This is a genomic window from Bacillus sp. 9.4, from assembly GCF_055486415.1.
Window position 1 is genome coordinate 1 of sequence record NZ_JBVFMU010000009.1, and the last position, 55,210, is coordinate 55,210.

59 protein-coding genes and 2 tRNA genes are annotated in these 55,210 nt (G+C 42.6%); 60 read left to right on the forward strand and 1 reads right to left on the reverse strand.

Going from position 1 to position 55,210, the window contains the following annotated elements; all coding sequences use genetic code 11:
• Window positions 1-221 precede the first annotated feature (221 nt).
• From csfB to rsmI, 13 genes are all read left to right on the forward strand, one after another.
• The gene (gene csfB, locus ACZ07B_RS21660) at window positions 222-416 is read left to right on the forward strand and encodes an anti-sigma-G factor (RefSeq protein WP_003243294.1); all 195 of its coding nucleotides are present in this window, start codon (window positions 222-224) and stop codon (window positions 414-416) included.
• Window positions 417-535: 119 nt separating this feature from the next.
• On the forward strand, window positions 536-1,150 hold the full coding sequence (locus ACZ07B_RS21665) for a 5-bromo-4-chloroindolyl phosphate hydrolysis family protein (RefSeq protein WP_336805673.1): 615 nt from the start codon (window positions 536-538) through the stop codon (window positions 1,148-1,150).
• 18 nt (window positions 1,151-1,168) lie between these two features.
• Window positions 1,169-2,329 (forward strand): toxic anion resistance protein, encoded by a 1,161-nt coding sequence (locus ACZ07B_RS21670; protein WP_015715091.1) that lies wholly within the window; start codon window positions 1,169-1,171, stop codon window positions 2,327-2,329.
• Window positions 2,330-2,410: 81 nt separating this feature from the next.
• A complete protein-coding gene (locus tag ACZ07B_RS21675) occupies window positions 2,411-3,853 on the forward strand; it encodes an aminotransferase class I/II-fold pyridoxal phosphate-dependent enzyme (protein ID WP_042975629.1) in 1,443 nt (480 codons plus the stop codon).
• On the forward strand, window positions 3,850-4,488 hold the full coding sequence (gene tmk, locus ACZ07B_RS21680) for a dTMP kinase (RefSeq protein WP_464877668.1): 639 nt from the start codon (window positions 3,850-3,852) through the stop codon (window positions 4,486-4,488). The genes ACZ07B_RS21675 and tmk overlap by 4 nt, the downstream gene beginning before the upstream one ends.
• A gap of 73 nt (window positions 4,489-4,561) precedes the next feature.
• Window positions 4,562-4,891, forward strand: coding sequence for a cyclic di-AMP receptor DarA (gene darA / locus ACZ07B_RS21685; protein ID WP_003242755.1), 330 nt, complete (start codon window positions 4,562-4,564; stop codon window positions 4,889-4,891).
• Window positions 4,892-4,903: 12 nt separating this feature from the next.
• Window positions 4,904-5,344 (forward strand): YaaR family protein, encoded by a 441-nt coding sequence (locus tag ACZ07B_RS21690; protein WP_009966249.1) that lies wholly within the window; start codon window positions 4,904-4,906, stop codon window positions 5,342-5,344.
• 11 nt (window positions 5,345-5,355) lie between these two features.
• Window positions 5,356-6,345, forward strand: coding sequence for a DNA polymerase III subunit delta' (gene holB, locus ACZ07B_RS21695; protein WP_003226770.1), 990 nt, complete (start codon window positions 5,356-5,358; stop codon window positions 6,343-6,345).
• Between the two features lie 2 nt (window positions 6,346-6,347).
• A complete protein-coding gene (ricT, locus tag ACZ07B_RS21700) occupies window positions 6,348-7,175 on the forward strand; it encodes a competence/sporulation regulator complex protein RicT (RefSeq protein ID WP_003226767.1) in 828 nt (275 codons plus the stop codon).
• Between the two features lie 14 nt (window positions 7,176-7,189).
• Window positions 7,190-7,549 carry a replication initiation-control protein YabA gene (yabA, locus tag ACZ07B_RS21705; RefSeq protein WP_003218308.1) on the forward strand — a complete coding sequence of 120 codons (360 nt, stop codon included), beginning with the start codon at window positions 7,190-7,192 and terminating at the stop codon, window positions 7,547-7,549.
• Window positions 7,550-7,607: 58 nt separating this feature from the next.
• Window positions 7,608-8,351, forward strand: a complete 744-nt coding sequence (locus ACZ07B_RS21710; protein ID WP_464877669.1) for a tRNA1(Val) (adenine(37)-N6)-methyltransferase — start codon at window positions 7,608-7,610, stop codon at window positions 8,349-8,351.
• Entirely contained in the window at window positions 8,338-8,637 is a 300-nt protein-coding gene (locus tag ACZ07B_RS21715) for a GIY-YIG nuclease family protein (protein ID WP_003242983.1), read from the forward strand. The genes ACZ07B_RS21710 and ACZ07B_RS21715 overlap by 14 nt, the downstream gene beginning before the upstream one ends.
• The gene (gene rsmI, locus ACZ07B_RS21720) at window positions 8,612-9,490 is read left to right on the forward strand and encodes a 16S rRNA (cytidine(1402)-2'-O)-methyltransferase (RefSeq protein WP_019712967.1); all 879 of its coding nucleotides are present in this window, start codon (window positions 8,612-8,614) and stop codon (window positions 9,488-9,490) included. The genes ACZ07B_RS21715 and rsmI overlap by 26 nt, the downstream gene beginning before the upstream one ends.
• A 48-nt stretch (window positions 9,491-9,538) precedes the next feature.
• Here the strand turns inward: rsmI and abrB are convergent, their stop codons facing one another.
• Complete coding sequence (gene abrB / locus ACZ07B_RS21725) at window positions 9,539-9,829, reverse strand: transition state genes transcriptional regulator AbrB (protein WP_003226760.1); 291 nt, start codon at window positions 9,827-9,829, stop codon at window positions 9,539-9,541.
• A 494-nt stretch (window positions 9,830-10,323) separates the two neighbouring features.
• On the opposite strand from abrB, the gene metG reads away from it, so the two are divergent.
• The 47 genes from metG to lysS all read left to right on the forward strand — a co-directional run bounded on the left by metG (window position 10,324) and on the right by lysS (window position 54,916).
• The gene (gene metG, locus ACZ07B_RS21730) at window positions 10,324-12,318 is read left to right on the forward strand and encodes a methionine--tRNA ligase (RefSeq protein ID WP_464877670.1); all 1,995 of its coding nucleotides are present in this window, start codon (window positions 10,324-10,326) and stop codon (window positions 12,316-12,318) included.
• Window positions 12,319-12,396: 78 nt separating this feature from the next.
• Window positions 12,397-13,164: a TatD family hydrolase gene (locus ACZ07B_RS21735; protein WP_014478595.1), complete on the forward strand. Its 768-nt coding sequence runs from the start codon at window positions 12,397-12,399 to the stop codon at window positions 13,162-13,164.
• 155 nt (window positions 13,165-13,319) lie between these two features.
• Window positions 13,320-14,633 (forward strand): ubiquitin-like domain-containing protein, encoded by a 1,314-nt coding sequence (locus tag ACZ07B_RS21740; protein ID WP_464877671.1) that lies wholly within the window; start codon window positions 13,320-13,322, stop codon window positions 14,631-14,633.
• A gap of 144 nt (window positions 14,634-14,777) precedes the next feature.
• Entirely contained in the window at window positions 14,778-15,338 is a 561-nt protein-coding gene (rnmV, locus tag ACZ07B_RS21745; protein ID WP_015253010.1) for a ribonuclease M5, read from the forward strand.
• A complete protein-coding gene (gene rsmA, locus ACZ07B_RS21750) occupies window positions 15,331-16,209 on the forward strand; it encodes a 16S rRNA (adenine(1518)-N(6)/adenine(1519)-N(6))-dimethyltransferase RsmA (RefSeq protein ID WP_041054370.1) in 879 nt (292 codons plus the stop codon). Before rnmV ends, rsmA begins: the two co-directional genes overlap by 8 nt.
• 161 nt (window positions 16,210-16,370) lie before the next feature.
• Entirely contained in the window at window positions 16,371-17,243 is an 873-nt protein-coding gene (gene prtG / locus ACZ07B_RS21755; protein WP_464877672.1) for a sporulation-specific protease PrtG, read from the forward strand.
• A 210-nt stretch (window positions 17,244-17,453) separates the two neighbouring features.
• Window positions 17,454-17,714: a biofilm formation stimulator Veg gene (gene veg / locus ACZ07B_RS21760; protein ID WP_003218330.1), complete on the forward strand. Its 261-nt coding sequence runs from the start codon at window positions 17,454-17,456 to the stop codon at window positions 17,712-17,714.
• A gap of 159 nt (window positions 17,715-17,873) precedes the next feature.
• Entirely contained in the window at window positions 17,874-18,059 is a 186-nt protein-coding gene (locus tag ACZ07B_RS21765; protein WP_003218333.1) for a small, acid-soluble spore protein, alpha/beta type, read from the forward strand.
• Between the two features lie 147 nt (window positions 18,060-18,206).
• Complete coding sequence (ispE, locus tag ACZ07B_RS21770) at window positions 18,207-19,076, forward strand: 4-(cytidine 5'-diphospho)-2-C-methyl-D-erythritol kinase (protein ID WP_464877676.1); 870 nt, start codon at window positions 18,207-18,209, stop codon at window positions 19,074-19,076.
• Between the two features lie 55 nt (window positions 19,077-19,131).
• Window positions 19,132-19,989, forward strand: a complete 858-nt coding sequence (gene purR / locus ACZ07B_RS21775) for a pur operon repressor (protein WP_003218342.1) — start codon at window positions 19,132-19,134, stop codon at window positions 19,987-19,989.
• Window positions 19,986-20,363: a 2-iminobutanoate/2-iminopropanoate deaminase gene (gene ridA / locus ACZ07B_RS21780; RefSeq protein ID WP_003226738.1), complete on the forward strand. Its 378-nt coding sequence runs from the start codon at window positions 19,986-19,988 to the stop codon at window positions 20,361-20,363. Before purR ends, ridA begins: the two co-directional genes overlap by 4 nt.
• A gap of 194 nt (window positions 20,364-20,557) precedes the next feature.
• Entirely contained in the window at window positions 20,558-20,851 is a 294-nt protein-coding gene (gene spoVG, locus ACZ07B_RS21785) for a septation regulator SpoVG (protein WP_003218346.1), read from the forward strand.
• A 192-nt stretch (window positions 20,852-21,043) separates the two neighbouring features.
• Entirely contained in the window at window positions 21,044-22,414 is a 1,371-nt protein-coding gene (gene glmU / locus ACZ07B_RS21790; protein ID WP_017696375.1) for a bifunctional UDP-N-acetylglucosamine diphosphorylase/glucosamine-1-phosphate N-acetyltransferase GlmU, read from the forward strand.
• Between the two features lie 22 nt (window positions 22,415-22,436).
• The gene (locus tag ACZ07B_RS21795; RefSeq protein ID WP_003218353.1) at window positions 22,437-23,390 is read left to right on the forward strand and encodes a ribose-phosphate diphosphokinase; all 954 of its coding nucleotides are present in this window, start codon (window positions 22,437-22,439) and stop codon (window positions 23,388-23,390) included.
• Between the two features lie 84 nt (window positions 23,391-23,474).
• Window positions 23,475-24,089: a 50S ribosomal protein L25/general stress protein Ctc gene (locus tag ACZ07B_RS21800; RefSeq protein ID WP_029317167.1), complete on the forward strand. Its 615-nt coding sequence runs from the start codon at window positions 23,475-23,477 to the stop codon at window positions 24,087-24,089.
• 105 nt (window positions 24,090-24,194) lie between these two features.
• Entirely contained in the window at window positions 24,195-24,761 is a 567-nt protein-coding gene (gene pth / locus ACZ07B_RS21805) for an aminoacyl-tRNA hydrolase (RefSeq protein ID WP_003226727.1), read from the forward strand.
• 59 nt (window positions 24,762-24,820) lie between these two features.
• On the forward strand, window positions 24,821-25,051 hold the full coding sequence (fin, locus tag ACZ07B_RS21810; RefSeq protein WP_003243417.1) for an anti-sigma-F factor Fin: 231 nt from the start codon (window positions 24,821-24,823) through the stop codon (window positions 25,049-25,051).
• Window positions 25,052-25,120: 69 nt separating this feature from the next.
• Entirely contained in the window at window positions 25,121-28,654 is a 3,534-nt protein-coding gene (gene mfd, locus ACZ07B_RS21815) for a transcription-repair coupling factor (RefSeq protein ID WP_014478601.1), read from the forward strand.
• Window positions 28,655-28,789: 135 nt separating this feature from the next.
• Window positions 28,790-29,326 (forward strand): stage V sporulation protein T, encoded by a 537-nt coding sequence (gene spoVT / locus ACZ07B_RS21820; RefSeq protein WP_003218365.1) that lies wholly within the window; start codon window positions 28,790-28,792, stop codon window positions 29,324-29,326.
• 181 nt (window positions 29,327-29,507) lie between these two features.
• Entirely contained in the window at window positions 29,508-31,106 is a 1,599-nt protein-coding gene (locus tag ACZ07B_RS21825) for a putative polysaccharide biosynthesis protein (RefSeq protein WP_038428268.1), read from the forward strand.
• Window positions 31,096-32,565, forward strand: coding sequence for a bifunctional methyltransferase/pyrophosphohydrolase YabN (yabN, locus tag ACZ07B_RS21830; RefSeq protein ID WP_464877673.1), 1,470 nt, complete (start codon window positions 31,096-31,098; stop codon window positions 32,563-32,565). Before ACZ07B_RS21825 ends, yabN begins: the two co-directional genes overlap by 11 nt.
• Window positions 32,566-32,567: 2 nt before the next feature.
• Window positions 32,568-32,828 (forward strand): RNA-binding S4 domain-containing protein, encoded by a 261-nt coding sequence (locus ACZ07B_RS21835; RefSeq protein WP_003226716.1) that lies wholly within the window; start codon window positions 32,568-32,570, stop codon window positions 32,826-32,828.
• A 78-nt stretch (window positions 32,829-32,906) separates the two neighbouring features.
• Window positions 32,907-33,209 (forward strand): sporulation protein YabP, encoded by a 303-nt coding sequence (gene yabP / locus ACZ07B_RS21840; RefSeq protein WP_003226714.1) that lies wholly within the window; start codon window positions 32,907-32,909, stop codon window positions 33,207-33,209.
• A complete protein-coding gene (gene yabQ, locus ACZ07B_RS21845) occupies window positions 33,206-33,841 on the forward strand; it encodes a spore cortex biosynthesis protein YabQ (RefSeq protein ID WP_003226711.1) in 636 nt (211 codons plus the stop codon). Before yabP ends, yabQ begins: the two co-directional genes overlap by 4 nt.
• A 17-nt stretch (window positions 33,842-33,858) precedes the next feature.
• Window positions 33,859-34,236, forward strand: a complete 378-nt coding sequence (divIC, locus tag ACZ07B_RS21850) for a cell division protein DivIC (protein ID WP_003243211.1) — start codon at window positions 33,859-33,861, stop codon at window positions 34,234-34,236.
• Window positions 34,237-34,316: 80 nt separating this feature from the next.
• Window positions 34,317-34,703 carry a S1 domain-containing RNA-binding protein gene (locus tag ACZ07B_RS21855; protein WP_003218379.1) on the forward strand — a complete coding sequence of 129 codons (387 nt, stop codon included), beginning with the start codon at window positions 34,317-34,319 and terminating at the stop codon, window positions 34,701-34,703.
• A gap of 168 nt (window positions 34,704-34,871) precedes the next feature.
• Window positions 34,872-34,948: transfer RNA gene (locus tag ACZ07B_RS21860), tRNA-Met, on the forward strand.
• A 9-nt stretch (window positions 34,949-34,957) separates the two neighbouring features.
• Window positions 34,958-35,029, forward strand: a tRNA-Glu gene (locus tag ACZ07B_RS21865).
• 199 nt (window positions 35,030-35,228) lie between these two features.
• Complete coding sequence (spoIIE, locus tag ACZ07B_RS21870) at window positions 35,229-37,712, forward strand: stage II sporulation protein E (RefSeq protein ID WP_015253002.1); 2,484 nt, start codon at window positions 35,229-35,231, stop codon at window positions 37,710-37,712.
• A gap of 84 nt (window positions 37,713-37,796) precedes the next feature.
• Window positions 37,797-38,534 (forward strand): vWA domain-containing protein, encoded by a 738-nt coding sequence (locus tag ACZ07B_RS21875; RefSeq protein ID WP_003243782.1) that lies wholly within the window; start codon window positions 37,797-37,799, stop codon window positions 38,532-38,534.
• On the forward strand, window positions 38,500-39,516 hold the full coding sequence (gene prkT, locus ACZ07B_RS21880) for a serine/threonine protein kinase PrkT (RefSeq protein WP_015253001.1): 1,017 nt from the start codon (window positions 38,500-38,502) through the stop codon (window positions 39,514-39,516). The genes ACZ07B_RS21875 and prkT overlap by 35 nt, the downstream gene beginning before the upstream one ends.
• Before the next feature lie 103 nt (window positions 39,517-39,619).
• On the forward strand, window positions 39,620-41,038 hold the full coding sequence (gene tilS, locus ACZ07B_RS21885) for a tRNA lysidine(34) synthetase TilS (protein ID WP_086343358.1): 1,419 nt from the start codon (window positions 39,620-39,622) through the stop codon (window positions 41,036-41,038).
• Window positions 41,035-41,577 carry a hypoxanthine phosphoribosyltransferase gene (gene hpt / locus ACZ07B_RS21890; RefSeq protein ID WP_464877674.1) on the forward strand — a complete coding sequence of 181 codons (543 nt, stop codon included), beginning with the start codon at window positions 41,035-41,037 and terminating at the stop codon, window positions 41,575-41,577. Before tilS ends, hpt begins: the two co-directional genes overlap by 4 nt.
• Window positions 41,578-41,674: 97 nt before the next feature.
• On the forward strand, window positions 41,675-43,588 hold the full coding sequence (gene ftsH / locus ACZ07B_RS21895) for an ATP-dependent zinc metalloprotease FtsH (protein WP_003243881.1): 1,914 nt from the start codon (window positions 41,675-41,677) through the stop codon (window positions 43,586-43,588).
• A gap of 193 nt (window positions 43,589-43,781) precedes the next feature.
• The gene (locus ACZ07B_RS21900; RefSeq protein ID WP_010886388.1) at window positions 43,782-44,558 is read left to right on the forward strand and encodes a type III pantothenate kinase; all 777 of its coding nucleotides are present in this window, start codon (window positions 43,782-43,784) and stop codon (window positions 44,556-44,558) included.
• An 11-nt stretch (window positions 44,559-44,569) separates the two neighbouring features.
• Window positions 44,570-45,445 carry a redox-regulated molecular chaperone HslO gene (gene hslO / locus ACZ07B_RS21905; protein WP_003226695.1) on the forward strand — a complete coding sequence of 292 codons (876 nt, stop codon included), beginning with the start codon at window positions 44,570-44,572 and terminating at the stop codon, window positions 45,443-45,445.
• A 46-nt stretch (window positions 45,446-45,491) separates the two neighbouring features.
• The gene (locus ACZ07B_RS21910; RefSeq protein ID WP_069322317.1) at window positions 45,492-46,385 is read left to right on the forward strand and encodes a peptidyl-prolyl cis-trans isomerase; all 894 of its coding nucleotides are present in this window, start codon (window positions 45,492-45,494) and stop codon (window positions 46,383-46,385) included.
• A 75-nt stretch (window positions 46,386-46,460) separates the two neighbouring features.
• Complete coding sequence (gene cysK, locus ACZ07B_RS21915; RefSeq protein WP_003218399.1) at window positions 46,461-47,387, forward strand: cysteine synthase A; 927 nt, start codon at window positions 46,461-46,463, stop codon at window positions 47,385-47,387.
• A gap of 166 nt (window positions 47,388-47,553) precedes the next feature.
• A complete protein-coding gene (locus tag ACZ07B_RS21920; RefSeq protein WP_044052656.1) occupies window positions 47,554-48,966 on the forward strand; it encodes an anthranilate synthase component I family protein in 1,413 nt (470 codons plus the stop codon).
• Between the two features lie 13 nt (window positions 48,967-48,979).
• The gene (gene pabA / locus ACZ07B_RS21925; protein WP_015715111.1) at window positions 48,980-49,564 is read left to right on the forward strand and encodes an aminodeoxychorismate/anthranilate synthase component II; all 585 of its coding nucleotides are present in this window, start codon (window positions 48,980-48,982) and stop codon (window positions 49,562-49,564) included.
• Window positions 49,564-50,445, forward strand: a complete 882-nt coding sequence (pabC, locus tag ACZ07B_RS21930) for an aminodeoxychorismate lyase (RefSeq protein WP_003226685.1) — start codon at window positions 49,564-49,566, stop codon at window positions 50,443-50,445. The genes pabA and pabC overlap by 1 nt, the downstream gene beginning before the upstream one ends.
• Window positions 50,427-51,284: a dihydropteroate synthase gene (folP, locus tag ACZ07B_RS21935; protein WP_024571695.1), complete on the forward strand. Its 858-nt coding sequence runs from the start codon at window positions 50,427-50,429 to the stop codon at window positions 51,282-51,284. The genes pabC and folP overlap by 19 nt, the downstream gene beginning before the upstream one ends.
• Window positions 51,277-51,639: a dihydroneopterin aldolase gene (gene folB / locus ACZ07B_RS21940; protein WP_024571694.1), complete on the forward strand. Its 363-nt coding sequence runs from the start codon at window positions 51,277-51,279 to the stop codon at window positions 51,637-51,639. Before folP ends, folB begins: the two co-directional genes overlap by 8 nt.
• The gene (gene folK / locus ACZ07B_RS21945) at window positions 51,636-52,139 is read left to right on the forward strand and encodes a 2-amino-4-hydroxy-6-hydroxymethyldihydropteridine diphosphokinase (RefSeq protein WP_024571693.1); all 504 of its coding nucleotides are present in this window, start codon (window positions 51,636-51,638) and stop codon (window positions 52,137-52,139) included. The genes folB and folK overlap by 4 nt, the downstream gene beginning before the upstream one ends.
• Window positions 52,091-52,300, forward strand: a complete 210-nt coding sequence (locus tag ACZ07B_RS21950; protein ID WP_003226678.1) for a helix-turn-helix domain-containing protein — start codon at window positions 52,091-52,093, stop codon at window positions 52,298-52,300. The genes folK and ACZ07B_RS21950 overlap by 49 nt, the downstream gene beginning before the upstream one ends.
• A gap of 23 nt (window positions 52,301-52,323) precedes the next feature.
• On the forward strand, window positions 52,324-53,325 hold the full coding sequence (dusB, locus tag ACZ07B_RS21955) for a tRNA dihydrouridine synthase DusB (protein WP_464877675.1): 1,002 nt from the start codon (window positions 52,324-52,326) through the stop codon (window positions 53,323-53,325).
• Between the two features lie 91 nt (window positions 53,326-53,416).
• Window positions 53,417-54,916, forward strand: a complete 1,500-nt coding sequence (gene lysS, locus ACZ07B_RS21960; protein WP_003226674.1) for a lysine--tRNA ligase — start codon at window positions 53,417-53,419, stop codon at window positions 54,914-54,916.
• The last annotated feature ends 294 nt before the right edge of the window (window positions 54,917-55,210 follow it).

Here is a 55,210-nt window from a genome sequence, read left to right on the forward strand (position 1 = left end):
GTAGTCGGGGGTTTCCCCCTGTGAGAGTAGGACGCCGCCAAGCAAGCTTAAACCCAGCTCATTGAGCTGGGTTTTTTGTTTACTCAAGATCGAGAAAATCAAACAAATACAAACACCGAGGGCTTATATAGCCCATATACTGATTTAAAGTTTCAAAAAGATCTAAATAGTGTATACAATATCCGTTTTAAGGGGAGGCTAATTGTACGGAGGTGGAGAAGATGGACGAAACAGTTAAACTTAATCATACATGTGTGATTTGTGATCAAGAGAAGAATAGAGGCATTCATCTTTATACGAAATTCATATGCTTAGATTGTGAGAGAAAAGTAATTTCTACATCAACTTCTGATCCTGACTATGCCTTTTACGTAAAAAAATTAAAGAGCATTCATACACCGCCATTATATTCATAGACCTGAAAAGGTCTTTTTTTGTACTCTTAATAATAAAAAGAAGATGAAACTTGTTTAAGGATTGAACGTAGTAGATAATAATATTAAAACTGAGTATAGACACAGGAGTCGATTATCTCATGCAGAGATTTTTTCACTTTTTGATGTGGAGTTTAACTAGCAGTGCGACTTTTGTTTTCATAGGAATATTGAGCTTTTTCGGTTTAAACCAGTCGCTTTTTTTATCTTTTGTTTATGGGCTTGCTTCTGGAGCAGCCGTATATATAGCTGGCATCTGGAATGCAAGACGGTTATTTCTTAAAAAGCATGAATTGACAGGAAGAGAGTATGCTTACATTAAGAAAAACTTAGAGGAAGCAAGGCAGAAAATGATCCGTCTTAGGAAAGCCTTGTTTCAGGCTAAAAGCATTCAAATGTTTAAGCAAAATGCAGAAATGCTAAGGATTGTGAGAAGGATTTATCTCCTCACCAAAAAAGAGCCAAAACGGTTTTATCAGGCAGAACGATTTTTTTATCAAACTCTCGATTCGGTTGTTGAATTGACAGAGAAGTATGCTTTTCTATCATCTCACCCAAAAAAAAGCAAAGAACTGTCGATGTCGTTAAGTGAGACACGCATCACTCTTACTGAATTGACCAAGCGTTTAGAGGAAGATTTAACTCAAGTAATGGGTGGTGAAATTGACGAGTTGCAGTTTGAATTAGACGCAGCAAAACATTCATTAAAGAAATAAGGGAAGAGGGTAAGAGCGATGAACCGAGACCAAAGCGACCTTCATATAGATGAATTATTGGCAGATCCTTTTGGTGGTAACATAGAGATACCAGGTTCGGAGGCTGTAAAAGCAGAGAAAGAGCAAGTACGGCTTGTTGATGTTCTTCCTGAGGAAAACAAGGAAAAAGCAATTCAGCTTGCCGGACAGATTGATCATAAAAATATGCAAAGCATTGTCTTATACGGTTCACAAGCTCAATCTAAACTGCTGAACTTTTCTCATGATATGATTAATCATGTTCAAAAGAAGGATGTCGGGGAGATTGGCGAAATACTTGGAGAGCTGATGAAAAAGCTGGAGCAAGTAAATCCTGATGATCTCCAATCTAAGAAAAAGGGTTTTTTGGCACGCATGTTTGGAAGAGTATCAAGTTCTCTTCAAGAGGTGCTGTCTAAATACCAAAAGACCAGTGTGCAGATAGACAGAATCAGCTTGAAGCTGGAGCACTCTAAAAATGCTTTAATCAGTGACAACAAGCTGTTAGAGCAGTTATATGAAAAAAATAAAGAATATTTTGCCGCGCTGAATGTTTATATTGCTGCAGGAGAACTGAAGCTGGAGGAATTAAAAACAAAAACGATTCCTGAACTGAAGCAACAGGCTGAATCGAGTGATCATAACCAAATGGCAGTTCAAGAGGTGAATGATTTAATTCAATTTGCTGACCGGTTAGATAAAAGGGTGCATGATTTGCTGCTGAGCAGGCAAATTACAATCCAAAGTGCACCGCAAATCAGACTGATTCAAAATACAAACCAAGCGTTAGCTGAAAAGATTCAGTCATCCATTGTGACAGCGATTCCTCTATGGAAAAATCAAGTTGCCATTGCACTGACGCTTTTAAGGCAGCGCAATGCAGTGGATGCACAACAGAAAGTATCTGATACAACCAATGAGCTTTTGTTGAAAAATGCGGAGCTTTTAAAAACCAATACAATTGAAACTGCACGGGCAAATGAACGGGGCCTGGTTGATATAGATACCTTGAAGAAGGTGCAGGAAAGCTTAATAAGCACGCTTGAAGAAACACTGACTATACAAGAAGAAGGGCGAATCAAACGCCGTCAGGCAGAAGAAGAGCTCATGATGATGGAAGGTGACCTGAAGCAAAAGCTGCTTACAATAAAGGAAAGATAGTTACCAGTAAGTCTGGCTTTAAGTTCTCTCAGAGGCACGATATAATAAGGTGTAAGAAGACACATTCAAAGGATTGTTTTCATGAACACACCTTTATATAAAGCATTAATTCAACATGCGAGAAGAAATTCTCATTCATTTCATGTTCCGGGACATCACAATGGAGATGTCTTTTTTGATGACGCTAAGTCAATATTCGATCCGCTTCTCACCATTGATGTAACTGAACTGGCAGGACTGGATGATCTCCATCATCCTTCTGGGGTGATTAAGGAAGCTCAGGAGCTTGCCAGTCAATTATATGGATCGGCGGAAAGTTTTTTTCTGGTAAATGGTACGACTGTCGGAAACTTAGCGATGATTTTATCTGTTTGTGAACCTGGTGATACAATTCTGGTTCAAAGAAACTGTCATAAATCTGTATTTCATGCTGTTGATTTGGCCGGTGCTGAGCCGGTTTATCTTGCACCTGACGTTGATTCAGCGATGCATGTGCCTACGCATGTCCCGCTTGGAACAATTAAAGAGGCCCTGGCAGCATATCCAGATGCGAAAGGCTTGGTACTGACCAATCCGACATATTACGGACATAGTGCTGATTTGACTGAGATCATTACTGAAGCCCATCATTACGGGATTCCTGTTTTGGTCGATGAAGCGCATGGCGCACATTTTATTTTAGGTGAGCCTTTTCCGGTCTCAGCTTTAAAAATGGGGGCAGATATTGTTGTTCAGTCGGCCCACAAAACGTTGCCTGCCATGACGATGGGTTCTTATTTGCATCTCAACAGCAGCTGCAGGATTAACAGGGATCGGGTTGCAGAGTATTTAAACCGATTACAAAGCAGCAGCCCGTCTTATCCGATTATGGCTTCGTTAGATATTGCCCGCGCTTATGTACAGCATATTATAGAAGAACAAAAGCTTTCTGACATTCTGCAGCGGATACAAACACTTAAACAAACGTTTGATTCACTTACAAATGCAGAAGCTGTTAACCCTGCTAATCCACTGATCATCACGGACCCGCTGAAGCTCACAATTCGTTCAAAACGCGGGCATTCTGGCTATACGCTGCAAAGCATTTTAGAGCGTGCCAACATATTCACTGAGCTTGCTGATGAAAATCAAGTTCTGCTCGTTCTCCCATTGGGAGGAAAACGGAGAATAAACGCTGAAACCATTAGAAGCATTGATGAAGAGATTGAGAAAACGCCTCCGGATCAGACGTTTGTTTCTGCAGAATGGGGTGTGCAGCCTGTTACTGTCTTGCCTTATCCAAAAAAGGTCTTACATTCGTTTAAGAAAGAATATGTGGACTTTGAGGAAGCAGCTGGCCGGCTGAATGCAGAAGATATCATCCCTTATCCTCCGGGTATCCCGATGATTATGGCGGGAGAAAGAATAACAAAAGAAAGTGTGCAAAAGCTCAGCCGCTTGATCAGCATGAAAACGCATGTTCAAGGGAATATGAAAATCAAAGAGAAACAACTACTTGTTTATATAGAAGAGGAGAAATCATGAGCGGTTTATTTATTACATTCGAAGGTCCTGAAGGTGCAGGGAAAACGACTGTTCTGCAGGAGATCAAAAACATACTGACAGCAGAAGGCCTTCAGGTTATGGCAACTCGAGAGCCAGGCGGAATAGATATTGCAGAACAAATTCGAGAGGTTATTCTGAATGAGAACAATACATTAATGGACCCAAAAACAGAAGCTCTCTTATATGCGGCTGCAAGACGCCAGCATTTAGTTGAAAAAGTAAAACCTGCTTTAGAACAGGGGTTTATCGTTCTTTGCGACAGATTCATAGACAGTTCTCTTGCGTATCAAGGATATGCAAGAGGGCTTGGAATTGATGAGGTTCTGTCCATTAATGAATTTGCCATTGGAGATATGATGCCCCATGTAACGGTTTATTTTTCAATTGATCCGGAAGAAGGACTGAAGCGTATTTACGCAAACGGCTTACGGGAGAAAAACAGGCTCGATTTAGAGAAACTGGACTTCCATACAAAAGTACAAGAAGGTTATCAAGAGCTGATGAAGCGATTTCCGGAAAGATTTCATTCAGTTGATGCCGGGCAATCCAAAGGCCTCGTCGTTCAGGATGTTCTAAAGGTAATCGATGAAGCGTTGAAAAAAATTCAATTGTGACCTGTTTCCCAATAGTTGATATAATAATGTAAACGAGATCACGTTGTTTCCAATCTAAAGGAGGCCTTCACAGATGAAATTGATAGTGGCAGTTGTACAAGATCAGGACAGCAACAGACTTTTGAAAACCTTAACGGATCACAACTTCAGAGTCACAAAGCTTGCGACGACAGGAGGATTTCTTAAATCAGGCAATACAACGTTTATGATCGGTGTCGAGGATATACGCGTCAATAAAGCGTTGAGTCTCATTAAAGAAAACGGGCAGAAACGTGATCAGATGATTGCCCCTGTATCTCCAATGGGCGGAAATGCTGATTCCTATGTCCCTTATCCAGTCGAAGTTGAAGTTGGCGGAGCGACAGTATTTGTCCTTCCAGTCGATGAATTTCATCAATTTTAAGGATCTGAAACTGTGAAAATTAATAAAGATATACGTACATTTATAGATAATAAGCAGATTCCCTCTGTGAAAACATCTGAGATCACAGCATCGTTTAAAACATCAATGGAAAACCAAAGCAGCAAAATGAAGCTTGATCAGCTTACCAGGCTGTTATCTGATATAGAAGCATTCGGAAAAAGGCTAACGAAATCTCGGAATTTTAAAGACTTAGCGAGATTTAAAGGACTTGTGAAACGTTTTGTTAAAGAAGCTGTGGACAGCGGCCTTTCACATGAAACATCGAAAAGCTTTGACCTTTACGGGAACAGCAGAACGCTGGGACTTGTGAAAGAAATAGATGACAAATTGATACAGCTTACGGAAGAGATGATGGATCAGGAAAAACCGGCAATAGATTTGCTGGAGCGTATTGGCGAAATAAAAGGTTTATTAATTAACCTTTACACATAGAGAGTGATACAATGGCAATATCCTGGAAGGAAATGAACGAGCTTCAGCCCAGAGTGATGAAGCTTTTATATAATAGTATTGAGAAGGACCGACTATCACACGCTTATTTGTTTGAGGGGAAAAAAGGAACAGGCAAGCTTGATGCCGCGCTGCTTCTTGCAAAAAGCTTCTTTTGTCTGGAGGATGGCGCGGAGCCTTGTGAGAGCTGCCGAAACTGTAAACGGATAGAGTCAGGGAACCATCCTGATCTCCATCTTGTTCAGCCTGATGGCTTATCAATCAAAAAGGCGCAAATTCAAGCGCTCCAAGAAGAGTTTTCTAAGACAGGACTTGAATCGCATAAAAAGCTGTATATTATTTCGCACGCAGATCAAATGACAGCAAATGCGGCGAACAGCCTGCTGAAATTTTTAGAAGAACCGAACAAAGACACAATGGCCGTCCTCATCACTGAGCAGCCCCAAAGGTTATTGGATACCATCATTTCAAGATGCCAAACCCTTCCTTTTCAGCCTTTGCAGCCGAAAGCAATTGAAGACAGACTGATCGAACAGGACGTCTCGCCTCATATGGCAAGGCTTCTGGCCAACATGACTAATAATGTAGCAGAAGCAGTCGAATTAAGTCGAAATGATGAGTTTGCAGAGTCTAGAGCGAAAGTGATAAAATTGTATGAAGTCCTACACCAGCGGAAAGGACATGCTTTTTTCTTTATTCAAGATCAATGGATGCCCTTTTTCAAAGAAAAAACCCATCAAGAAATGGGTCTTGATATGCTCTTATTGATATATCGTGATGTGTTGTCCATCCAAATAGGAAATGAAGATAAATTGATTTATCAAGACTTATTCCAATCAATAAAACAGCATGCGCTACAATCAACACAACAAAGCGTTACGAATCAGATACTTGCTGTTTTAGAAGCAAAGAAACGGCTTCATTCCAATGTGAATGTACAAGGATTAATGGAGCACTTGGTGTTAATGTTGCAGGAGGGATAAGCTTGTACAATGTAATTGGTGTCCGCTTTAAGAAAGCGGGTAAAATATATTATTTTGATCCGAATGGATTTCATATAGAACATGACAGCTGCGTAATTGTAGAAACTGTCAGAGGCGTTGAGTACGGCCAGGTCGTAATTGCAAATAAACAGGTGGATGAGCATGATGTTGTGCTTCCCCTTCGAAAAGTGATACGTGTGGCTGACGAGCGCGATCTTCTCATTGTAGAAGAAAATAAACAGGAAGCACTATCAGCATTTGATATCTGCCAAAAGAAAGTGATTGAGCATGGCTTGGATATGAAGCTGGTCGATGTTGAATTCACGTTTGATCGCAATAAAGTCATTTTTTACTTCACTGCTGACGGCCGAGTCGACTTTAGAGAGCTTGTAAAGGATTTGGCTTCTATCTTTAAGACAAGAATTGAGCTGCGCCAAATCGGAGTAAGGGATGAGGCAAAAATGCTCGGAGGAATCGGTCCTTGCGGAAGAATGCTTTGCTGTTCAACGTTCCTTGGAGATTTTGAACCCGTTTCCATTAAAATGGCCAAGGATCAGAACTTGTCTTTAAATCCTACGAAGATTTCAGGCCTTTGCGGACGATTGATGTGCTGTCTAAAATATGAGAACGATGAGTATGAGACGGCAAAAGAACAGCTTCCGGATATAGGAGAAATGATTACGACAGCAAACGGTCCCGCGAAGGTCGTCGGACTAAATATTCTGGAACGGGTGCTTCAGGTGGAACTGATAAACCGTGAAAAAGTGATAGAATATACTTGGGAAGAGCTCTTGGAAGAGGGCGTCGTATCCGCACAAACCACAGATTAACGAGGTGTGGAACCTTGGATAAAAAAGAGTTATTTGATACAGTCATTAACTTAGAAGAACAAATTGGCTCACTGTACCGGCAGCTGGGGGATTTGAAGCAGCATATCGGTGAGATGATTGAGGAAAATCATCATTTACAGCTTGAAAACAAGCATTTGCGCAAACGGCTGGACGATACGACGCAGCAGATTGAAAAGTTCAAAGCTGATAAAAAAGAATCAAAAACACAGAAGACAGAGCAAACTGATATAGGGGAAGGATATGATAATCTGGCACGTCTGTATCAAGAAGGATTTCATATCTGCAATGTCCACTATGGAAGTGTTCGAAAAGAGGATTGTCTTTTCTGTCTGTCATTCTTAAATAAAAAATAGGGAAAAGGCTTCCGCATAAGACGGGAGCCTTTTTCAAAGGTACTGAAAGGATAAGAAGATGGTTTCATTACATGATGATGAAAGATTAGATTATTTGCTGGCAGAGGACATGAAAATCATACAAAGCCCAACAGTGTTTGCTTTTTCGTTGGACGCTGTGCTTCTGTCTAAATTTGCGTACGTTCCGATTCAAAAAGGGAAAATTGTTGATTTATGCACCGGCAATGGTATTGTGCCGCTGCTGCTCAGTACAAGATCAAAAGCAGACATTCTGGGAGTCGAAATTCAAGAACGGCTGCATGATATGGCTGTTCGCAGCGTGGAGTATAATAAGCTGGACGATCAGATCCAGATCATACATGATGACCTGAAAAACATGCCGGAGAAACTTGGACATAATCGATATGATGTTGTCACCTGCAATCCGCCGTATTTTAAAACGCCGAAACAAACTGAACAAAACATGAACGAGCATCTCCGAATCGCAAGACATGAAATCCACTGTACACTGGAGGATGTCATTTCAGTCAGCAGCAAGCTGCTCAAGCAAGGGGGAAAAGCAGCTCTTGTTCACCGGCCGGGAAGGCTTCTGGAGATTTTTGAACTGATGAAGGTTTATCAAATCGAGCCGAAACGTGTACAATTTGTCTATCCGAAGCAAGGGAAAGAAGCCAATACCATTCTGGTTGAAGGTATCAAAGGCGGGCGCCCAGATTTGAAAATTCTTCCTCCCTTATTCGTTTATGATGAACAAAATGAATATACAAAAGAAATCAGGACCATTTTATATGGAGACAAATAACCATTTCTTCTACGTCGTGAAATGTAAGGACAATAGCTGGTATGCCGGATATACCAACGATCTGCATAAACGAGTGAAAACGCACAATGATGGAAAGGGCGCAAAGTACACAAAAGTAAGACGTCCGGTTGAATTAATTTTTGCCGAGAGCTTTTCAACAAAGCGGGAAGCTATGCAGGCGGAATATTATTTCAAAAAACTAACTCGGAAGAAAAAAGAGCTTTATATAGAAGAAAAGCGAAACAGCAAGGAGGCTGTATATGTTAAGGCGCCAAATGAGCTTTAATGGAAAGTCGGACATGGGGATTCTTTACTTGGTCCCAACCCCAATCGGAAATCTAGAGGATATGACATTCCGGGCGATCGACACGCTGAAATCAGTGGATGCGATTGCTGCGGAAGATACGAGGCAAACGAAAAAGCTTTGTCATGTATATGAAATTGAAACACCGCTCGTCAGCTATCACGAACACAATAAAGAAAGCAGTGGGCACAAAATTATTGAATGGCTGAAGTCGGGAAAAAACATTGCTCTTGTCAGTGATGCCGGTCTGCCGACGATTTCTGATCCCGGAGCGGAAATTGTAAAGGATTTTACGGATATAGGCGGTTATGTTGTTCCGTTGCCGGGAGCAAATGCTGCATTAACAGCTCTTATTGCTTCAGGTATTGTACCGCAGCCTTTTTTCTTTTACGGTTTTCTCAACAGACAGAAAAAAGAAAAGAAGAAGGAACTTGAAGCCCTTAAAAAACGGCGGGAAACGATCATTTTTTATGAAGCGCCCCACAGATTGAAGGAAACCTTGTCAGCGATGGCAGAGATATTAGGAGATCGGGAAATTGCTGTAACACGTGAACTCACTAAGAAATATGAAGAGTTTATCCGAGGAACCATATCTGAGGTCATTGGATGGGCAAACGAGGATCAGATACGCGGCGAGTTTTGTCTTGTCGTAGAAGGAAGTAATAATGAAGAGGTAGATGAGGAAGAACAATGGTGGGAAACCCTCACTGCGAAAGAACATGTCGAGCATTACATTTCGAAAGGCGCTACGTCTAAAGAAGCTATTAAAAAAGCAGCAGTCGATCGCAATGTACCAAAGCGTGAAGTGTACGATGCTTACCATATTAAGCAATAAAAAAACGTTCTTGTGTCATAACAAGAACGTTTTTTGTACAAGAAATGATTATTTAAGGTTTTGAAGCTGGTTTTGGATTTCGCTGATGATTTGCTCAGCGCCTTCTTTACTAAGAACCAATTTACCGCCTGCAAGTTTAAGGTTATCATCAGAAACTTCACCAGTTACTTGGCAAGTCATATTTGGTTTATATTTTTTAAGGATGATTTTTTCATCATCAACATAGATTTCAAGAGCATCTTTTTCTGCGATTCCAAGAGTACGACGCAGTTCGATAGGAATAACTACACGTCCTAATTCATCAACTTTACGTACAATACCAGTAGATTTCATAAACATTCTCCTCCCAAGAGATACTTATTTGTTTAAATTATATTTTTCTTCGTCATTATTCGACAAAATCCTTACCTTCATAGCATAACAAGGTTTCCAATAATCGTCAATCATTTTGTTTACTATTGATTGTAAGAATTAGTTCTTATAGTCAGTAATGTCTTAGAAACTACCGAAATAACAGCATTTTATAAATATTTAATAAAGCTATTATCCTACTAAAAATCCTTTTAAATCAAGACTTTCGAACCAAAGTTTTTTATTTCATTTGATTATATACGACAAAATTCGACACGAACAGACTTTTTTTATTTTCATTAAAGATTTTTAATTTTAATTATTCTTTTTCAGGGTGTATGTATATATTCTTGATCTTAAAGGCTAAGATGGTATCATAGATAAAGGATAAATATAAATAATATTCATATATGATTTGCACTTATCGCCGCTCTCGTCCTTTGGGCGGGAGCTTTTTGACATTCTGATTAGGAGGTTTCAAGATGCCGCAAGAAAACAATACATTTTACATTACAACACCGATTTATTATCCGAGCGGAAAATTACATATCGGCCATGCATATACGACAGTCGCGGGAGATGCAATGGCACGTTACAAAAGATTAAAAGGGTTCGATGTTCGCTATTTAACGGGAACGGACGAGCATGGACAAAAGATCCAGCAAAAAGCTGAACAGGAAAACATTACACCTCAGGAGTATGTGGATCGCGCAGCGGCAGATATTCAAAAACTGTGGAAGCAGCTTGAAATCTCAAACGACGACTTTATCCGCACGACAGAAAAACGGCATAAAGTTGTCATTGAAAAGGTGTTTCAAAAGCTTCTTGATAACGGGGACATCTATCTTGATGAGTATGAAGGCTGGTACAGCATCCCTGATGAAACGTTCTACACGGAAACTCAGCTCGTTGATATTGAGCGGAATGAAAAGGGAGAGGTCATCGGCGGAAAAAGCCCTGACAGCGGTCACCCAGTTGAATTGATCAAAGAGGAATCTTATTTCTTCCGCATGGGGAAATACGCGGATCGTCTTCTGAAATACTATGAAGAAAACCCGACATTCATTCAGCCAGAATCACGCAAAAACGAAATGATTAATAACTTTATCAAACCTGGACTTGAGGATTTGGCAGTATCACGTACCACTTTTGATTGGGGCGTGAAGGTGCCGGAAAATCCAAAGCATGTTGTATATGTTTGGATTGACGCACTATTTAACTATTTAACGGCACTTGGTTATGATACAGAAAATGATGAGCTTTATCAAAAATATTGGCCTGCCGATGTTCATTTAGTCGGTAAGGAGATTGTACGGTTCCATACCATTTACTGGCCAATTATGCTGATGGCTCTGGATCTTCCGCTGCCGAAACAGGTATTCGCGCATGGCTGGCTTTTGATGAAAGACGGAAAAATGTCGAAATCAAAAGGAAACGTTGTAGATCCGGTTACATTAATTGAACGCTATGGTTTAGACGAGCTTCGCTATTACCTGCTTCGTGAAGTGCCGTTCGGATCTGACGGTGTTTTCACGCCGGAAGGATTTGTTGAGCGAATCAACTATGATTTAGCGAATGATTTAGGAAATCTATTGAATCGTACTGTTGCGATGATCAATAAGTATTTTGACGGACAAATTGGTTCTTACAAAGGTGCTGTTACGGAATTTGACCAAACGCTCACTTCGGTTGCTGAAGAAACAGTGAAAGCTTATGAGAAAGCAATGGAAAATATGGAGTTCTCGGTAGCACTTTCGACTTTATGGCAGCTCATCAGCCGCACAAACAAATACATTGATGAGACAGCTCCATGGGTGCTTGCGAAAGATCCGGCAAAAGAAGAAGAATTGCGATCAGTTATGTATCATCTCGCTGAATCATTGCGTATTTCAGCGGTACTGCTTCAGCCATTCTTAACAAAAACACCGGAAAAAATGTTCGAGCAGCTGGGCATTACCGATGAATCTCTAAAAGCTTGGGACAGCATTACAGCTTTCGGCCAGCTGAAAGATACAAAAGTACAAAAAGGCGAGCCATTGTTCCCTCGTTTAGAGGCAGAAGAAGAAATTGCTTACATCAAAGGGAAAATGCAAGGTTCGGCACCAGCGAAAGAAGAAACAAAAGAAGAAGAGCCGCAAGAGGTCGATCGTTTACCTGAAATTACGATTGATCAATTCATGGATGTAGAGCTTCGCGTAGCTGAGGTCATTGAGGCAGAGCCAGTGAAAAAAGCAGACCGTTTATTGAAGCTGCAGCTTGATCTTGGTTTTGAAAAGCGCCAAGTGGTATCCGGCATTGCGAAGCATTATAAGCCTGAAGAGCTTGTTGGAAAAAAACTCGTTTGTGTAACAAATCTAAAACCGGTTAAACTCAGAGGAGAGCTTTCTCAAGGTATGATCCTTGCAGGAGAAGCAGACGGCGTTTTAAAGGTCGTATCTATCTATCAGTCGTTACCAAAAGGCACAAGAATTAAATAATGATAAACAAAAGGTGTTTCACGTGTAACAATTCGTCGAACACCTTTTGTGTTTCGACAAGAAAGGAGTTTTTCACTTATGTTGTTTGACACTCACGCGCATTTAAATGCAGAACAATATGATACTGATCTGGATGAGGTTATTGAACGGGCAAAAGCTGAAAAAGTTGAACGAATTGTCGTAGTTGGTTTTGACCGTCCGACGATTACCCGTGCGATGGAAATGATTGAGGAATATGATTTTATTTATGCAGCCATTGGCTGGCACCCTGTTGACGCTATTGACATGACAGAGGAAGACTTAGCGTGGATTAAAGAGCTTTCTGCTCATGAGAAAGTGGTAGCGATAGGGGAAATGGGACTGGATTATCATTGGGATAAATCACCTAAAGATATTCAAAAAGAGGTGTTTAGAAAACAAATCGCCTTAGCGAAAGAGGTCAATTTGCCTATTATCATTCATAACCGTGATGCAACGGAGGATGTCGTGACCATTTTGAAAGAGGAAGGCGCAGAAGCTGTGGGCGGAATCATGCACTGCTTTACAGGAAGTGCGGAAGTGGCAAGAGAATGCATGAAAATGAATTTTTATTTATCATTTGGAGGACCGGTGACATTTAAAAATGCGAAGAAACCGAAGGAAGTAGTGAAGGAAATTCCCAATGACCGGTTGCTGATTGAAACTGACTGCCCGTTTCTCACACCGCACCCTTTCCGCGGGAAAAGAAATGAGCCAAGCTATGTGAAATATGTGGCAGAACAAATCGCCGAATTAAAAGAAATGACCTTTGAAGAGATTGCGTCAATCACGACTGAAAATGCGAAAAGACTTTTCCGTATAAACTGACAAAAAACGCTAGCGGGTTTTGTAAGAGCTTGTCCCTTACAGCGTTTTTCTATAAAAGTTCTACATGCTTTCTTCTCCTCATAGGATAGGTTTGTCGACAAGTCTTTCTTCCGTTTCTCAGTGTATTTCAGGATAATGAAGAAGACACTGAGCTTTTGGGAGAAAGAGAAGGGAGGGTTGACAGCCTTTTAGATACTCTATATAATCTCTCCGAGGAGAAGGAGGCGTTTTTCATCACACAAAAAATGAAAAAGCTGTTTTCCGTAAAGCTTAGCAAAAGCAAAGTCATTCTGGTTGCTGCTTGTTTGCTTTTGGCAGGAAGCGGGACTGCGTACGCGGCTCATGAGCTGACGAAACAATCAGTCTCAGTTTCTATCAATGGCAAAAAGAAACATATACGCACACATGCAAATACAGTCGGTGAACTTTTGGAGACGCTTGATATAAAGACAAGAGACGAAGACAAGATCACACCTGCTAAACAGACAAAGATAACAGCAGACATGGACGTTGTGTATGAGGCTGCAAAACCTGTGAAGCTTACAATAAACGGGGAAGAAAAGACATTATGGTCAACAGCAAAAACGGTCGGTGCATTACTGGACGAACAAGATGTTGATGTGAAAGAACAAGATCAAATTGATCCCGCAATAGATACAGATATTTCGAAAGACATGAAGATTAACATAGAGCCCGCATTTCAGGTTACTGTGAATGATGCAGGGAAACAAAAGAAGATCTGGACGACTTCGACTACGGTCGCTGACTTTTTAAAACAGCAAAAAATGAACATAAAAGACGAAGATAAAATCAAGCCTGCGTTAGATGCAAAGCTGACGAAAGGAAAGGCTGATATTACAATTACTCGTATCGAAAAGGTCACCGATGTAGTTGAAGAGAAGATTGCGTTCGATGTGAAAAAGCAAGAAGACGCTTCTCTTGAAAAAGGGAAAGAAAAGGTCGTCCAAAAAGGAAAAGAAGGCAAGCTAAAAAAACATTTCGAAGTCGTTAAAGAAAACGGTAAAGAAGTGTCCAGAGAGCTTGTAAAAGAAGAAACAGCTGAACAAAGCAAAGATAAAGTGATTGCTGTCGGCACAAAGCAAAGCAGTCCAAAAGTTGAAACGGTCAGTGCTTCAGGTGATTCAAAAACAGTTGTGTCCCGCAGCAATGAATCAACAGGCAAAGTCATGACTGTATCATCTACGGCTTATACGGCAAGCTGCAGCGGTTGTTCAGGACATACAGCGACAGGCGTCAATTTAAAAAATAATCCGAATGCCAAAGTCATCGCTGTGGATCCAAATGTCATTCCGCTAGGCTCCAAAGTCCACGTGGAAGGCTATGGATATGCCATTGCTGCAGATACCGGTTCAGCGATTAAAGGGAACAAGATAGACGTCTTTTTCCCAGAGAAATCATCGGCGTACCGATGGGGAAATAAAACAGTCAAAATTAAAATCTTAAATTAGTATATACTTATGTATTCAGAGGGTTTTGCGCCCTCTGTTTTTTTCGTTATAATAGACAAAGTGCATTTTCTGCTTATTAGACGCTCGACATAAGAAAAAGTTTCATGAATATACAAAAGTTTTTATTTTGTCTTGGAGGAAATAATGAAAATTAAAGAGATCATTGTGGTCGAGGGGCGTGACGATACGGCCCGCATCAAATTGGCTGTTGATGCAGACACAATTGAAACAAATGGTTCAGCCATCGATGATCATGTGATTGACCAAATCCGTTTGGCCCAGAAGACCAGAGGCGTCATTATTTTAACGGATCCGGACTTTCCGGGAGAGAAGATTCGCAAAACCATCTCAGAGGCTGTACCCGGCTGTAAGCATGCATTTTTGCCAAAACATCTTGCCAAACCTAAAAACAAGCGGGGAATTGGTGTGGAGCATGCATCGGTTGAAAGCATTAGGGCATGTTTAGAAAATGTGCATGAGGAGATGGAAGCGCAGCCGAGTGACATTTCAGCTGAGGATTTGATTCATGCCGGACTAATAGGCGGACCTGCGGCCAAACGCCGCCGGGAACGACTGGGTGATCTGTTGAAAATCGGCTATACAAATGGCAAACAGCTTCAAAAACGGCTGCAAATGTTTCAAATTAAAAAAAGTGATTTTATGAGTGCGCTCGATACCGTTATGCGGGAGGAACAGAATGAATAAAGATATTGCGACACCGATTAGAACGAAAGAGATACTGAAGAAATACGGTTTTTCTTTTAAAAAGAGCTTAGGACAGAATTTCTTAATTGATACGAACATTTTAAACAGAATTGTCGATCACGCGGAAGTGACGGAGAAAACAGGTGTCATTGAAATCGGCCCGGGAATCGGGGCTTTAACCGAACAGCTTGCCAAGCGGGCGAAAAAGGTCGTGGCATTTGAGATTGACCAGCGATTATTGCCGATTCTGAAGGATACACTGTCACCTTACGACAATGTCACTGTCATTCATCAGGACGTGTTAAAGGCTGATGTCAAATCGGTCATTGAAGAACAATTTCAAGATTGTGATGAGATTATGGTAGTTGCCAACCTTCCTTATTACGTAACAACACCGATTATCATGAAACTGCTTGAAGAACATCTTCCGCTGAAAGGAATTGTGGTCATGTTGCAAAAAGAAGTGGCTGAGCGCATGGCGGCTGATCCTTCATCTAAGGAGTACGGCTCGCTTTCAATCGCGGTGCAGTTTTATACAGAAGCCAAAACGGTGATGATCGTTCCGAAAACCGTATTTGTTCCTCAGCCTAATGTCGATTCCGCAGTCATCCGTCTGGTTCTCCGAGACGGCCCGGCAGTGGACGTGGAAAACGAATCCTTTTTCTTTCAGCTCATCAAGGCAAGCTTTGCACAGCGCCGTAAAACGCTGCTCAATAACTTAGTTAACAATCTGCCTGAAGGAAAAGCACAAAAATCAACGATTGAGCAAGTGCTCAAAGAAACAAATATTGACGGTAAGCGCCGAGGTGAATCCCTGTCTATTGAGGAGTTCGCAGCGCTGTCTAACGGATTGTATAAAGCCCTTTTCTAAAAGGGCTTTTTGTTTTGCGCACCACATGGACTGCCGCTACATAGGCTAGAGAAGGACCTTTCATTCAATGATAAGAAAAAACTTGGACTCAGCGAAAAAAGGCGCTTTCTCAAGGCTCTTTCTTTCATGATGAGGCTTAGTCTATGTGTGGAGTGAGGAATGTGCAATTTCAAATAGGGGATATGGTAGCCAGAAAATCCTATCAGATGGATGTTTTGTTTCGAATTATAGGAATAGAGCAAACAAGCAAAGGAAATTCAATTGCCATTTTGCATGGAGATGAAGTCAGGCTGATTGCTGATTCGGATTTTTCTGATCTGGTAGCAGTGAAAAAAGATGAGCAGATGATGCGGAAAAAGAAAGATGAGAGCAGAATGAATGAGTCGCTCGAATTGCTCCGCCAGGATTATAAGCTGCTCAGAGAAAAACTGGAGTACTATGCGACAAGCCAATATCAGCATCAGGAGCATTATTTCCATATGCCGGGCAAAGTGCTTCATCTGGATGGCGATGAAGCATATCTGAAAAAATGCCTGAATGTCTATAAAAAAATTGGAGTGCCGGTCTATGGCATCCATTGCCATGAAAAGAAAATGTCTGCTTCTATTGAAGAATTGCTCGACAAATATCGACCTGACATCCTGGTGATCACAGGGCATGATGCGTACTCGAAGCAAAAGGGCGGTATTGATGATTTGAATGCGTACAGACATTCTAAGCACTTTGTTGAAACAGTTCAAACAGCCCGAAAAAAGATCCCTCACTTAGATCAGCTTGTTATTTTTGCGGGGGCTTGCCAATCCCATTTTGAATCACTCATCAGAGCGGGTGCGAATTTTGCGAGTTCGCCATCAAGAGTCAATATTCATGCGCTTGATCCGGTATATATCGTCGCGAAGATCAGCTTTACGCCGTTTATGGAACGGATCAATGTATGGGAAGTGCTCCGTAATACGCTGACACGAGAGAAAGGGCTTGGAGGTATTGAAACAAGAGGAGTACTGAGAATTGGCATGCCTTATAAATCCAATTAACAGTTGAAAACCTGCATAGTAGGTCTATGCGGGTTTTTTATTTTGCATAATGATACATAATTTACCGAAACTTGCGGAACATAATTGAGGAATCATAGAATTTTGTCAAAATAATTTTATTGACAACGTCTTATTAACGTTGATATAATTTAAATTTTATTTGACAAAAATGGGCTCGTGTTGTACAATAAATGTAGTGAGGTGGATGCAATGGCGAAGACGTTGTCCGATATTAAAAGATCGCTTGATGGGAATTTAGGTAAAAGGCTGACGTTAAAAGCAAACGGTGGCCGCCGAAAAACGATTGAGCGTTCGGGCATTTTAGCTGAGACGTACCCTTCTGTTTTTGTGATACAACTAGATCAAGACGAGAACTCGTTTGAAAGAGTTTCATACAGTTATGCTGATATTTTGACTGAGACTGTTGAGCTGACATTTAATGATGACGCCGCAAGCTCAGTGGCATTTTAACGGGCAGTGAACCTTTTGTTTACTGCTTTTTGTTTTGCCCTTTTTTGGTTTCCAATAATTTTAACGAAAGTTCCATCTGATTTAACAAAAGATAAAACAGTCACATATTATCGTGACGTGCACGAATGGCTATCACTTCTAAAAAAGGGGTTGTTTCGTTTGGGCAGACGTCGTGGAGTTATGTCAGATGAGTTTAAATATGAGCTTGCTAAAGACCTTGGTTTTTATGACACAGTAAAAAATGGCGGCTGGGGCGAAATTCGGGCTCGCGATGCCGGTAACATGGTAAAGCGTGCCATCGAAATCGCCGAACAGCAAATGGCTCAGAATCAGAATAACCGATAAGGATGTGACCCGGGGGACGTGCTGTTCCCCGGTTTTTTTATTTTGGATATAAATACATAATGGGCTGAATATGGATATGTTCATCCTGTACTTCAAATGTGATACAATGTTCATACTTATGTTTAGATGGAGAAGTAGGTGAAAGCTATGCGTATTTTAGAAAAAGCGCCAGCTAAGATCAATCTGTCACTTGACGTCACCCGAAAACGCCCGGATGGCTATCATGAAGTCGAAATGATCATGACGACAATTGATTTAGCTGATCGAATTGAATTCACGGAGCTTGCAGAGGATGAAGTGAGGGTTTCCTCCCACAACCGATTTGTGCCTGATGACCAAAGAAACTTAGCTTATCAGGCTGCCAAGCTGATCAAGGACAGATACAACGTGAAAAAGGGAGTTTCCATCATGATTACGAAGGTAATTCCGGTGGCTGCCGGTCTTGCCGGCGGAAGCAGTGATGCGGCGGCGACGCTCAGAGGGCTGAACAGACTGTGGAATTTAAATCTGTCTGCGGAAACGCTTGCTGAGCTTGGAGCGGAAATTGGCTCTGACGTTTCATTTTGTGTCTATGGCGGAACTGCATTAGCAACAGGGCGCGGCGAGAAAATTAAACATATCAGCACGCCTCCGCACTGCTGGGTCATTTTAGCGAAGCCGACAATCGGTGTTTCAACTGCTGAAGTGTACAGAGCCCTGAAACTGGATGGTATAGAGCATCCTGATGTACAAGGCATGATCGAGGCGATAGAAGAAAAGAGTTTTCAGAAGATGTGCAGCCGTTTAGGCAATGTGCTTGAATCTGTTACACTCGATATGCATCCTGAAGTTGCGATGATCAAAAACCAGATGAAACGCTTTGGTGCAGATGCCGTGCTAATGAGCGGGAGCGGCCCGACAGTGTTTGGACTGGTTCAGTATGAGTCGAAGGTGCAGAGAATTTATAACGGGTTAAGAGGCTTCTGCGATCAAGTTTATGCGGTGAGAATGATCGGCGAACAGAACGCTCTTGATTAAATCCGTATGTTAAGTTATATTGATCTTAAAATATTCGGATTTTGGGGGTAAGTTCATGAAGTTTCGTCGCAGCGGCAGATTGGTGGACTTAACAAATTATTTGTTAACCCATCCGCACGAGTTAATACCGCTAACCTTTTTCTCTGAGCGGTATGAATCTGCAAAATCATCCATCAGTGAAGATTTAACAATTATTAAACAAACCTTTGAACAGCAGGGGATTGGTACTTTGCTTACTGTTCCCGGAGCTGCCGGAGGCGTTAAATATATTCCGAAAATGAAGCAGGCTGAAGCTGAAGAGTTTGTGCAGACACTTGGACAGTCGCTGGCAAATCCTGAGCGTATCCTTCCGGGCGGTTATGTATATTTAACGGATATCTTAGGAAAGCCATCTGTACTCTCCAAGGTAGGGAAGCTGTTTGCTTCCGTGTTTGCAGAGCGCGAAATTGATGTTGTCATGACCGTTGCCACGAAAGGCATCCCTCTTGCGTACGCAGCTGCAAGCTATTTGAATGTGCCTGTTGTGATCGTTCGTAAAGACAATAAGGTAACAGAGGGCTCCACAGTCAGCATTAATTACGTTTCAGGCTCCTCAAACCGCATTCAAACAATGTCACTTGCGAAAAGAAGCATGAAAACGGGTTCAAACGTACTCATTATTGATGACTTTATGAAAGCAGGCGGCACAATTAATGGTATGATTAACCTGTTGGATGAGTTTAACGCAAATGTGGCGGGAATCGGCGTCTTAGTTGAAGCCGAAGGAGTAGATGAACGTCTTGTTGACGAATATATGTCACTTCTTACTCTTTCAACCATCAACATGAAAGAGAAGTCCATTGAAATTCAGAATGGCAATTTTCTGCGTTTTTTTAAAGACAATCTTTTAAAGAATGGAGAGACAGAATCATGACAAAAGCAGTCCACACAAAACATGCCCCAGCGGCAATCGGGCCTTATTCACAAGGGATTATCGTCAACAATATGTTTTACAGCTCAGGCCAAATCCCTTTGACTCCTTCAGGCGAAATGGTGAACGGCGATATTAAGGAGCAGACTCATCAAGTATTCAGCAATTTAAAGGCGGTTCTGGAAGAAGCGGGTGCTTCTTTTGAAACAGTTGTCAAAGCAACTGTATTTATCGCGGATATGGAACAGTTTGCGGAAGTAAACGAAGTGTACGGACAATACTTTGACACTCACAAACCGGCGAGATCTTGTGTTGAAGTCGCGAGACTCCCGAAGGATGCGTTAGTCGAGATTGAAGTTATTGCACTGGTGAAATAATAAGAAAAGTGATTCTGGGAGAGCCCGGGATCACTTTTTTATTTACCTTATGCCCGAAATGAAAGCTTTATGACCTAATTGTGTAACTATATCCTATTTTTTCAAAAAATATTTTAAAAACGAGCAGGATTTCAGAAAAAATCGTGGAATTGATACACTAATGCTTTTATATAGGGAAAAGGTGGTGAACTACTGTGGAAGTTACTGACGTAAGATTACGCCGCGTGAATACCGATGGTCGCATGAGAGCGATTGCATCCATCACGCTGGATCACGAATTTGTTGTACATGATATTCGTGTGATTGATGGAAACAATGGTCTTTTCGTTGCGATGCCGAGTAAACGCACCCCTGATGGAGAGTTCCGCGATATTGCTCATCCTATTAATTCAAGCACGCGAGGAAAGATTCAAGATGCCGTGTTAAATGAGTATCATCGTCTGGGTGACACTGAAGCATTAGAATTCGAAGAAGCTGGAGCTTCTTAAAAAATAACCAAAAAGCAAGGACTGCTGAAAGGGCTGACATAAGCCTTTTGCCGGCGGTCCTTTTTTAATTCTGATTTTTCAAACTTAGTTGCACTCAATAGAAAATTCTTGCACTTCATGAAGTCTCCTTGAAATCAGAAGATATTTAGGATATATTTTTCTATGGATAAAAGGGATATTGGAGGCCAATAAATGGATAAGCGGTTTGCAGTTGTTTTAGCGGCTGGACAAGGAACGAGAATGAAATCGAAGCTTTATAAAGTCCTTCATCCAGTTTGCGGTAAGCCTATGGTAGAGCACGTCGTGGACGAAGCCTTAAAATTATCTTTATCGAAGCTTGTCACGATTGTCGGACATGGTGCGGAAGAAGTGAAAAAGCAGCTTGGTGATAAAAGCGAGTACGCGCTTCAAGCAGAACAGCTTGGCACTGCTCATGCTGTAAAACAGGCACAGCCATTTCTTGCTGACGAAAAAGGCGTCACAATTGTCATTTGCGGAGATACGCCGCTTTTGACAGCAGAGACGATGGAACAGATGCTGAAAGAACATACACAAAGAGAAGCGAAAGCTACGATTTTAACTGCGGTTGCAGAAGATCCAACTGGATACGGCCGTATTATTCGCAGCGAAAACGGAGCGGTTCAAAAAATCGTTGAGCATAAGGACGCCTCTGAAGAAGAACGTCTTGTAACTGAGATCAACACCGGTACGTATTGTTTTGACAATGAAGCGCTATTTCGGGCTATTGATCTGGTGTCTAATGATAATGCCCAAGGCGAGTATTATTTGCCGGATGTCATAGAGATTCTTAAAAATGAAGGCGAAACTGTTGCCGCTTACCAGACTGGTAATTTCCAAGAAACGCTCGGAGTTAATGATAGAGTTGCTCTTTCTCAGGCAGAACAATTTATGAAAGAGCGCATTAATAAACGGCATATGCAAAATGGCGTGACGTTGATCGACCCGATGAATACGTATATTTCTCCTGACGCTGTTATCGGAAGCGATACTGTGATTTACCCTGGAACTGTGATTAAAGGTGAGGTGCAAATCGGAGAAGATACGATTATTGGCCCTCATACGGAGATTATGAATAGTGCCATTGGCAGCCGTACGGTTATTAAACAATCGGTAGTCAATCACAGTAAAGTGGGGAATGATGTAAACATAGGACCTTTTGCTCACATCAGACCTGATTCTGTCATCGGGAATGAAGTGAAGATCGGGAATTTTGTAGAAATTAAAAAGACTCAATTCGGAGACCGAAGCAAGGCATCTCATCTAAGCTATGTCGGCGATGCTGAGGTAGGCACTGATGTAAACCTGGGCTGCGGTTCAATTACTGTCAATTATGATGGAAAGAATAAGTATTTGACAAAAATTGAAGATGGCGCGTTTATCGGCTGCAATTCCAACTTGGTTGCCCCTGTCACAGTCGGAGAAGGCGCTTATGTGGCGGCAGGTTCAACTGTTACGGAAGATGTACCTGGAAAAGCACTTGCTATTGCCAGAGCGAGACAAGTAAATAAAGACGATTATGTGAAAAATATTCATAAAAAATAATCCTAAATTCGGAGGTTTATCCATGTCTAATCAATACGGAGATAAGAATTTAAAGATTTTTTCTTTGAATTCGAATCCAGAGCTTGCAAAAGAAATCGCAGATATAGTTGGAGTTCAATTAGGGAAATGTTCTGTCACAAGATTTAGTGACGGGGAAGTCCAAATTAATATCGAAGAAAGTATTCGTGGATGTGATTGTTACATCATCCAGTCTACAAGTGACCCCGTTAACGAGCATATTATGGAACTGCTGATTATGGTAGATGCGTTAAAACGCGCTTCTGCAAAAACGATTAACATTGTTATTCCTTATTACGGTTATGCGCGTCAAGACAGAAAAGCAAGATCCCGTGAGCCAATCACAGCTAAACTTTTCGCTAACCTGCTTGAAACAGCCGGTGCGACTCGTGTGATTGCACTTGACCTGCATGCGCCGCAAATTCAAGGATTCTTTGATATACCGATTGACCACTTAATGGGTGTTCCGATTTTAGGAGAATATTTTGAAGGCAAAAATCTTGAAGATATCGTCATTGTTTCACCAGACCATGGCGGTGTGACACGTGCCCGCAAACTGGCTGACCGACTAAAAGCGCCAATTGCGATTATCGATAAACGCCGTCCGCGTCCAAACGTGGCGGAAGTCATGAATATTGTAGGTAACATCGAAGGGAAGACTGCTATCCTCATCGATGACATTATTGATACTGCAGGTACGATTACACTTGCTGCTAATGCGCTCGTTGAAAACGGAGCGAAAGAAGTATATGCATGCTGTACACACCCTGTACTATCAGGCCCTGCGGTTGAACGGATTAATAATTCAACAATTAAAGAGCTTGTTGTGACAAATAGCATCAAGCTTCCCGAAGAAAAGAAAATTGAACGCTTTAAGCAGCTTTCAGTCGGACCGCTTCTGGCCGAAGCGATTATTCGCGTTCATGAGCAGCAATCAGTCAGCTATCTGTTCAGCTAAACCATTTTTCGAGGTTTAAATCCTTATCGTTATGGGTATTGTTTGTAATAGGACAACTAAAACGACAATAGGATGGTGCTGAATATGGCAACTTTAACGGCAAAAGAAAGAACGGACTTTACTCGTTCGTCTCTTCGGAATATCCGTACTTCAGGACATGTTCCAGGTATCATATATGGGAAGGATACGGGCAACAAACCTGTGTCATTAGACAGTGTGGAGCTCATCAAAACGCTGAGGGACGAAGGCAAAAATGCAGTCATTACGCTTGAGGTCAGCGGAGAAAAACACTCAGTCATGGTAACAGACCTGCAGACGGACCCGTTGAAAAATGAAATCACTCATGCTGATTTTCAAGTAGTTAATATGAGTGAGGACATTGAAGTGGAAGTTCCGATTCATCTGACCGGAGAAGCCATTGGAGTGAAAAACGGAGGCGTACTGCAGCAGCCGTTATATGCACTTACTGTAAAGGCCAAGCCAAAAGCCATTCCGCAAACGATCGAGGCCGATATTACAAGCCTCGATGTAAATGAAGTACTGACGATTGCGGATTTGCCTGCTGGCGGTGACTACTCCTTTAATCATGAATCAGATGAGGTTGTGGCTTCAATCCTTCCTCCGCAGCAGCAGGAAGCAGCTGAGGTCGATGAAGAGGAATCTGCCGATGCTCAGCCAGAAGGTGAAAACGAACAATAATAGCTTAAGGCGTAACCCTCCCGCGGTTACGTCTTTTGTGCTAGAATGAGAAGAATTATAGCCCGTTTATAAGACGGGAGTTATGTGACTAAGGGAGGATTCGCCATGCTTGTGATTGCCGGTCTCGGAAACCCGGGGAAGAACTATGAAAATACACGGCATAATGTCGGATTTATGGTGATAGATCAGCTTGCAAAGGAATGGAATATAGAGCTGAATCAAAATAAATTTAACGGATTATACGGAACCGGATTTGTTTCCGGCAAAAAGGTTCTACTTGTTAAACCGCTTACATATATGAATTTATCAGGAGAATGTTTGCGGCCTTTAATGGACTACTATGATGTCGATAACGAAGATTTGACAGTCATTTACGACGACCTTGACCTTCCTACTGGCAAGATCCGTTTAAGAACGAAAGGAAGCGCCGGAGGGCACAATGGCATCAAATCACTGATCCAGCATCTTGGTACATCCGAGTTTGACCGTATCCGCATCGGAATCGGCCGGCCTGTAAACGGCATGAAGGTCGTTGATTATGTGTTAGGCTCCTTTACCAAGGAGGAGGCACCTGAGATCGAAGAAGCGGTTGATAAATCTGTGAAGGCTTGTGAGGCTTCTTTGAGTAAACCGTTTTTAGAAGTCATGAACGAATTTAACGCAAAGGTATAAAATGTAACAACAAAGTCCATACTACACCAAAATGACTTTTTCATCAGGAGGTCCCTTGTATGGCTTTGCATTATTATTGTCGTCATTGCGGAGTGAAAGTAGGCAGTCTCGAATCTTCAATGGTATCGACAGACTCACTTGGATTTCAGCACTTAACAAATGAGGAAAGAAACGATATGATTTCTTATAAAGAAAATGGAGATGTCCATGTTTTGACGATATGTGAAGACTGCCAAGAGGCGCTTGACCGAAATCCGCATTACCACGAATATCACACATTTATTCAATAAAAAGCTTTGGTGTAGACACTAGACCAAAGCGTTTTTCTGTTCTCACAGGAAACAGAGAGGAGGGGCCATATGGACAACATTCAAACCTTTATAAAAGAAAGCGATGACTTTAAATCCATCATCAACGGTTTACACGAGGGCCTGAAGGAACAGCTGCTCGCGGGTCTGTCGGGTTCCGCGCGTTCTGTTTTTACTTCTGCTCTGGCTAATGAAACGAATAAGCCTATCTTTCTAATCACCCATAACTTATATCAAGCCCAGAAAGTAACAGATGATCTGACTTCACTTCTAGAGGATCGGTCTGTCCTTTTGTACCCCGTCAATGAACTCATTTCATCAGAAATCGCAGTTGCAAGCCCTGAATTGCGGGCGCAGCGATTAGATGTCATTAATAGACTAACGAATGGAGAAGCGCCAATTGTCGTTGCTCCGGTAGCTGCAATCAGAAGAATGCTGCCGCCTGTAGAGGTGTGGAAAAGCAGCCAGATGCTCATTCAAGTAGGCCATGATATCGAACCTGACCAGCTTGCCTCACGGCTGGTAGAGGTAGGGTATGAGCGGTCTGATATGGTTTCTGCGCCCGGGGAATTCAGTATTCGCGGTGGAATCATTGACATTTATCCGTTGACTTCAGAGAATCCGGTGAGAATTGAACTTTTTGACACCGAGGTGGATTCAATCCGCAGCTTTAATTCAGATGATCAGCGGTCAATTGAGACCCTTACCTCGATCAATATCGGTCCCGCGAAGGAATTAATTATCAGACCGGAAGAAAAAGCGCGGGCGATGGAGAAAATCGATAGTGGTCTTGCCGCGAGTCTGAAAAAATTAAAGGCTGACAAACAAAAAGAAATACTTCATGCGAATATTTCCCACGATAAAGAACGCTTGTCTGAAGGCCAGACAGATCAGGAGCTCGTGAAGTATCTCTCATATTTCTATGAAAAACCTGCTAGTTTACTAGATTATACACCTGATAATACACTTCTGATTTTGGATGAAGTCAGTCGGATTCATGAGATGGAAGAACAGCTTCAAAAAGAAGAAGCGGAGTTTATAACAAATCTTCTTGAGGAAGGGAAGATTTTGCATGACATTCGTTTGTCATTCAGCTTCCAAAAAATAGTGGCTGAGCAAAAACGGCCTCTGCTGTACTACTCTTTATTTTTGCGGCATGTACACCATACGAGCCCGCAAAATATTGTCAATGTGTCAGGCCGGCAAATGCAGAGTTTCCATGGCCAAATGAACGTGCTTGCGGGCGAAATGGAGCGTTTTAAAAAATCAAATTTCACTGTTGTGTTCTTAGGAGCAAACAAGGAACGTACACAGAAATTGTCATCTGTTTTGGCTGATTATGATATCGAGGCCGCCGTGACAGACAGCAAAAAAGCGCTTGTTCAGGGACAGGTCTATATCATGGAAGGCGAGCTCCAATCGGGATTTGAGCTGCCGTTAATGAAGCTTGCCGTTATCACGGAAGAAGAACTGTTCAAAAACCGTGTAAAGAAGAAGCCGCGAAAACAGAAGCTTACCAATGCAGAGCGCATCAAAAGCTATTCTGAGCTTCAAATTGGAGATTATGTCGTTCATATTAATCACGGGATCGGAAAATACCTGGGGATCGAAACTCTTGAAATCAACGGCATTCATAAAGACTATTTAAATATACATTATCAGGGAAGTGACAAGCTTTACGTCCCTGTAGAACAAATTGATCAGGTTCAAAAATATGTCGGCTCCGAAGGAAAAGAGCCAAAGCTGTATAAATTAGGCGGAAGTGAATGGAAGCGGGTCAAGAAAAAAGTAGAAACATCCGTTCAGGATATTGCTGATGACTTAATTAAGCTGTATGCCGAAAGAGAAGCGAGCAAGGGCTATGCGTTTTCTCCTGACCATGAGATGCAGCGTGAATTCGAATCGGCTTTCCCTTATCAAGAGACTGAGGATCAGCTCCGTTCTATTCACGAAATCAAAAAAGACATGGAAAGAGAACGTCCGATGGACCGCTTGCTGTGCGGAGATGTGGGCTACGGTAAAACAGAGGTTGCCATACGTGCCGCGTTTAAGGCGATCGGTGACGGAAAGCAGGTAGCTCTGCTCGTTCCGACAACAATTTTGGCACAGCAGCACTATGAAACCATAAAAGAGCGCTTCCAGGACTATCCGATTAATATCGGCCTTCTCAGCAGGTTCAGAACGAGAAAAGAAGCAAACGAAACAATCAAAGGGCTGAAAAACGGAACGGTTGATATCGTCATCGGGACGCATCGGCTGCTATCAAAGGATGTCGTGTATAAAGATTTAGGGCTCCTCATCATTGATGAAGAGCAGCGTTTCGGTGTAACCCATAAAGAAAAGATCAAGCAAATAAAAGCCAATGTTGATGTATTAACGTTAACAGCAACGCCGATTCCGCGTACGCTGCATATGTCTATGCTTGGCGTAAGGGACCTTTCAGTCATCGAGACTCCGCCGGAAAATCGCTTCCCCGTACAGACGTATGTTGTGGAATATAACGGCGCTCTTGTCAGAGAGGCGATTGAACGTGAGCTTGCACGCGGAGGCCAGGTCTATTTCTTGTACAACCGGGTAGAGGACATTGAGCGGAAAGCGGATGAAATTTCAATGCTAGTCCCTGACGCGAAGGTAGCATATGCGCATGGGAAAATGACAGAAAATGAATTAGAAACCGTTATGCTAAGTTTTCTTGAAGGAGAATCAGACGTTCTCGTCAGCACAACCATTATCGAAACTGGCGTGGACATCCCGAACGTCAATACGCTGATCGTATTTGACGCTGACAAGATGGGTCTTTCTCAGCTTTACCAGCTGCGGGGGCGTGTCGGCCGTTCTAACCGTGTGGCGTATGCGTATTTCACGTACCGCCGGGATAAAGTGCTGACAGAAGTGGCTGAAAAAAGGCTGCAGGCTATTAAAGAATTCACAGAGCTAGGTTCCGGTTTTAAAATCGCAATGCGTGACTTAACGATTCGCGGAGCCGGGAATCTTCTTGGTGCCCAGCAGCATGGCTTCATCGATTCGGTCGGATTTGACCTCTATTCACAAATGCTGAAGGAGGCCATTGAGGAGCGTAAAGGAGACACAGCGAAGACAGAGCAGTTTGAAACAGAAATTGATGTCGAGCTTGATGCGTATATTCCGGAAACTTATATTCAAGACGGCAAACAGAAAATTGATATGTATAAACGCTTCAGGTCTGTGGCGACAATCGAAGAGAAGAATGAGCTTCAAGATGAAATGATCGACCGCTTTGGAAACTATCCAAAAGAAGTCGAATACTTGTTTACTGTTGCAGAAATGAAAGTCTATGCGAGACAGGAACGTGTCGAGCTGATTAAGCAGGATAAAGATGCTGTCAGATTGACGATTTCTGAAGAAGCAAGTGCTGAAATTGACGGACAGAAGCTGTTTGAGCTTGGCAATCAATATGGCAGACAAATCGGACTGGGAATGGAAGGGAAAAAACTCAAAATCTCCATACAGACGAAAGGCCGTAGTGCCGATGAATGGCTCGACACCGTGCTGGGCATGCTGAAGGGCTTAAAAGATGTGAAAAAGCAAACCATTTCATCAACGTAAATTTTGTTACTCTCTGGTGTATATTACATTTGATGTGACGGATACTAATTTCAAGCGAGGCGGAAGGTACATAAAGTAACTGCTTTAGGTCTTTCCCACATGTATATACCATCAAATGAAAGAGAGGCACCAGAGATGAAAGCAACCGGTATCGTACGTCGTATTGATGACTTAGGTCGGGTCGTGATTCCTAAAGAAATTCGAAGAACTCTGAGAATCAGGGAAGGCGATCCGCTTGAGATTTTTGTAGATCGTGACGGAGAAGTGATTTTGAAAAAGTACTCTCCGATCAGTGAGCTTGGAGACTTTGCAAAGGAGTATGCAGACGCGCTTTACGACAGCCTCGGCCATTCAGTGCTGATTTGTGATCGTGATGTATATATTGCCGTGTCCGGCAGCTCCAAAAAAGATTACTTAAACAAGTCAATCAGCGAAATGCTGGAAAGAACAATGGATCAGCGCAGCTCCGTGCTTGAGAGTGATGCGAAATCAGTACAGCTTGTGAATGGAATTGATGAGGACATGAATTCTTATACTGTCGGCCCAATTGTGGCGAACGGTGATCCGATAGGTGCTGTGGTGATCTTTTCAAAAGATCAGACAATGGGCGAAGTAGAGCATAAAGCCGTTGAAACAGCAGCTGGATTTTTGGCTCGTCAAATGGAACAGTAGGTCTTATTCCTTTCTTCGAAAATAGGTATGTAAAGAACAGCTCTCCTTGGGACGCTGTTCTTTTTCATGCGTGCCGAAAAAGGAATCCAAGGGTTGGGATGTGGTATAATAACCTCGTTTTTATTTGTGCCGCGGTAATACGTGAACCGTATTGCCCCTAACGTTGGGAAGGAGCTTTTGGATGGACGATTCAATAGGCGTTAAACGGCATTGGATTTGGCAGGGGGCTTTTGTTTTAATTCTGGCAGGCGTCATCACAAAAATTTTAAGCGCTGTTTACAGAGTCCCGTTTCAAAATATTGTCGGCGATGTTGGATTTTATATATATCAGCAGGTATATCCCTTTCTTGGTATTGCGGTCATGCTGTCCACATCAGGATTTCCAGTCATTATTTCAAAGCTGATGAATGATTATAGTGAAAAAAATCATCACACCATATTAAAAATATCTGCGTTGTTTTTGTCTTTAATCGGTATTTTATTATTTCTTTGTTTATATTTGGGTGCTGTTCCTATTGCACTCTTTATGGGGGATTCGCATCTAGCCGTGTTAATTCAAGTGGCCGCATACGCGTTTCTGCTTTTCCCATTTGTCGCGTTGCTTAGAGGCGGTTTTCAGGGGCGGCACGAAATGCTCCCTTCAGCCTTATCACAGATGACAGAGCAGTTTCTGCGTGTTGCAGTGCTCTTGGGTTTATCATTTTGGCTCGTGAAAAAGGGAGCCTCGCTTTATACTGCGGGAGCGGCAGCCGCTTCAGGCTCTCTTGCCGGAAGTTTGGTTGCATTGATGATACTGGGGTTTTTTTGGTTTAAAACGAATAGAGACAACCAAACGGATAGGCAAAATGAAAATGTCATCACAACAAAAGAATTGACGAAAAAACTGCTTTTATATTCGGTTACAATTTGTGTAAGCAGTTTGCTGCTTTTGTTTATCCAGCTTGTTGATGCTTTGAATTTATATGCATTGCTTTCGGGTGGTGAGACAAGCGAAGAAGCAAAACGCCTAAAGGGGATCTATGATCGGGGACAACCCTTGCTGCAGCTCGGTTCAATTTTCGCGGTAAGCATTGCGACGTCACTCGTTCCGTATATTTCTATGGCTGTAAAAAACAATGAGCTGAAGATCATGAAAGAAAAAATCACGTCATCTTTGAAACTATGCCTTGTGCTCGGTACAGGAGCATCGGCTGGGTTGATTTGCATTCTAAAGCCGGTAAATATCATGCTGTTTCAAAATGGAGAAGGGACAGGTGCGTTACAAGTATTTAGCTGCTCCATTTTGTTTGCATCTATGGCGGTAACGGCAGCGGCAGTCTTACAGGGAGCGGGGTACACAGTTTTTCCAGCGATAGCGGTGGGCGCGGGTGTTGCGGTGAAATGGGTGTTAAACACACTTTTGGTTCCGCGCTATGGGATTGAAGGCGCATCGCTTGCGACAGCTGCTTCCTTTGCGGCTGTCGCCGGCCTTAACTTGTATCAGCTTCGGCAAAAGGAATGGCTCGATAAGCTTAGAGGCGTTTTGATTCCGATTATTGGATCTGCTCTTTTGATGTCAGCTGTTTTGCTTGCGTATACGCGTCTCTGGACTTTCTTGTTTCCTGCAACAGGAAGAGGAGCGGCTGTGATTGAGAGTCTTTCTGCTGTTGCCATTGGTGGCGCGGTGTTTATTTATTGTATGATGAGATTGGGAATATTTACAGATGAAGAGCTGAACAGTGTGCCATTCGGCAGCAAGTTAAGCAAATTCATGAGAAGGAGAGAACAAAATGGCGGGTAAAATTACAGTCGTCGGACTTGGTGCCGGAGACATGGACCAATTGACAATTGGTATACACAAGCTGCTGACGAAGGCAGATACGCTGTATGTCAGAACCAAGGATCATCCTTTAATTGAGGAGCTTGAAAAAGAAACGAAGAACATCCGTTTCTTTGATGATATATATGAGAAACATGATCAGTTCGAGGCGGTATATGAAGAAATTGCGGATACCCTCTTTGAAGCGGCGCGGCGTGAGGACGTGGTTTATGCTGTGCCGGGACATCCGTTTGTCGCAGAAAAAACAGTTCAGCTGCTGACGGAGCGGCAGGAAAAGGAAAACGTTCAAGTGAAAGTCACGGGGGGACAAAGTTTCCTTGATGCCACATTCAATGCCTTGCAAATTGACCCGATTGAAGGTTTTCAATTTGTGGATGCCGGCACATTGTCTGCGGATGAGCTTGAGCTCAGACATCATCTGATCATATGTCAGGTTTACGACCAAATGACGGCTTCTGAAGTCAAGCTGACATTGATGGAGAAGCTGCCTGATGATTATGAGGTCGTCATTGTGACTGCAGCAGGCAGCCGTGGCGAGGAGATCAGGACAGTGCCATTATTTGAGCTGGACCGCAATGTCGCCTTGAACAACTTAACAAGTGTGTATATTCCGCCGATTAAAGAAGAGAAGCTGCTTTATCACGAATTCTCCACGTTCCGAAGCATCATCAGAGAGCTTCGCGGACCTAATGGATGTCCGTGGGATAAAAAGCAGACGCATCAGTCATTAAAGCAGTACATGATTGAAGAATGTTATGAGCTTCTCGAAGCTATTGACGAAGAAGACACAGACCATATGATCGAAGAGCTTGGCGACGTTTTGCTTCAGGTCTTGCTTCACGCGCAAATTGGTGAAGATGAAGGTTATTTCACAATTGATGATGTCATAAAAGGAATCAGTGAAAAAATGGTCAGAAGACATCCCCATGTGTTTAAAGATGTTAAGGTTCAGGATGAAAACGATGTTTTGGCCAATTGGGAAGATATAAAAAAGGCCGAAAAAAATACGTCTGAATCATCGTTACTAGACAGCGTACCGAAAACCCTTCCAGCTCTTTCGAAAGCTGCTAAATTGCAGAAAAAAGCAGCGAATGTCGGTTTTGACTGGGAAGACGTCAGCGATATTTGGGAAAAGGTAAGTGAGGAAATGAAGGAATTTTCTTCTGAGGTTTCTGAAGCTCCTCACGAACACAATCTTAAAGCTGAGTTTGGCGACATTTTGTTCGCGCTGGTGAATGTAGCCCGCTTCTACAAAATAGAGCCAGAGGAAGCGCTGACCATGACTAATGACAAATTCCGGAGACGGTTCTCGTACATTGAGGAAACAGCGAAGGAAGAGGGAGTCGAGTTGGCTGATATGTCCCTTGAGGACATGGACAAACTGTGGAATGAAGCAAAAGAAACTGAGAGGAGATCATAGATATGAGATTAGATAAATTTTTGAAAGTATCACGGCTGATCAAACGGCGTACACTAGCGAAGGAAGTAGCTGACCAAGGACGAATCTCTATTAACGGAAACCAAGCTAAAGCAAGCTCTGACGTAAAACCGGGAGATGAACTAACGGTCCGCTTCGGCCAAAAGCTTGTAACGGTTCAAGTTAATGAATTGAAAGACACGACGAAAAAAGAAGAAGCTGCAAACATGTACACGATTCTAAAAGAAGAAAAACTCGGCGAATAGGCTTGTTCTAAAAAAATCCCCTACCTCATACAATGCAGTAATAATGCTAAAAGTATCGAGGATATGGGGGCTGAATAGATGAATTCATATTATGATCAAAAAGGTTCTTCGTCTGTTCCGGAACAGCATGATGTGACAATGAAAGGCCGGAAGCATTTAGATATTTCTGGGGTTAAGCATGTGGAGAGTTTTGATAACGAAGAATTCCTGCTGGAAACGGTGATGGGAATGCTCTCCGTCAGAGGCCAAAACCTGCAGATGAAAAATCTTGATGTGGAAAAAGGGATTGTTTCGATTAAAGGCAGGGTATTTGATTTAGTGTACTTAGACGAACAACAAGGGGATAAAGCTAAAGGGTTTTTTAGCAAGTTGTTTAAATGACGCTGACGACACAATTCTATACAATGCTGGCGATGTCCGGTATGGGTCTCTGGCTTGGTGCTTCGCTTGATACATACCGGCTCTTTGTCATTCGTGCCAAAACAGCCAGATGGCTATTATTTATTCATGATATTCTTTTCTGGATTGTGCAAGGGCTGCTTTTCTTTTATGTCTTGCTTCATGTAAATGAGGGAGAATTCAGGATTTACATCTTTTTAGCGGTTCTGCTGGGCGTTGCGACGTATCAGAGCCTTTGCAAACGAATCTATATAAAAATACTGAAATTCGTCATTTATCTTGTTGTTTCTGTTTATCAATTCTTCAAAAAACTCATTCAGCACGTGTTATTTCGTCCTATTGTGTGGACATGCGGAGCGATCATCTGGATGGCGGCATTTTTATTCAAGAAAACATACAGCCTGATAGGTTTTCTCCTGCTGTGTCTATATAAAATAGTCATGGTTCTGTGTTTTCCGATCCGTTTTATCGCGAAACAATGTTTGAAACTTCTTCCTGTAAAAATGCGTCTAACTTTTAGACGTTATTTTGAAAAAGGTGCAGGATTTCTCAAAAAGAAGAAGAAACTATTGATAACCATAAGAACGACCATTACACGGTTTTTGAAGAAATGAAAGGAGGACCGTCTGGTTTGAATTTTTCCAGGGAACGAACGATAACTGAAATACAAAACGACTATAAAGAACAAGTAGAACGGCAAAATCAGCTGAAGAAACGAAGACGCAAAGGGCTGTACAGACGGTTAACTGTATTCGGCGCCCTAGTATTCCTGACGGCAATTGTGCTGGCAAGCTCTGTATGGTCCCAAACATCTTCCCTTAGTGCAAAAGAAGAAAAGAAAGAACAGCTTGAAAAAGAACTCAAAAGTTTAAAGACAAAACAAACGGATTTAAAAGAAGAAATATCCAAATTGAAGGATGAGGATTACGTCACAGAGCTTGCCAGAAGGGACTTATTCATGTCTGGAGACGGAGAAATTATCTTCAATGTGGAGAAGAAGAGTAAGTAGCCTTGTTGACACTTAAATTTTTATTTAGGTATAATTAAGCAAACGATCTTTTTATAAGCCTAAGGAGGAGCACTTTTTTTATGTCGATTGAAGTTGGCAGCAAGTTGCAAGGGAAAATTACAGGTATTACAAATTTTGGAGCATTTGTTGAATTGCCTGGAGGCTCAACCGGTCTCGTTCACATTAGTGAGGTAGCTGATAATTATGTCAAAGACATTAACGACCACTTAAAAGTCGGCGACCAAGTTGAAGTGAAAGTCATCAACGTTGAAAAAGACGGGAAAATTGGTTTATCTATTAAAAAAGCTAAAGACCGTCCGCAAGCCAGACCTAGAAATGATTTCCGTCCGAAAGAATCTTTTGAACAGAAAATGAATAAGTTTTTAAAAGACAGCGAAGATCGCTTGTCATCTTTAAAACGCAATACGGAATCAAAACGTGGAGGGCGCGGAGCAAGAAGAGGATAACTTGCTGCTTTCTATAAAATAAATGAAGCATCCGTTCATCCCGACGGATGCTTTTTTATTATCCTCATTCTCTTTAAGAGTCAGAAAATTACAACATTAAAGTTTCTGTTGACGAAAGAGACAAACCTTTGTATTATATAACTTGTGCTTAGAAGCACAAAACAATATGGCGGTGTAGCTCAGCTGGCTAGAGCGTACGGTTCATACCCGTGAGGTCGGGGGTTCGATCCCCTCCGCCGCTACCATATTTGTTTGGCCCGTTGGTCAAGCGGTTAAGACACCGCCCTTTCACGGCGGTAACACGGGTTCGAATCCCGTACGGGTCATCCTAAAAAATCGGTTTCTCTTGCAGAAGCCGATTTTTTTCATTTTTAGACAACATTCCAGAAATTCTTTTCATAAACGAATATCAAGGCAGAAACCGTCGAAGATTTCTTTGGTATTGTTACCTTCTTTTGACAAAATCCTATCTGTGCTTTCGCTATAATGACAGGCAACGAATATAACAGGTGGGAGATGAGAGGAATGGAAAAAGCAGAAAGAAGAGTGAACGGGCCAATGGCGGGACAAGCTTTGGAAAAACTCCAATCGTTTTTTAACAGGGGCACGAAGCTGGTGACTCATCATTTGCATTCACTGTTTTTCTATAAAGGATTCATTTATGTTGTTATCGGATTTTTGCTTGGACGGGCTTTCATATTATCCGAGGTGCTTCCTTTCGCACTTCCTTTCTTTGGAGCGATGCTTCTCATCAGAAGAGACAAAGCGTTTTATGCGGTTTTGGCTGTGCTTGCAGGTGCGCTGACCATATCTCCAAAGCACTCATTGCTCATACTGGCGGCATTGCTGGCATTCTTTGTATTTTCTAAAGTGGCTGCCTTCATTACCGACGATCGTGTAAAAGCACTCCCGATTGTCGTGTTCTTCTCGATGGCTGCAGCAAGAGCCGGGTTTGTTTATGCCCAAAATGGCGTATTTACAACCTATGATTATGTAATGGCTATCGTTGAGGCTGGACTGTCGTTTATCTTAACACTGATTTTCCTTCAGAGCCTTCCGATTTTTACTGTGAAAAAAGTGAAACAATCATTAAAAATAGAGGAAATCATTTGCTTTATGATTCTTATTGCCTCTGTTTTAACGGGGCTGGCCGGCTTGTCCTACCAAGGGATGCAGGCAGAACATATATTGGCTCGTTATGTTGTATTGAGTTTTTCCTTTATTGGCGGAGCAAGCATCGGCTGTACGGTTGGTGTTGTGACCGGCCTGATTCTTGGCTTGGCGAATATCGGAAACCTATATCAAATGAGTCTGCTTGCTTTTTCCGGTTTATTGGGCGGTTTGCTGAAGGAAGGAAAAAAAGCGGGTGCAGCAATCGGTCTGATCGTTGGATCACTTCTTATATCTTTATATGGTGAAGGCTCTGCCGGTCTGATGACCACGCTCTATGAGTCATTAATCGCAGTCGGCCTGTTTTTGCTCACACCTCAATCTATTACAAGGAAAGTGGCGAGATATATTCCGGGAACTGTCGAGCATCTTCAAGAGCAACAGCAATACGCTAGAAAAATCCGTGATGTCACTGCTCAGAAGGTAGACCAGTTCTCCAATGTATTTCACGCGCTGTCTGAAAGCTTTGCAACCTTTTACCAAGCATCAGACGAACAGACAGATGACAGCGAAGTTGATCTGTTCTTAAGCAAAATCACGGAGCATTCCTGTCAGACGTGCTACAAGAAAAACAGGTGCTGGGTACAGAACTTTGATAAAACATATGATTTAATGAAACAAGTTATGCTTGAAACAGAGGAAAAAGAATATGCATCAAACCGAAGGCTGAAAAAAGAGTTTCAACAGTATTGTTCTAAATCCAAGCAGGTTGAAGAGCTGATTGAGGATGAGCTCGCACATCATCATGCCCATTTGACACTCAAGAAAAAAGTCCAAGACAGCAGGCGCCTTGTTGCTGAACAGCTTTTAGGCGTTTCTGAAGTCATGGCCGACTTTTCTCGGGAAATAAAAAGAGAGCGAGAACAGCACTTTCTGCAGGAAGAGCAAATCATAGAGGCGCTTCAACATTTCGGAATTGAGATTCAGCATGTCGAGATCTATAGTCTTGAACAAGGAAATATCGATATTGAAATGACCATTCCGTTCAGCGGACATGGAGAAAGTGAAAAAATCATTGCCCCTATGCTGTCTGACATTCTGGAAGAACAAATTCTTGTGAAAGCCGAACAGCACTCTCCGCATCCGAATGGATACAGCCATGTCGCCTTTGGATCAACAAAATCATACAGGGTGTCCACGGGAGCTGCTCACGCTGCGAAGGGCGGCGGCCTTGTCTCCGGCGACAGCTACAGCATGATGGAGCTTGGAGCCAGAAAATATGCTGCAGCAATCAGTGACGGAATGGGCAATGGCGCAAGAGCGCACTTTGAAAGCAATGAAACGATCAAGCTTCTTGAAAAAATCCTTGAATCGGGAATTGATGAAAAAATAGCAATTAAAACGATCAACAGCATACTGTCTCTAAGGACAACTGACGAAATATATTCCACGCTTGACCTGTCTATTATCGATCTTCAAGATGCCAGCTGTAAATTTTTGAAGGTTGGATCGACGCCTAGCTTTATCAAACGGGGTGACCAGGTCATGAAAGTTCAAGCGAGCAATCTGCCAATCGGTATTATTAATGAATTCGATGTGGAGGTTGTGAGTGAACAGCTGAAAGCGGGTGACCTCTTAATTATGATGAGCGATGGCATTTTTGAGGGGCCTAAGCATGTGGAAAATCACGACTTATGGATGAAACGTAAAATGAAAGGGTTGAAAACAAATGACCCGCAGGAGATTGCCGATTTGCTTATGGAAGAAGTCATCCGCACAAGATCCGGCCAAATTGAGGACGATATGACTGTTGTTGTTGTCCGGATTGATCACAATACACCGAAGTGGGCATCCATTCCTGTTCCGGCAATCTTTCAAAACAAACAAGAAATTTCATAACGCTTCCGTATAAATCAAATTTCTTCTGGCGAAGATGGGAATATATGAATCTGAGAATCCTCGTATTCTCCAGGAGGAATGAATGTGAACAACGGACATTTAAATCAAATTTTGCTGATAACGGATGGCTGCTCAAACCATGGGGAAGACCCGCTTGCAATGGCTGCTTTTGCTAAAGAGCAGGGGATTACGGTAAATGTCATTGGTATAATGGAAGAAAATCAAATTGACCCTGAGGCAATGAAGGAAGTCGAAGGGATTGCACTTGCCGGAGGAGGCGTGCACCAAGTCGTTTATGCATCTCAGCTTTCACAAACTGTTCAAATGGTAACAAAAAAAGCGATGACGCAAACCTTACAAGGTGTAGTCAATCAAGAACTGAAACAGATTCTCGGAAAGAATGTGGAAATGGAAGAGCTTTCCCCGGAAAAACGCGGCGAAGTCATGGAAGTGGTAGACGAGCTTGGAGAAACGGTGCATCTTCAGGTTTTGGTTCTTGTTGATACAAGTGCAAGTATGGCGCCAAAGCTTCCAACAGTAAAAGAGGCACTGATTGATTTGTCTGTAAGCCTCAATTCTCGAATCGGGAATAACGAATTTGCGATGTGTATATTTCCCGGGAAAAAACAAGAGGTCGAGCTTGTGCTGAACTGGACACCGAAGCTGCAATCTCTTTCCACACTCTTTGCAAAGCTTTCGACAGGCGGCATCACGCCGACAGGTCCGGCAATTCGTGAAGCGACACTGCAGTTTGAAAAAATACGCTCAAGAAGGGGCATGCTGGCAGATGATGAACGACGCTTTGACGAGTTTGGCATGTAGCCTCAAGCCGGGTACGACAATCAAAGGCAAGTGGAATGGAAACACTTATACATTGCGTAAACAGCTTGGTAAAGGGGCCAATGGAATTGTGTATTTGGCAGAAGCATCAGATGGACATGTTGCCTTAAAGGTGAGTGATGACAGCCTGTCTATTACTTCTGAAGTGAATGTCTTGAAATCTTTCTCAAAGGCCCAGTCCGTTACGATGGGGCCTTCTTTTTTTGATACGGATGATGCTTATATTCCCGGTACCAATACGAAAGTTTCATTTTATGCAATGGAATACATAAAAGGGCCGCTGCTTTTGAAGTATGTCAGTGATAAAGGAGCAGAGTGGATACCTGTATTAATGATTCAGCTGTTATCCAGCTTATCGGTGCTTCACCAGCAAGGATGGATATTCGGCGATCTTAAACCTGATAATCTGATCGTAACTGGTCCGCCCGCAAGGATCCGCTGCATTGATGTGGGCGGCACGACAAAGGAAGGCCGGGCGATAAAAGAGTATACGGAGTTTTATGACAGAGGCTATTGGGGGTATGGAACAAGGAAGGCAGAGCCATCCTATGATCTGTTCGCAGTTGCCATGATTATGATCAACAGTGTGCATAAAAAAGAATTTAAGAAAACGAACCAGCCCAAAGAACAGCTTAGGTCTCTCATCGAAGGAAACCCGCTGCTTCAAAAGTATAAAAAAGTGCTTTTTTCAGCCTTGAACGGAGATTATCAATCCGCAGATGAAATGAAAAAGGATATGCTAGACGCGGGGCAAAAAGCAGCACAAAGAAAACAGCCTATAAAAGCATCACCGCAGCCTGCCACACGACAAAGACAGCAAAAACCGCGCCAAGGAAAAATAACGAAGACGCGATATACCCCAAAACAGAAACCAGCTAAGTCAGGGGGGTTATTTGAAACAACGCTGATCGTGATCAGTGTTTTAGCGCTTTATTTCGCCTATATTATCTTTTTCTTAATCTGAATGGTGCAAACTGCAGAGCCTATGCTTCTTCTTTGCTTGGAGGGGTTGAAAGTGTTAGGATATGAATATCTTTAAAATACCTGCTCATTGTGAGGAGGACATTGTGAAAAGTGTCAAAGATTTTTTAAACAAACACAATCTTACGTTAAAAGGGGCGACAATCATTGTAGGCGTTTCTGGCGGTCCGGACTCAATGGCTCTTCTTCACGCGTTGCATACGTTATGCGGCCGTTCAGCGAATGTTATTGCAGCTCACGTTGACCATCGGTTCAGAGGTGCGGAATCCGAGGAGGACATGCGTTTTGTCCAAGCTTATTGTAAAGCTGAACAGCTCGTGTGCGAAACGGCTCAAATCAATGTAACCGCATATGCACAGGAAAAAGGACTCAATAAGCAGGCTGCAGCACGCGATTGCCGCTACCAGTTTTTTGAGGAAATCATGTCGAAGCACCAAGCGGACTATCTAGCTCTTGCGCATCATGGTGATGATCAGGTTGAAACAATGCTTATGAAACTGGCTAAGGGTACGCTTGGAACGGGACTTGCGGGAATGCAGCCGGTTAGACGTTTTGGCACGGGGCGGATCATCAGGCCGTTCTTAACCATTACAAAGGAAGAGATCCTTCACTATTGCCGTGAAAACGGCTTGAGCTACCGGACGGATGAAAGCAACGCCAAAGATGACTACACAAGAAACAGATTCAGAAAAACAGTGCTCCCGTTTTTGAAGCAGGAATCTCCGGATGTGCATAAAAGGTTTCAGAAAGTGAGTGAAGCACTGACGGAAGATGAGCAATTCTTACAGTCATTAACGAAAGATGAAATGAATAAAGTAATCACAAGCCAGTCTAATACATCAGTTGAAATCAATTCCTCTCAATTGCTTGCCCTCCCGATGCCTTTACAAAGAAGAGGAGTTCAACTAATATTAAACTATCTTTATGAAAACGTTCCATCATCCTTTTCGGCCCATCACATTCAGCAGTTTCTCGATTGGGCGGAAAATGGCGGTCCTTCAGGAGTACTGGACTTTCCGAAAGGGCTGAAGGTGGTCAAATCATATCAGACATGTTTGTTTACATTTGAACAATGGCAGTGCAAAAATGTTCCCTTTGAATACCAAATTAGCGGAGCTTCTGATGAAACGGCAGTGCTCCCTAATGGATATCTGATAGAGGCAAAGCATTATGCGGACTCGCCTGAAGAACATGGGAATGCTGTTTTTATCACAAGTGAAAAAAAGGTGCGATTTCCCTTAACAATCCGGACGAGAAAAGCTGGAGACCGGATCAAACTAAAAGGGATGAACGGCTCAAAAAAGGTAAAGGATATATTTATTGATAAGAAACTGCCTCTCCAAGAAAGAGACAACTGGCCGATTGTGACGGACGCAAGCGGTGAAATTATCTGGATACCTGGCTTGAAAAAATCAATTTTTGAAGATCTTGTGATTCCAAACAGCGACCGCATTGTATTACAATATAGACAGCATGAAAAGTGTAGGGGGCAAGCAAAATCATGATGAAACATGATATCGAGAAAGTACTGATCTCAGAGGAAGAGATACAAAAGAAAGTAAAAGAGTTAGGTGCAGAATTAACGAGCGAGTATCAAGATACATTTCCGTTGGCAATCGGTGTGTTAAAAGGAGCACTTCCTTTTATGGCGGATCTTATCAAGCATATTGATACATATTTGGAAATGGATTTCATGGATGTATCAAGCTACGGAAATTCTACGGTTTCTTCTGGAGAAGTAAAAATCATTAAAGATTTGGATACATCTGTAGAGGGCCGGGACATCTTAATTATTGAAGATATCATCGACAGTGGGTTAACCTTAAGTTATCTCGTAGAGCTCTTCCGATACCGTAAAGCAAAATCAATTAAGATTGTTACCCTTTTGGATAAACCGAGCGGAAGAAAAGCGGACATCAAAGCAGACTTTCTCGGTTTTGAAGTTCCTGACGCGTTTGTAGTGGGTTACGGACTTGATTATGCTGAGCGCTATCGCAATCTGCCTTATATCGGAGTGTTAAAACCGGCAGTTTATGAAAGCTGATCGGCAGCCTGCTTCCGAGATGGTTATTGTTTGTATTGGAATGATTTTCTATGGTACTATTGAACATAGTTGTGCTTACTGTGGGAGGAGGTAAGGAATGAATCGGGTCTTCCGTAATACCATTTTTTATTTACTTATTTTATTAGTAGTAATCGGGGTTGTGAGCTACTTCCAGACCTCAAATCCGAAAACAGAAAATATGTCGTACAGTACGTTCATCAAAAACCTGGATGACGGGAAAGTTGATAGCGTATCGGTTCAGCCTGTCAGAGGTGTTTATGAGGTAAAAGGGCAGCTGAAAAACTACGACAAAGATCAATACTTTTTGACTCATGTTCCTGAAGGAAAGGGAGCAGACCAGATATTTAACGCTTTGAAAAAGACAGACGTAAAGGTTGAGCCCGCTCAAGAAACAAGCGGATGGGTGACGTTCCTGACGACCATCATCCCATTTGTCATTATCTTTATTCTGTTTTTCTTCCTGCTCAATCAGGCTCAAGGCGGCGGCAGCCGTGTCATGAACTTTGGCAAGAGTAAAGCGAAGCTGTATACAGAGGAAAAGAAACGCGTCAAATTTAAAGACGTTGCAGGGGCTGACGAAGAAAAGCAAGAACTTGTTGAAGTTGTTGAGTTTCTGAAAGATCCCCGCAAGTTTGCCGAGCTTGGCGCCAGAATACCGAAAGGCGTGCTTTTAGTCGGGCCTCCGGGTACCGGTAAAACATTGCTTGCCAAGGCTTGTGCAGGAGAAGCCGGCGTACCTTTCTTCAGCATCAGCGGATCTGATTTCGTTGAAATGTTTGTAGGGGTCGGTGCTTCCCGTGTGCGTGACTTGTTTGAAAATGCGAAAAAGAATGCGCCTTGTTTGATCTTCATTGATGAAATTGACGCAGTCGGACGTCAGCGTGGCGCTGGTCTCGGCGGTGGACACGATGAACGTGAACAGACGCTAAACCAATTGCTTGTTGAAATGGACGGATTCAGCGCTAATGAAGGAATTATCATCATTGCTGCGACGAACCGTGCGGACATCTTGGACCCAGCCTTACTTCGTCCGGGACGTTTTGACCGTCAAATCACAGTGGACCGCCCAGATGTCATTGGCCGTGAAGCTGTATTGAAAGTCCATGCGAGAAACAAACCGCTGGATGAAACGGTTAACCTAAAATCAATTGCCATGAGAACGCCAGGCTTCTCAGGCGCTGACTTAGAAAATCTCTTGAATGAAGCTGCACTTGTGGCGGCTCGTCAAAACAAGAAAAAAATCGATGCGCGTGATATTGACGAAGCGACGGACCGTGTAATTGCCGGACCTGCTAAGAAGAGCCGCGTTATCTCCAAGAAAGAACGCAATATCGTGGCTTATCACGAAGGCGGACACACCGTTATCGGTCTCGTTTTAGATGAGGCAGATATGGTTCATAAAGTAACGATTGTTCCTCGGGGCCAGGCTGGCGGTTATGCTGTTATGCTGCCAAGAGAAGACCGTTATTTCCAAACAAAGCCGGAGCTGCTTGATAAAATTGTCGGCCTCTTGGGCGGACGTGTTGCTGAAGAGATTATCTTCGGTGAAGTCAGCACAGGGGCGCACAATGACTTCCAGCGTGCGACGAATATTGCAAGACGAATGGTTACGGAATTCGGTATGTCAGAAAAACTGGGACCGTTACAATTTGGACAGTCTCAGGGCGGTCAGGTATTCTTAGGCCGTGATTTCAACAACGAACAGAACTACAGTGATCAAATTGCTTACGAAATTGATCAGGAAATTCAGCGCATCATCAAAGAATGTTATGAGCGTGCGAAACAAATCCTGACTGAAAATCGTGACAAGCTTGAATTGATTGCCCAAACGCTTCTGAAAGTTGAAACGCTTGACGCTGAACAGATCAAACACCTTATCGATCATGGAACATTACCTGAGCGTAATTTCTCAGATGATGAAAAGAACGATGATGTGAAAGTAAACATTCTGACAAAAACAGAAGAAAAGAAAGACGATACGAAAGAGTAATTCGCTTTCTTTCTAAAAAACTGCCGGCTGACGCTGGCAGTTTTTTTATGTGAATTATGGGCTCAGGTGCGGCTTTTACAATCATCCAATTCTGGTATCGATTTGTTTACAAATGAGCCGCTGATCGTGTATGGTATTGTAGAATGTTTGTAAAAAGTAAAGTAGAGAAACTATTCAAAAGTGGTGATAGAGGTTGTTACTGGTTATCGATGTGGGGAACACCAATACTGTACTTGGTGTATATCATGATGGAAAATTAGAATATCACTGGCGTATAGAAACAAGCAGGCATAAAACAGAAGATGAGTTTGGGATGATTTTGCGCTCCTTATTTGATCACTCCGGGCTTATGTTTGAACAGATAGATGGCATTATTATTTCGTCAGTAGTGCCGCCAATCATGTTTGCGTTAGAAAGAATGTGCACAAAATACTTTCATATCGAGCCTCAAATTGTTGGTCCGGGTATGAAAACCGGTTTAAATATAAAATATGACAATCCGAAAGAAGTGGGGGCAGACAGAATCGTAAATGCTGTCGCTGCGATACACTTATACGGCAATCCATTAATTGTTGTCGATTTCGGAACCGCCACAACGTACTGCTATATTGATGAAAACAAACAATACATGGGCGGGGCGATTGCCCCTGGGATTACAATTTCGACAGAGGCGCTTTACTCGCGTGCAGCAAAGCTTCCGCGTATCGAAATCACCCGGCCCGACAATATTATCGGAAAAAACACTGTTAGCGCGATGCAATCTGGGATTTTATTTGGCTATGTCGGCCAAGTGGAAGGAATCGTTAAGCGAATGAAATGGCAGGCAAAACAGGAACCAAAGGTCATTGCGACAGGAGGCCTGGCGCCGCTCATTGCAAACGAATCAGATTGTATAGACATCGTTGATCCATTCTTAACCCTTAAAGGGCTGGAATTGATTTATGAAAGAAACCGCGTAGGAAGTGTATAGGAGGTTTAGTAATGGATTATTTAGTAAAAGCACTTGCGTATGACGGAAAAGTTCGGGCTTATGCAGCGAGAACGACTGATATGGTAAATGAGGGGCAGAGACGCCATGGTACGTGGCCGACAGCATCCGCTGCATTGGGCCGCACAATGACAGCTTCACTTATGCTCGGCGCTATGCTGAAGGGCGATGATAAGCTGACCGTGAAAATCGAGGGCGGAGGTCCGATCGGAGCTATTGTAGCTGATGCTAATGCCAAAGGAGAAGTCAGAGCCTATGTCTCTAACCCGCAAGTTCATTTTGATTTAAATGAACAAGGCAAGCTTGATGTCAGACGTGCGGTTGGAACAAACGGAACGTTAAGTGTCGTAAAAGATTTAGGTTTGCGCGAGTTCTTCACAGGACAAGTAGAAATCGTTTCAGGAGAATTAGGCGATGATTTCACTTACTATCTTGTGTCATCTGAGCAGGTTCCTTCATCAGTGGGCGTAGGTGTGCTCGTAAATCCTGACAATACCATTCTTGCGGCAGGGGGCTTTATTATTCAGCTGATGCCGGGAACAGATGATGAAACAATCACAAAAATTGAACAGCGTCTATCTCAAGTAGAGCCGATTTCTAAGCTCATCCAAAAAGGGCTGACACCAGAAGAAATTTTAGAAGAAGTCCTAGGCGAGAAACCTGAGATTTTGGAAACGATGCCTGTCAGATTCCATTGCCCTTGTTCAAAAGAACGGTTCGAAACAGCCATTTTAGGACTAGGCAAAAAAGAAATTCAAGATATGATAGAAGAAGATGGACAAGCCGAAGCAGTATGCCATTTTTGTAATGAAAAGTACTTATTTACAAAAGAAGAGCTGGAAGGGCTTCGTGACCAAACTACCCGCTAAGCTCTTTAGCGGGTTTTTAATTTGAGAAAAGGGGCTGAAAGCAGGTTTGAAATCAAGAACAATCTGGACCATTATTTTAGGGGCGCTGTTGGTTTGCTGTATTGCTGTTGCATATACGCTGACGAAATCCCAAACCGGCGCATCGTCATCCGGTGAGTCTATTGCGACTATCGGAGGCAAGAGTGTGACAAGAGAAGAATGGCTGAAAGAAATGGAAGATCAGTATGGTAAGTCAACGCTTGAAGATATGATCAATGTCCGAGTTGTTGAGCAGCTGGCTAAAAAGAACAACCTTAAAATATCCAAAAGCGAAGTTGATCGTGAGTTTTTGCTGATTAAAGCGGTCAATAATTCCTTTTACGAAGATGAACATACGACGGAGAAAGAGTGGAAAGACCAAATTCGTTATAATATCCTCCTTGAGGAATTGTTAACAAGGGATATCGATATCTCAAACAAAGAATTGGAATCATTCTATAATAAAAATAAGGAACTATATCAGTTTGATGATTCGTATCGAATTCGGCACATTGTTGTAAAAGATGAAGAAGAAGCGAGAGAAGTCCTAAAAGAACTGAAAGGCGGATCAAGCTTTGAAGCTGTCGCTGCCGAAAGATCTACAGACAGATATACATCACCATACGGCGGAGATTTAGGTTTTGTCACAGAGGCATCAGACAACATTCCATCAGCATACATTGAAGAGGCGAAAACACTCAAAGAGGATGAATGGTCTCAGGAACCAATAAAGGTCAGCAACGGATATGCCATTATCCAGCTGAAAGAAAAACTAAAGGCAAGAACGTTCTCATTTGATGAAGTAAAGGACCAGATCAGACGGCAAATCGCAATGGATCAGCTAGGCGATAAAGCGACAGTTAAGACACTTTGGAAAGAAGCCGATGTATCTTGGTTTTATGGGGAAAAAAGTACTAAGTGATTGACAAAAAATTTTGAAATTGATAGATTATATACATAATACCAATACAAATAGTCGGAAATTGAGGTGTCGAGAATGGTACGTGTAGCAAACTCCATTACTGAATTAATTGGGAATACGCCAATCGTTAAATTAAATCGCCTTGCAGATGAAAACAGTGCGGATGTATATCTAAAACTTGAATACATGAACCCTGGAAGCAGTGTAAAAGACCGTATCGGTTTAGCCATGATTGAAGCGGCTGAAAAAGAAGGAAAATTAAAAGCCGGTGATACAATCATTGAACCGACAAGCGGAAATACTGGAATCGGGCTTGCAATGGTTGCTGCTGCTAAAGGATTAAAAGCCATTTTGGTTATGCCTGATACAATGAGCATGGAGCGCCGCAACCTTCTTCGCGCATACGGTGCTGAGCTTGTGCTGACTCCTGGTGCGGAAGGCATGAAAGGTGCCATTAAGAAAGCTGAAGAGCTTGCTGAAAAGCACGGATACTTTGTGCCGCAGCAGTTTAACAACCCTTCTAACCCCGAAATTCACCGCCAAACAACGGGTAAAGAAATCGTTGAGCAATTCGGTGATGATCAGCTTGACGCATTTGTAGCCGGAATCGGAACGGGCGGAACGATTACGGGAGCGGGCGAAGTGCTGAAGGAAGCATACCCTTCCATCAAGATTTATGCTGTTGAACCGTCAGATTCCCCAGTGCTTTCAGGAGGAAAACCAGGCCCCCACAAAATTCAGGGAATCGGAGCGGGATTCGTGCCGGACATCTTAAACACTGAAGTATATGATGAAATCTTCCCTGTGAAGAATGAAGAAGCATTCGAATATGCCCGCAGAGCTGCACGTGAAGAAGGAATTCTCGGAGGCATCTCATCAGGTGCGGCAATTTATGCTGCTCTTCAAGTAGCAAAAAAACTCGGAAAAGGCAAAAAAGTATTGGCCATCATTCCAAGTAACGGCGAACGTTATCTAAGCACGCCGCTGTACCAATTCGATTAAAAAAAGCCAAAACTCCCGGTTCGCCGGGAGTTTTTTTATATTTCGTGCATCAAATATGCCATGTCTGCGACGAATGTTATTCTTGGAAGAGAAATTCACTTTTTTCACTAACAACATTGCTTTACAATTAAAAACAAGTAAAAAAGAAAATAGAGGAATGATACAAATGGCACAACGCAGACCGGCAGGCAAAAAAATACCTTTTCAAAAAGACTCATTCTTACAACAATTTGAGAAACTTGCGCAATCCCGGAAACATCATGTACTTCTCGAAAGTGCAAGAGGCGGCAGATATAGTATAGCCGGTCTTGATCCAATTGCGACTGTGAAAGGAAAAGACGGAATAACTACAATTAAGCATGGTGATGAGATGCTGTTTAAAGAAGGTGATCCATTACGGGCCTTCCACAGCTGGTTTAAAACACTGGAAACAGAAACGAATCATGAGTTCCCTGACTTTCAAGGCGGGGCAATCGGGTTTCTCAGCTATGATTACGCACGGTACATTGAAAATTTTAAAATGCTCTCATTAGATGATCTAGAAACACCAGATATTTATTTTCTTGTTTTTGATGATATAGCAGTTTATGACCATCAAGAAGAGTCTCTATGGCTGATTACTCATGTTAATGGTTCTGATCAGGAAACAGCGGATGTGAAGCTATCTGAGTTAGAGCAGATGTGGCTGACTGAGCTTCCCGCTGTCTCTTCGCGAGAGATGAACCCTGAAACAGATGGTTCTTTCGCGGCGCCATTTACCGAGGATGGGTTCTCACAAGCTGTAGAGAAAATCAAACAATACATTGCCAGCGGAGATGTGTTTCAAGTCAATCTATCAATAAGGCAGTCACAGTCACTGTCTGCCCACCCATATCAAATTTACAAAACCTTGAGAGAAGTAAATCCTTCTCCTTATATGGCGTATTTAGAAACACCTGATTTCCAAATCATTTGCGGATCGCCTGAACTGCTTGTCAGCAAAAAGGGCAAGCTATTAGAGACAAGACCGATTGCGGGCACCCGTTCCAGAGGGAAAACAAATGAAGAAGACGAGGCGCTTGCAAACGAATTGATACACAATGAAAAAGAACGCGCGGAACATGTCATGCTGGTTGATCTTGAGCGAAATGATCTGGGAAGAGTATCACGTTACGGGTCTGTGCGCGTAAATGAATTCATGGCAATTGAAAAATACTCGCATGTGATGCACATTGTGTCTAATGTCCAAGGTGAACTGCAGGATGGGTATGATGCTGTAGATATTATTCATGCTGTGTTTCCCGGAGGAACCATTACTGGTGCACCGAAAGTAAGAACGATGGAAATTATAGAAGAACTTGAGCCGACACGCCGAGGGCTTTATACTGGATCTATAGGATGGTTTGGATATAATCACGATCTGCAGTTTAATATCGTCATTCGAACCATTTATGCAACCGGAGGGCAGGCATTTATGCAGTCCGGCGCAGGAGTTGTGATTGATTCTGTTCCGAAGCACGAATACAAGGAATCATTCAAAAAAGCTTTTGCGATGCAAAGAGCATTAGAGCTGAGCAAAGAAGAGACAAAAATTAGATGAGGTGAGCGGAGAAATGATTTTAATGATTGATAACTACGATTCATTCACGTACAACTTGGTACAGTATTTGGGCGAGCTTGGGGAAGAGCTGGTTGTGAAACGCAATGATAGCATCACAATCGAAGAAATTGAAGAACTGTCTCCGGACTTTCTGATGATATCTCCCGGACCGTGCAGCCCTGATGAGGCGGGAATCAGCCTCGAAGCAATTAAACATTTCGCAGGGAAAATTCCTATTTTCGGTGTATGTCTCGGACATCAGTCCATCGCACAAGTGTTCGGTGGTGATGTTGTTAGGGCAGAACGGCTTATGCACGGGAAAACCTCGGATATCGAGCATGACGGCAAAACCATTTTTGAAGGGTTGAAAAACCCCCTTGTTGCGACGCGATACCACTCGCTGATCGTAAAACCTGAGACGCTGCCAAACTGTTTTACAGTAACAGCACAAACGAAAGAAGGAGAAATCATGGCTATTCGCCACAATGACCTCCCGATAGAGGGCGTGCAATTTCACCCAGAGTCTATTATGACCTCCTTTGGGAAAGAAATGCTCAGAAATTTTATTGAGACATATCGCAAGGAAGTTATTGCGTGATGATATATGTGAACGGCCGGTATATGGAGGAGAAAGATGCAGTTCTTTCTCCTTTTGACCATGGGTTTTTATATGGGATCGGTGTTTTCGAAACCTTCAGGCTCTACGAAGGCTGCCCGTTTTTGCTTGATTGGCATATAGAAAGGCTTGAACGCGCGCTCAAGGATCTGCAAATCGAATATACTGTTTCAAAGCATGAGATCCTTGAGATGCTGGACAAGCTGCTTAAGCTAAATGATATCAAGGATGGCAATGCCCGCGTCAGACTGAACATATCAGCGGGAATCAGCGATAAAGGCTTTGTCGCCCAGACGTACGATAAGCCAACCGTTTTATGCTTTGTGAATCAGCTGAAACCAGAAAGTCTTCCTTTGCAAAAAGAAGGAAAGGTTTTATCGATACGGAGAAACACTCCAGAGGGATCGTTCCGGTTAAAATCTCATCATTATCTAAATAATATGTATGCGAAACGGGAAATTGGAAATGATCCGCGTGTCGAGGGAATTTTCTTAACGGAGGATGGAGCTGTTGCAGAGGGTATCATATCTAATGTCTTCTGGAGAAAAGGTCGCTGTATCTATACGCCATCGCTTGATACCGGTATTCTGGACGGCGTCACGAGACGTTTTATCATAGAAAATGCAAAGAATATCGGCCTGGAGCTCAAAACGGGCCGATATGAGCTAGAAGCTCTCTTGACAGCTGACGAAGCGTGGATGACGAACTCGGTTCTTGAAATCATCCCGTTTACTAAAATAGAAGAAGTAAACTATGGAAGCCAAAGCGGAGAAGCAACCTCCGCTCTTCAATTGTTATACAAAAAAGAAATAAAGAACATGATGTATGAAAAGGGAGGAAGAGCATGGCGCAGCACACAATAGATCAAACACAAGTAATCCACACTAAGCCCAGCGCTTTATCATATAAAGAGAAGACGCTGGTGATGGGAATTTTAAACGTAACGCCTGACTCTTTCTCGGACGGCGGAAAATATGACAGCTTGGACAAGGCGCTGCTGCACGCGAAAGAGATGATCGATGATGGTGCCCATATCATTGATATCGGAGGGGAATCGACAAGGCCTGGCGCTGAGTGCGTATCTGAGGATGAGGAGATGTCCAGAGTCATTCCGGTGATTGAGCGGATTACGAAAGAGCTTGGTGTTCCTATTTCTGTAGATACGTACAAGGCTTCTGTCGCAGATGAAGCAGTGAAAGCCGGCGCATCCATTATCAATGATATTTGGGGAGCCAAACATGATCCGAAGATGGCTTCCGTTGCAGCTGAACATAATGTTCCAATTGTTCTCATGCATAACCGCCCTGAAAGAAACTACAATGACTTATTGCCGGATATGCTGACGGACTTAATGGAGAGTGTAAAAATTGCTGTTGAGGCCGGAGTAGACGAGAAGAACATTATTCTTGATCCCGGTATCGGTTTCGCGAAAACCTATCACGATAACTTGGCAGTGATGAACAAACTAGAGATTTTCAGCGGGCTGGGATATCCGGTTCTTCTGGCAACCTCCCGAAAAAGATTCATCGGACGTGTTCTGGATCTTCCGCCTGAGGAGCGGGCTGAGGGCACAGGCGCGACTGTGTGTCTCGGCATTCAAAAAGGCTGTGACATTGTCAGGGTCCATGATGTAAAACAAATTGCCAGAATGGCGAAAATGATGGACGCGATGCTGAATAAGGGAGGGGTGCACCATGGATAAAGTTTATGTAGAAGGTATGGAGTTTTACGGATATCACGGTGTGTTCAAAGAAGAAAACAAACTTGGCCAGCGGTTTAAAGTCGATTTAACCGCTGAGCTGGATTTAAGCAAGGCCGGACAAACAGACGACCTTGAACAAACAATCAACTATGCTGAGCTCTATCACGTATGTAAAGATATCGTGGAAGGGGAGCCTGTAAAATTGGTGGAAACGCTGGCAGAACGTATTGCTGACACTGTTCTCGAAAAATTTCAGCCGGTTCAGCAATGTACGGTGAAAGTGATTAAGCCAGACCCGCCAATTCCCGGACACTATAAATCAGTAGCGATTGAAATCACGAGAAAAAAGTCATGAACAACATAGCTTATATTGCACTTGGATCTAATATTGGAGATAGAGAAACGTATTTAAGGCAAGCAGTGGCTTTACTGCATCAGCATGCTGCGGTGACAGTCACTAAAGTGTCGTCTATTTACGAAACTGAACCGGTCGGATACGAAGATCAAGCTGAATTTTTGAATATGGCTGTTGAAATCAAGACATCACTGAACCCTTTTGAACTCCTTGAACTGACGCAGCAGATAGAAAATGAATTAGGCAGAACAAGGGAAGTAAGATGGGGGCCGCGGACGGCAGACCTTGACATTTTGTTATTTAATCGTGAAAATATTGAAACAGAGCAACTAATTGTTCCGCATCCGAGAATGTATGAGCGTTTGTTTGTCCTTGCGCCGCTTGCGGAAATTTGCCAGCAGGTTGAAAAAGAGGCTACAAGCGCCGAAACAGACCAAGAAGGTGTAAGAGTATGGAAGCAGAAATCTGGGGTAGACGAATTCGTGCATTCAGAAAGCTGAAAGGTTATACTCAAGAAGGATTTGCAAAAGCATTAGGTATATCAGTTTCTATTCTCGGCGAAATTGAACGCGGAAACCGATTGCCGTCAGCTGCCATCATTCAAGATGCAGCAGATGTTTTAAATATAAGTGCGGACGAATTGGCGCCGCCAGAAAAATAGAACAAATGAAAGGAGGAGAAAAATTGTTCAAAATCGGAGATATTCAATTGAAAAACCGGGTTGTGCTCGCACCTATGGCTGGTGTCTGCAACTCTGCGTTCAGATTGACTGTAAAGGAATTCGGAGCCGGATTGGTATGCGCTGAAATGGTCAGTGACAAAGCGATCCTTTACAACAATGCAAGAACAATGGGTATGCTTTATATCGATGAACGTGAGAAACCACTGAGCCTTCAAATTTTCGGAGGAAAAAAGGAAACCCTTGTGGAAGCGGCGAAGTTTGTAGACCAAAACACAACTGCTGATATCATTGATATTAACATGGGATGTCCCGTGCCGAAGATTACAAAATGCGATGCGGGAGCCAAATGGCTTCTCGACCCTGATAAGATTTACGAAATGGTTTCTGCAGTAGTGGATGCTGTTAATAAACCAGTTACAGTGAAAATGAGAATGGGCTGGGATGAAGACCACATTTTCGCAGTGAAAAATGCACAGGCTGTAGAACGTGCGGGCGGTAAAGCAGTGGCGCTTCACGGCCGTACGAGAGTGCAGATGTACGAAGGAACGGCAAACTGGGATATCATCAAAGAAGTAAAACAATCAGTATCGATTCCGGTTATCGGAAACGGCGATGTTAAGACACCGCAGGATGCTAAGCGTATGCTCGATGAGACAGGAGTAGACGGGGTCATGATCGGACGCGCTGCATTGGGCAACCCGTGGATGATTTACCGTACGGTTCAGTATCTTGAAACAGGTGAATTAAAAGAAGAGCCGCAAGTACGCGAAAAAATGGCCGTATGCAAACTGCATCTTGACCGCCTGATTGACTTAAAAGGTGAAAACGTAGCGATAAGAGAAATGAGAAAGCACGCTGCATGGTATCTGAAAGGCGTGAAAGGCAATGCGAACGTTCGTAATGAAATCAATCATTGCGAGACGAGAGAAGAGTTTGTACAGCTTTTAGATGCATTTACGGTTGAAGTTGAGGCAAAAGAGCTTCAAAATGCAAAAGTAGGATAATACTCACCTCTATTTGCTGCTCACTGCTAGTTTTACGCTGGCAGTTTTTCTGCTTTTTTCATGAAACAATATCTGTAATGGAGTGATAACAATGAGTCAAGAAGAGCATAACCATGAAGAATTGAACGATCAGCTGCAAGTCAGACGCGATAAAATGAATCAGCTGAGAGATAACGGCATCGATCCATTCGGCGCACGTTTTGAAAGAACTCATCAGTCTCAAGAAGTTATTTCGGCATATCAAGATCTAACCAAAGAAGAGTTAGAAGAAAAAGCGATTGAAGTTACAATCGCAGGCCGCATGATGACAAAACGTGGCAAAGGAAAAGCCGGCTTTGCCCATCTTCAGGATTTAGAAGGCCAAATCCAAATCTACGTAAGAAAAGACAGTGTCGGTGACGACCAATATGAAATCTTCAAGTCTTCTGACCTCGGTGATCTTATCGGCGTAACCGGAAAAGTCTTCAAAACAAATGTAGGCGAATTGTCTGTTAAAGCAACTTCCTTTGAATTGCTGACAAAAGCGCTTCGTCCGCTTCCTGACAAATACCATGGTTTAAAAGACGTTGAGCAGCGCTACCGTCAGCGCTACCTGGATCTTATCGTAAACCCAGACAGCAAACATACGTTCATTACACGAAGCAAGATCATTCAAGCTATGAGAAGATACCTTGATGATCATGGATACTTAGAAGTAGAAACACCTACAATGCACAGCATTCCTGGGGGAGCTTCTGCACGTCCGTTTATCACTCACCACAATGCGTTAGACATTCCACTCTATATGCGTATTGCTATCGAACTGCACCTGAAACGTCTAATTGTCGGTGGTTTAGAAAAAGTATATGAAATCGGCCGTGTTTTCCGTAACGAAGGAGTCTCTACACGTCATAACCCTGAATTTACAATGATTGAGTTATATGAAGCATATGCGGACTATAAAGATATCATGAGCTTAACTGAAAACCTTGTCGCTCATATCGCCCAAGAAGTACTTGGCACAACTACGATTCAATACGGGGAAGAGCAAATCGACCTTAAACCGGAGTGGAAAAGAATCCATATGGTTGACGCAGTCAAAGAAGCGACCGGCGTTGATTTCTGGGAAGAGGTTACTGTTGAACAGGCGCGTGAATATGCAAAAGAACATGGTGTAGAAATTAAAGACTCTATGACAGTAGGCCATATCATCAACGAATTCTTCGAACAAAAAATTGAAGAAACGCTTATTCAGCCAACGTTTATTTACGGGCATCCTGTAGAAATTTCTCCTCTTGCTAAGAAAAACCCTGAGGACCCGCGTTTTACAGACCGTTTTGAGCTGTTTATCGTTGGCCGTGAACATGCCAACGCGTTTACAGAGCTGAATGATCCTATTGATCAAAGAGAACGCTTTGAAGCGCAATTAAAAGAGCGTGAAGCCGGTAATGATGAAGCTCATCTAATGGATGAAGACTTTGTTGAAGCTCTGGAATACGGTATGCCGCCAACAGGAGGTTTAGGCATCGGTATCGACCGTCTGGTTATGCTGCTGACGAATGCCCCTTCTATTCGCGATGTGCTGTTATTCCCGCAAATGAGACAACGCTAATAAAGAAGAGCGGTATCCTCCATAGAGAAAGGATGCCGCTCTTTTTAAATTCCTTAGTATTTCTTCAAAAAAACTATTGCACTATTATTTACTAGGTGGTATATTATTATTCGTTGCCGCTAAACAAGGCGATAACGAAAAAATAACTTAAAAAAAGTTATTGACTTCACTGAGTCAACGAGTTATAATAATAAAGTCGCTTGAACGAAGTGAACAAAATGATCTTTGAAAACTAAACAAGACAAAACGTACCTGTTAATTCAGTTTTTAAAAATCGCACAGCGATGTGCGTAG

Excerpts from the sequence above, each read along its gene's own strand:
- rsmA (WP_041054370.1), top strand. The coding sequence starts at position 15,331 with ATGAATAAAGATATTGCGACACCGATTAGAACGAAAGAGATACTGAAG.
- mfd (WP_014478601.1), top strand. The coding sequence starts at position 25,121 with ATGGACAACATTCAAACCTTTATAAAAGAAAGCGATGACTTTAAATCC.
- rsmI (WP_019712967.1), top strand. The coding sequence starts at position 8,612 with ATGTTAAGGCGCCAAATGAGCTTTAATGGAAAGTCGGACATGGGGATT.
- spoVT (WP_003218365.1), top strand. The coding sequence starts at position 28,790 with ATGAAAGCAACCGGTATCGTACGTCGTATTGATGACTTAGGTCGGGTC.
- ridA (WP_003226738.1), top strand. The coding sequence starts at position 19,986 with ATGACAAAAGCAGTCCACACAAAACATGCCCCAGCGGCAATCGGGCCT.
- ACZ07B_RS21670 (WP_015715091.1), top strand. The coding sequence starts at position 1,169 with ATGAACCGAGACCAAAGCGACCTTCATATAGATGAATTATTGGCAGAT.
- purR (WP_003218342.1), top strand. The coding sequence starts at position 19,132 with ATGAAGTTTCGTCGCAGCGGCAGATTGGTGGACTTAACAAATTATTTG.
- ACZ07B_RS21795 (WP_003218353.1), top strand. The coding sequence starts at position 22,437 with ATGTCTAATCAATACGGAGATAAGAATTTAAAGATTTTTTCTTTGAAT.
- holB (WP_003226770.1), top strand. The coding sequence starts at position 5,356 with ATGGCAATATCCTGGAAGGAAATGAACGAGCTTCAGCCCAGAGTGATG.
- spoIIE (WP_015253002.1), top strand. The coding sequence starts at position 35,229 with ATGGAAAAAGCAGAAAGAAGAGTGAACGGGCCAATGGCGGGACAAGCT.
- ACZ07B_RS21735 (WP_014478595.1), top strand. The coding sequence starts at position 12,397 with ATGTTGTTTGACACTCACGCGCATTTAAATGCAGAACAATATGATACT.
- veg (WP_003218330.1), top strand. The coding sequence starts at position 17,454 with ATGGCGAAGACGTTGTCCGATATTAAAAGATCGCTTGATGGGAATTTA.
- pabC (WP_003226685.1), top strand. The coding sequence starts at position 49,564 with ATGATATATGTGAACGGCCGGTATATGGAGGAGAAAGATGCAGTTCTT.
- pabA (WP_015715111.1), top strand. The coding sequence starts at position 48,980 with ATGATTTTAATGATTGATAACTACGATTCATTCACGTACAACTTGGTA.
- abrB (WP_003226760.1), bottom strand. The coding sequence starts at position 9,829 with ATGTTTATGAAATCTACTGGTATTGTACGTAAAGTTGATGAATTAGGA.
- metG (WP_464877670.1), top strand. The coding sequence starts at position 10,324 with ATGCCGCAAGAAAACAATACATTTTACATTACAACACCGATTTATTAT.
- ACZ07B_RS21825 (WP_038428268.1), top strand. The coding sequence starts at position 29,508 with ATGGACGATTCAATAGGCGTTAAACGGCATTGGATTTGGCAGGGGGCT.
- hslO (WP_003226695.1), top strand. The coding sequence starts at position 44,570 with ATGGATTATTTAGTAAAAGCACTTGCGTATGACGGAAAAGTTCGGGCT.
- ACZ07B_RS21715 (WP_003242983.1), top strand. The coding sequence starts at position 8,338 with ATGGAGACAAATAACCATTTCTTCTACGTCGTGAAATGTAAGGACAAT.
- hpt (WP_464877674.1), top strand. The coding sequence starts at position 41,035 with ATGATGAAACATGATATCGAGAAAGTACTGATCTCAGAGGAAGAGATA.
- ispE (WP_464877676.1), top strand. The coding sequence starts at position 18,207 with ATGCGTATTTTAGAAAAAGCGCCAGCTAAGATCAATCTGTCACTTGAC.
- ACZ07B_RS21675 (WP_042975629.1), top strand. The coding sequence starts at position 2,411 with ATGAACACACCTTTATATAAAGCATTAATTCAACATGCGAGAAGAAAT.
- ACZ07B_RS21835 (WP_003226716.1), top strand. The coding sequence starts at position 32,568 with ATGAGATTAGATAAATTTTTGAAAGTATCACGGCTGATCAAACGGCGT.
- folK (WP_024571693.1), top strand. The coding sequence starts at position 51,636 with ATGAACAACATAGCTTATATTGCACTTGGATCTAATATTGGAGATAGA.
- ACZ07B_RS21950 (WP_003226678.1), top strand. The coding sequence starts at position 52,091 with ATGGAAGCAGAAATCTGGGGTAGACGAATTCGTGCATTCAGAAAGCTG.
- folB (WP_024571694.1), top strand. The coding sequence starts at position 51,277 with ATGGATAAAGTTTATGTAGAAGGTATGGAGTTTTACGGATATCACGGT.
- pth (WP_003226727.1), top strand. The coding sequence starts at position 24,195 with ATGCTTGTGATTGCCGGTCTCGGAAACCCGGGGAAGAACTATGAAAAT.
- yabQ (WP_003226711.1), top strand. The coding sequence starts at position 33,206 with ATGACGCTGACGACACAATTCTATACAATGCTGGCGATGTCCGGTATG.
- glmU (WP_017696375.1), top strand. The coding sequence starts at position 21,044 with ATGGATAAGCGGTTTGCAGTTGTTTTAGCGGCTGGACAAGGAACGAGA.
- ACZ07B_RS21920 (WP_044052656.1), top strand. The coding sequence starts at position 47,554 with ATGGCACAACGCAGACCGGCAGGCAAAAAAATACCTTTTCAAAAAGAC.
- yabN (WP_464877673.1), top strand. The coding sequence starts at position 31,096 with ATGGCGGGTAAAATTACAGTCGTCGGACTTGGTGCCGGAGACATGGAC.
- folP (WP_024571695.1), top strand. The coding sequence starts at position 50,427 with ATGGCGCAGCACACAATAGATCAAACACAAGTAATCCACACTAAGCCC.
- ACZ07B_RS21665 (WP_336805673.1), top strand. The coding sequence starts at position 536 with ATGCAGAGATTTTTTCACTTTTTGATGTGGAGTTTAACTAGCAGTGCG.
- tmk (WP_464877668.1), top strand. The coding sequence starts at position 3,850 with ATGAGCGGTTTATTTATTACATTCGAAGGTCCTGAAGGTGCAGGGAAA.
- ACZ07B_RS21855 (WP_003218379.1), top strand. The coding sequence starts at position 34,317 with ATGTCGATTGAAGTTGGCAGCAAGTTGCAAGGGAAAATTACAGGTATT.
- fin (WP_003243417.1), top strand. The coding sequence starts at position 24,821 with ATGGCTTTGCATTATTATTGTCGTCATTGCGGAGTGAAAGTAGGCAGT.
- cysK (WP_003218399.1), top strand. The coding sequence starts at position 46,461 with ATGGTACGTGTAGCAAACTCCATTACTGAATTAATTGGGAATACGCCA.
- rnmV (WP_015253010.1), top strand. The coding sequence starts at position 14,778 with ATGAAAATTAAAGAGATCATTGTGGTCGAGGGGCGTGACGATACGGCC.
- lysS (WP_003226674.1), top strand. The coding sequence starts at position 53,417 with ATGAGTCAAGAAGAGCATAACCATGAAGAATTGAACGATCAGCTGCAA.
- yabP (WP_003226714.1), top strand. The coding sequence starts at position 32,907 with ATGAATTCATATTATGATCAAAAAGGTTCTTCGTCTGTTCCGGAACAG.
- darA (WP_003242755.1), top strand. The coding sequence starts at position 4,562 with ATGAAATTGATAGTGGCAGTTGTACAAGATCAGGACAGCAACAGACTT.
- ACZ07B_RS21710 (WP_464877669.1), top strand. The coding sequence starts at position 7,608 with ATGGTTTCATTACATGATGATGAAAGATTAGATTATTTGCTGGCAGAG.
- ftsH (WP_003243881.1), top strand. The coding sequence starts at position 41,675 with ATGAATCGGGTCTTCCGTAATACCATTTTTTATTTACTTATTTTATTA.
- ACZ07B_RS21800 (WP_029317167.1), top strand. The coding sequence starts at position 23,475 with ATGGCAACTTTAACGGCAAAAGAAAGAACGGACTTTACTCGTTCGTCT.
- prkT (WP_015253001.1), top strand. The coding sequence starts at position 38,500 with ATGATGAACGACGCTTTGACGAGTTTGGCATGTAGCCTCAAGCCGGGT.
- csfB (WP_003243294.1), top strand. The coding sequence starts at position 222 with ATGGACGAAACAGTTAAACTTAATCATACATGTGTGATTTGTGATCAA.